Here is a 55,631-nt window from a genome sequence, read left to right as displayed (position 1 = left end):
GCTGGTGGTGTTCAACGGCCTGCGCCTGCTGCGCAAATGAGGTTTTTCAATGCTGAGTGCCGAGCTCAAAGCCTTCTACATGGTGGCCCGCCTGGGCAGCATCACCCTGGCGGCGAAGAAGCTCGGCCTCAGCCAGCCGACGGTGACCACGCAGATTCGTAACCTGGAAAGCCAGTACGCGGTGGAGCTGTTCTACCGCGGCGGCCGGCGCCTGGTGCTGAGCGAAGAGGGCGTGCGCCTGCTGCCGAGGGTCAAGGCGCTGCTGCAGCAGGAAGCCGACATCGAGTTCGAGCTGCGCAACAGCGGCCAGGCCCAGGGCAGACTGCGCATTGCCGCCACTGCGCCGTACTACATCCTCGACCTGGTGAAGATCTTCCGCGAGCGCCTGCCGCAGGTCGAGGTGGCGGTGGAGATCGGCAACTCTCAGCAAGTGCTGGAGATGCTCGAGGACTACCGGGTGGATATCGCCGCCTCGTCGCAGTTGGTGGAGGATGCGCGGCTGGTGCGACGGGTGCTGGGCACCGACCCGCTGGTGGTGGCGGTGCACCGCAACCATCCGTTGGCCCATCGCCAGGCGGTATCGATCGATGTCGTGGCGGGCCATTGCCTGCTGATGCGCGAACAGGGCTCGACCACGCGCAAGCTGACCGAGCAGATGCTGCTGGATGCCGGGGTGAAGGCCGGGGCGTTGCTGGAAATCGGCAGCCGTGAGTCGATCCGCGAGGCGGTGCTGCGCAACATCGGCATCAGCGTGATTGCCCGGCACGAGGTGCCGCACAACTCCGAGTTGCGGGTGCTGGCGCTGGAGCAGGCGCCGGTGATGCATGAGTACCTGTATTGCCTGAAGGACCGGCGCCAGGCCCGGTTGCCGGCGGCATTCCTCGGGGTGGCGCAGGAAGTGCTGGGTTCGCACCTCTAGATCGGTACTGGATTCTTCGCGGGTAAACCCGCTCCCACAGGCTGTGGGCATCCTGTGGGAGCGGGTTTACCCGCGAAGAGGCCCTTAAGGCCACTACAAAATCTGCCTATACCACTATCACCGGCTTTTGCCCAAACGCCACAGAACCTTCGCACTGCCTTCCTAGCATGGCCCTCACTTGTTCGATGAGGCCTTGCCATGAACCACGCCACCCCGGGCGCACCGATGAAAGTGCGCGGTATCCACAAGCGTTTCGGTGCCTTCACGGCGCTCAACGACGTGTCCCTGGACATCGCCGCCGGCGAGCTGGTGTGCCTGCTGGGCCCATCCGGCTGCGGCAAGACCACCCTGCTGCGCTGCATCGCCGGCCTCGAGCGCCAGGACCGCGGCGCGCTGTACATCGGCGAGCGCGACATTTCCGAACTGCCACCCCAGGCCCGTGACTACGGCATCCTGTTCCAGTCCTACGCGCTGTTCCCCAACCTCACCGTCGAGGCCAACATCGCCTACGGCCTGACCGGCAGCAGCCGCGACGAGAGCCGCCAGCGTGTGGCCGAGATGCTCGACCTGGTGGGCCTGGCGGGCAGCGAGAAGAAGTACCCCGGGCAGCTGTCCGGCGGCCAGCAACAGCGTGTGGCCCTGGCCCGCGCGTTGGCACCGTCGCCCTCGCTGCTGCTGCTCGACGAACCGATGTCGGCGCTCGATGCCCGGGTCCGCGAGCACCTGTGCACCGAGCTGCGCCAACTGCAGCGCCAGCTTGGCATCACCACGCTGATGGTCACCCACAACCAGGACGAAGCCATGCTCATGGCCGACCGCATCGCGGTGATGAACAACGGCCAGGTCGAGCAGTACGCCACCCCGCAGGAAATCTACGACCAGCCGGCCACGCCATTCGTCGCCGAATTCGTCGGCCAGGGCAACTGGCTGCCGTTCCAGCGCAGCAGCGCCAGCCATGCCCAGGTCGGTGGCATGAACATGCGCCTGGCGGCCAACGCCGGTGCCGCCAGCAGCGGCCGGCTGTTCTGCCGCCCGGAGGCGATCACCGTCAACCCGGTGGTGCATGAGGAGAACCTGTTCCCGGCCAAGGTCCGTGAGATCACCTTTCTTGGCAACCGCTGCCGCATGAGCTTCGAACTCGAGGCCCTGCCGGGCCACGCGCTGCTCGCCGAACTGGCGCCAGAGGCCATGCCGCGCCTGGGTTCGCAGGATATCTGGGTGGCCCTGCCACCGCAGAGCCTGCAGGTGTTTGCCTGAGATGGCCGCGCCCATGTCCCTGCCGCTTGCCCAGGCCAAGGAAGCGCGACGCAGCGACGTCGCCCTGGGGGATCGCCTGTTCGTCGTCGGTGGCAAGAGCTTGCTGCTGGTCCTTCTGCTGCTGGCGGTGGTGATGCCGCTGCTGGCCATTTTCTGGAAAGGCTTCAGCAGTGAAGCCGGCCAGGGGGGCGGCCTGCAGGCTGCCCGTGAGCTGTTCGCCAGTGCCAACTTCCGCTGGTTGCTGGGCAACAGCCTGGCCGTGGCGTTCAGCGTGGCGGCGATCGTGGTGCCGCTGGCCTACCTGTTCGCCTACGCCCTGCAACGCACGCTGATTCCGGCCAAGGGCCTGTGGCGCGGCATCTCGCTGTTGCCGCTGCTGGCGCCGTCGATGCTGCCGGCCATCGCCCTGGTGTACCTGTTCGGCAACCAGGGCCTGCTGCGCAGCCTGCTCAGCGACAATATCTATGGTTTCTGGGGCATCGTCCTCGGCGAGGCCATCTACACCTTTCCCCATGCGCTGATGATCCTGCTCTCGGCCCTGTCGCTGGCCGATGCACGGCTGTTCGATGCGGCGTCGAGCATGGGCGCAGGCCCTTGGCGAGCCTTCCTCAGCATCACCTGGCCGGCCACGCGCCAGGCGGTGTTCGCCGCGTTCTGCCTGGTGTTCACCCTGACCATCACCGACTTCGGCGTACCGGTGGTGGTGGGCGGCGATTACCAGGTGCTGGCGCTGGAGGCCTACAAGGCGGTGGTCGGCCAGCAGCAGTTCGGCCGTGGCGCACTGATCGGCATGGTGCTGCTGGTGCCGGCGCTGCTCAGCTTCGGCGTCGATGCCTGGCTGCGCCGCCGCCAGGGCGAGGCCATGAGCGGCCGTGCCCAGGTGTTCGAGGCCAAGCCGTCGCGCGGCCGTGATGCCTGCTTCCTGGCCATCGTGCTGCTGGTGTGCGCGGCCCTGCTGGTGGTGATCGGCATGGCGGTGTACTCGTCGCTGGTGACCTTCTGGCCGTACAACCTGACCCTGTCGTTCAAGCACTACATGTTCGACGACACCGCCGGTGGCGGCTGGCTGGCCTACCGCAACAGCGTGACCATGGCCCTGTGCACCGCGCTGATCGGCAGCATCGTGATCTTCACCGGCGCCTACCTGATGGAGAAGACCCAAAGCCAGCGCCTGCTCAACCAGGCCCTGCGCCTGCTCAGCTTCATTCCCATGGCCGTGCCGGGGTTGGTGCTGGGCCTGGGCTACGTGTTCTTCTTCAACCTGGGTGGCAACCCGCTGCATGTGTTCTACGGCAGCATGGCGCTGCTGGTGCTGTGCACCATTGCCCACTACCTGACCACCGCGCAGATGACCGCGGCTACTGCGCTGCGCCAGCTCGACGGTGAGTTCGAGGCTGCCGCGCTGTCGCTCAAGGCCCCGCTGTACAAGCACTTCATGCGGGTCACCGTGCCGATCTGCCTGCCGGCGCTGCTGGACATCATCCGCTACCTGTTCGTCTCGGCGATGACCACCGTGTCGGCGGCGATCTTCCTCTATAGCCCCGACACCATCCTGGCCGCCGTCGCCGTGTTGAACATGGACGACGCCGGCAACGTTGGTGGCGCCGCTGCGATGTCGACCCTGATCCTGCTCACCAGCGCCGCCGCATCCCTGCTGCTGGCCGCAGCTTCCCGCGGCCTGCTGCGCCGTTCCCAGGCCTGGCGCCAGCGCGCTCCAAGCCATTGACCGACTGCCCATACCCATAGGAAACGCATCATGTTCAAGCCCTTCGCACTTGCCGTTGCCGTATCCGCCGTCTTCAGCCTGCAGGCGAGCGCTGCTACCCAGCTGACCGTGTACACGGCCCTGGAAGCCGAGCAGCTGAAAAGCTACAAGCAGGCATTCGAGAAGGCCAACCCGGACATCGAGATCAAGTGGGTACGTGATTCCACCGGCATCATCACCGCCAAGCTGCTGGCCGAGAAGGACCGCCCGCAAGCCGACGCGGTGTGGGGCCTGGCTGCTTCCAGCCTGGCCATCCTCGACCAGAACGGCATGCTCGAAGCCTATGCACCAAAGGACCTGGGCAAGATTTCCGCCAACTACCGCGACGCCGCCAACCCGCCGGCCTGGGTCGGCATGGACGTGTGGGCTGCGACCATCTGCTTCAACAGCATCGAGGCCGAGAAGCAAGGCCTGACCAAGCCAGTCAGCTGGCAGGACCTGACCAAGCCGGAATACAAGGGCAAGATCGTCATGCCCAACCCGGCGTCTTCCGGCACTGGCTTCCTCGACGTCAGCGCCTGGCTGCAGACCTTCGGCGAGCCGCAGGGCTGGGCCTACATGGACGCCCTGCACCAGAACATCGGCCAGTACGTGCACTCCGGTTCCAAGCCGTGCAAGCTGGCGGCGGCGGGCGAGTTCCCGATCGGCATCTCGTTCGAATACCCGGCCGTGCAGCTCAAGCGCCAAGGTGCGCCGCTGGACATCGTGCTGCCCAAGGAGGGCCTGGGCTGGGAAATCGAGGCGACCGCGGTGATCAAGGGCTCGCCGAAAGCCGATGCGGCCAAGCGCCTGGCCGACTTCTCGGCAAGCCCGGCGGCCATGGAGTTGTACAAGGAAAACTTCGCCGTGCTGGCCGCCCCAGGCATCGCCAAGCCGCAGACCGAACTGCCGGCCGACTATGAGCAGCGCCTGATCAAGAACGACTTTGCCTGGGCTTCGAAGCACCGCGACGAGATCCTGAGCGAATGGCGCAAGCGCTATGACGGCAAGTCGGAGAAGGTTGCCCAGCAGTAATTCTTCACTTGGCAGGACCGGCCTCTTCGCGGGCAAGCCCGCTCCCACAGGTACAGCACAAGCCCCAATGCCTGTGCTATCCCTGTGGGAGCGGGCTCGCCCGCGAAGAGGCCAGACCTGCCATCACGCCAGGACAATTTTCCGATGCCCACGCCCACCCAGATCATCGACAGCACCTTCGCCCTCTACGAGCAGCACGGCAGCGACGACTACATCGGCGAAGCCATCACCCAGCTCGAGCACATGTCCCAGGCTGCACAGTTGGCCATGGCCGAGGGTTACGACGACGAAGTGGTGCTGGCCGCGTTCTTCCACGACATCGGCCACCTGTGCGGCGGCGACGCCAGCATGGGTGGCTATGGCGTTGCCAGCCACGAGCGCATCGGCGCCGAGTACCTGCGCCGTTGTGGCTTTGGCGAGCGCATGGCGCGGCTGGTGCAGTACCACGTGGAGGCCAAGCGCTACCTGACCTTGCGCCAGGTGGGGTATTACGAGCGGTTGAGCGAGGCGAGCCGGCGGACCTTGGGCTATCAGGGGGGCGTGATGAGTGAGGCCGAGGCCGACGCGTTCGAGGGCGATCCGCTGTTCGCGGTGAGCTTGCGGATGCGCCAGTGGGATGAGATGGCCAAGGAGGTCGGGGTGCCGGTGGTTGACCTGGTGGTGCTGAAGGAAAAGGCACTGGCCTTGCTCTGAGGGTGCCTGTGCCGGCCTCTTCGCGGGTAAACCCGCTCCCACAGGATTACCTTTTCCTCAGGGCTTGTGTGGTACCTGTGGGAGCGGGTTTACCCGCGAAAGGGCCGGGCCTGCTTACTCAGATCTGTGAAACCAGCGCCTCCAGCTGCTCCTGCCGCTCAGCCTGATTCACCTTCGCCCCAGGATTGAGCGTCGACCACTGCGGATGCGCCCGGGCCTTGCTCAGCGCCTCCGGCAGCTTGCCTTCGCGCCAGGCCTTTTCGTCCACGGCGCCCAGCCGAATGCTGTCCTGCGCCGCATGCCCGCGCCCCTCCAGCGCCACCATCAACTGCTGCTGACGCAACGCCAGCAGCCGCAGCACCGTGTCATCCACCGTCAGCTCCCGCTGCCCCCTCAACTTGCCCATCAACCTCGACCCATAGTTGCGCGCCGTTTGCAGCGCACCACCCGCGATCGCACCCGCCAACGCTGCCGCGCCCAGGGTGAGGCCACCCACCAGCAGATCGACTCCGGCCCCTGCAGCCGCGCCGGCTGCCACCCCGCTGCCCAGGCGTACGCCCAGCAGCTTCAACGTTTCGGGGTTGAACAGGTCATCGCCCCAGCGGCCATCCAGCAAGGGCAGGTCACCGGCATTGGCATCCTCGCGGCGGAAGGCATACAGCTTGAGCAGCGCCTCCACGCAACGCTGCTCGCGCTGGCGCACATCCTGGCGCAGCGCCTCGATGGCGCGGGCCTCGGCTGCCGGTTCGGCTTCGACGCTGCGGCGGCAGGCGGCGCAGTCGAGCAGCAGTTCGGCGATCAGCCGCTTGCCGCTGTGCTGGCGCGCCACGCGTTGTGCCTGCTGGTCGTCGATCAAGCGTTGCAGGGCCGCTCGGGCGTCCTCCAGCAGCAGCGCCAGGCTTTCGTACAAACGGCGCTCGCCATCCTCCGGCGGGGCCACGCTGTCGAACCGCACCAACGCGTGAAGCCCAAGCCGGGCAAGGGCTTCACGCCATTCCGGCTCACGGTGTTGGTGGCTGGCGACGAAGTTGAGCACCGGCAACAGCGGCTTGCCGCAACTGGCCAGCACTTGCAGTTCGTCGCGGTACTTGGCCAGCACCGGCTCGCGGGCGTCGATCACGTACAGGCCGGCGTTGCTGGCCAGCAGTTGGCGCAGCACCTTGGCTTCCTGTTCGAAACGCTGGCGCGCCTCGCTGCCTTGCAGGAAGCGTTCGAGGCGGGCCGGGCCGTCCAGGCGCTCGCCGGGGCGTTCAAGGCGCTCCAGGTAATCGAGCAGGGCAATGGCGTCCTCCAGGCCGGGGGTGTCGTAGAGCTCCAGCAGTGGCTCGCCGTCCACCGACAAACGCGCGCCTTCGACGTGGCGGGTGGTGCTGGGGCGGTGCGAGACTTCACCGAAGCCGACGTCGCGGGTGAGGGTGCGCAGCAGCGAGGTCTTGCCGACGTTGGTATGGCCGACCACGGCCAGTTTCAGCGGCTCAGTCATGGCCATGCTCCAGCCAGGTCAGGGGCGAAGTATCGGCGTGGGGCAGGCCGAGGCGGTCGAGGGCATCGTGCCAGTCGCCCAGGCGCTCGGCGTCCAGGGCCTGGCCGGGGGCGGCCTGGAGCAGCCAGATGCGCGTGGCGCCGGCATGCCGGGCAAGCTCGGCGAGCAGCGCCAGGCTGCCGCGGTCGGGCGAGCGGCGAGGGTCGCAGGCGATCGCCAGGCGTGCCGGGGGGAAGCGGCCGAGCTGTTCGAGCAGCTTGTTGCGCGATTCGCGGCTGTCGAGCACGCCGGCGTCGGTCACGGCCTTGGGCAGTGCCGGTGGCCAGGGGCGTTGATCGTCGAGTTCCAGGCCCACCAGCAAGGCGCCGCTGCTGCCGCTTTGCAGCTGGCCGGCGTGGAACTGCGGCAGGGCCTCGGGGGCGGCGTCCTGGACGCCGATGCGCTCGCTGCGTGGCATCAGTTGATCACGCAATTGCGCGTAGCCGGGCAGGCTGAGGTCCAGTGCCAGGCGGGTGCGGCCCTGGCGCCAGCGCCACAGGCACAGCCCGGCCAGCAGCAGGCGCGGCAGCAGACCGTACACCAGCACCACACCGAGCAGCCAGCTGGCCCAGGCCTGGCGGGCGGCATCCAGGGCGGGGAAGGTATCGCCGCTGGCGCGGATCATCGCCTCGCTCGGCACGCCGAAGCCAAGCAGCGAGGGCAGCGCGCCGAGGGCCTGGGTCAGGTGGACGAACGGGTCGGCGGCGAGCAGGGTGGTTTCCCAGACGAAGCCGTAGCGCCGGGTGGCCAGGAGCGTCAGCAGCATCGCCAAGGCCGCGACCATCGCCAGCAGCCACAAGCTGTGTACCAACGCGCCGAGCAGCCAGCGATTGAGGCGTTGGCGCTGTAACAACACCAGCAGCGCCGGGGCCAGGTGCGCAGCCTTGGCGTCGCGGGCGAGGCGTTCGCTGAGCCATAACCACAGGCGGCCGAGGCTGGCGCCATGTTCGCCGCTCAAGGCCAGGCCCACGGCCCAGCCCAGCAACATCAGCAAGTTCAAGCCGAGCAGGCTGCCCAGCGCCCAGAACACGTTGACCGGGCGCTGGCCGTCGCCAAGGGCGGCGAAGGCCAGGCCGGTGCCGCTGAGCACGGCCAGCAGCAGCAAGGCCAGCAGCGCCAGGCGCGCGCCCTGCTTCCAGTGGCGCAGGGCGCCGGTCATGCCATCGCGTTCGGCCAGGAACAGGGCACGGGTTTCGATGCGCGCCGCCAGGTCGCCGCCCTGCTGGCGGGCGTGGCGGTTGGCCTGCTGGTCGTCCAGCAGGCCTGCGTGTTCCTCGCGCAGGCGTACCGCTTCGGTGAGCCAGCGCTTGTCCAGTGGAGTCGGTGCAGTCACAAGGTCTTCCATTGCACGGTTCAGGGCAGCAGCATAACCCACACGCCCGGTGCTATCCTCGCTGGCATGAATACATCACTCCCCCTCAGCCTGATCGCGGCCCACGCCGAGAACCGCGTGATCGGCATCGACAATTCCATGCCCTGGCACCTGCCGGGGGACTTCAAGTACTTCAAGGCCACGACCCTGGGCAAGCCGATCATCATGGGCCGCAAGACCTGGGACTCGCTGGGCCGGCCATTGCCGGGACGGTTGAACATCGTGGTCAGCCGCCAGCCGGGGTTGCAGCTGACCGGGGCCGAGGTGTTCGCTTCGCTGGAAGCGGCTGTGGCGCGGGCCGAGCAGTGGGCGCGCGAGCAGGGCGTTGGCGAGCTGATGCTGATTGGCGGGGCGCAGCTGTATGGGCAGGCGCTGGAGAAGGGGCTGGTGAGCCGGATGTACCTGACCCAGGTCGAGCTGGCGCCGGAGGGGGACGCCTGGTTCCCTGAGTTCGATAAGGGGCAGTGGACGTTGGTGTCCAGCGAGGCTCAGGCTGAAGAAGGCAAGCCTGTGTACCACTTCGAGGTCTGGGACAAGATCTGAAATGGCTGGGGCTGCTGTGCAGCCCATGGCCGGCAAGCCAGCGCCTGAAAGCATCAATTGCGAATGCATCTCATCTTCTGCTAGCGTGCGCAGCTCTTGAGACCTTGAGCCGAGACGAGCCGTGTCTTCATGGAACAAGCAGATCGCTCGGCTGTTCACCGAGCAGAAAAAAGCGCTGGAGGCTTTTGTCGCACGGCGTACCGGCAATGCCCAAGTGGCCGCCGACCTGACCCAGGAGTCGTTCTTGCGCCTGGCGCGGCTGCCTGCCGACAAGCAGATAGACAATCTGCCTGCCTTTCTCTTCACCATTGCCAGCAACCTGGTACGCGACCACCAGCGGCAGGTCATCCGTCGCGAGCGCCTTGAGTGTGGCGAGCCGAGTGAAGCACTTGCCAGCGATGACCCCGGTGTCGAAGAGCAACTGTTCGACCAGCAGCAGAACGCCCTGATGCAGGCCGCGATCGAGTCTCTGCCCGAGGCTACCCGGCACATCTTTCTGCTCTATCATGTGGACGGCTGCAGCTACCGGGAAATCGGCGAGCGCATGAACATTACGCCACGCAGCGTCGAATACCAGTTGCGCCGAGCACTGCTCGACTGCCGCGCCTTCATCAAGCGACAACTGGCGGGCCAGGCGAGGGTGCCGCAGTCATGAAATCTGGATCAATGAATAACCCGATGAGCGAAACGCCCGACAGCGATCCGTTGTTCGCCGAAGCCGCGGGCTGGTACTACCGGCTGCAGGCAGACGATGTCACGTCCGAAGAACAGGCAGCGTTTGCTGCATGGCACGCATCAGGGGCCGCGCAGGAGCAAGCCTGGGACGAGGTTATCCTGTTGCTCGGCGCCTTGCGTGAACCTGCTGCCCGCCTGCGTGAACAGCAGCGCCAACAGTGGCGCAAGCCTGCTCGGCGAACGTGGCGCAAGGTTGCGCAGGGTGCGGCAGCGGCGCTGTTACTTGGCCTGTTGATTGGCCAGACGCCCCTGCTCGACCGATGGCGCGCCGACTATGCGACGACCACGGGTGAGTCGCGGAGCGTCCGGTTGGAGGATGGTTCGCAGCTGCAGTTGAACACCGACACAGCACTGCAGGTCGAGCTGGCGAAGGGGGAGCGGCGGGTGCGGCTGTTGCGCGGTGAAGCCTGGTTCGACGTGGCGCGCGACCCCAATCGGCCGTTCGTGGTGAATGCGGGTGACGGTTGGGTTCGGGTTGTTGGCACCCGCTTCAGCGTGGCCAGTGTTGCCGGGCAGACCCGCGTTAAAGTCGCCCAGGGCAAAGTCGAGGTCAATGCAGGAAGCGGCCTGGGCGTCTTCCTCGAACCGGGTCAGGCGGTAGAGTATGCGTCGGGTGAGCTGGCCGCCCTGCATCCGTTCGACCAGGCCAGTGCCTTCGCCTGGCGGCAGCGCCAACTGGTGTTCAGCCAGCAACCGCTGGCGCAAGTGGTCGCCGAGTTGAATCGCTATTGGCCGGGCCAGACCGTGCTGCTGGGCGATGACTTGCGTCAGCGCAAAGTGTCTGGCGTATTCGAGATCGACAAGCCCGATGCCGTACTCAAGGCGCTGACCCATACTTTGGGGGTGCGTGCGGAGCAGTACACACCTTACCTGCGTGTTCTTCATGAAAGCTGAACGAAGAATCTGAAAAAACTTTCGGGGATTTCTCGGAGACCGTCGTCCTTGATTGGGTAGGCGCAAATAATAAGCACTCTCAGACAGTGCCGCGCCATCGACCATCAGGACGAACTCGGGGAGCCTCACCACATGAATATCATCGCCACGCGCACTGCGCTCGGCCTGGCTGTCGCGCTTGGCTGTGGCGCACTGGCCGTGCCCTTGCACGCCAGTGCTGCCACTCAAGCTCAGGCCTATCGTTTCGAGATTCCAGCGCAGCCGCTGGACTCGGCCCTGGCAGCTTTCAGTGCGGTGACGCGGGTTCAAGTATTGGTGCCCGGTGAGTTCACCCAGGGCCTGCGTTCGCCAGGGGCAAGCGGCAGTTACTCGCAGGACCAGGCGCTGAGCCGCCTGCTGCAGGGAACCGGGCTGAGTGCCAGCTACATCGATGGCGATAGCGTCACCCTGCAGCGAGGTGGCAGCGGCGACGATGGCTCACTGCAGCTGGGGGCCACCAGGATCGACAGTCAGCAGCTTGCAGCCACCACCGAAGGTAGCGGCTCCTACACGACCGGCGTCCTGACAATCGGCAAGGGTGAGCAGAAACTCAAGGACATCCCACAGTCGGTCTCGGTGGTTACCCGCCAGCGGCTGGACGACCAGAACATGAACAGCCTGCAGGACGCCATGCGGCAAGTGACGGGTGCCACGATCAAGTCCTATAACGCCGGCTCCAACCTGAACGATGTGTACATGCGCGGCTTCCTGGTCGACCAGGTGCAAGTCGACGGCGTGTCGCAACGCACGGGCCAGGGTGACATGGCCACCAGCTTCGATCTGGCAATGTTCGACCGGGTCGAGGTGCTGCGGGGGCCTTCAGGATTGTACCAAGGAGCGGGCGAGCCGGGAGGCACCATCAACCTGGTGCGTAAACGGGCGCTTGGCCAGTTCGGTTTGTCTGGCGAGTTGTCCGCCGGTAGTTACGATCATTACCACTCCACGGTCGATATCACCGGGCCGCTGAACGACCAGGGCACTTTGCGTGGTCGATTCGTCACGGCCTACGAGAACAACCAGTCGTTCGTCGATCATGCGCAGAACGAGCGGCCGATGATCTACGGTCGCCTGGAATACGACATCACGCCGGCGACCACACTGTCGTTCGGTGGCGCCTATCAGCGTAACAACTCTACGCCAGCTTTCGGCTTGCCGGCCTATGCCAGTGGCAAGCTGCTCGATGTCAACCGCTCAACCTTCGTGGATGCCAAATGGAACGAGCTGGACGAGCGCCTGTGGGAGAGCTTCTTCGAAGTCGACCATGCGCTGAACAATGGCGGCCAGTACAAGACCTCGTTGACCTACCGTGATGCCGAGACACCGACCCGCAACTTCACCTGGAGCGATGATGCGGTCAATCCGCAGACCGGGGACAGCGCTGCGGTCGCCTACTCCTACTACACGCACATCAAGTCGGTAGGTGTGGACAGCTTCGTCACCTTGCCGGTGGAGGTATTCGGGCGCAGCCATGAGTTTACCGCCGGGGCTGAATATCAGCATGTGGACAAAGACTTTACCTACGGTGGCGGCGAGTACTTCGACATCAATGTCTTCAACCCGGGCAGTATCGATATTCCCAGGCAGGACTACGAGATGGTCAACGGCAACTGGTCAAAGTCCAACCAGTACGGGGCTTATACTCGAGCCAAGATCAGTGCCACCGAGTGGTTGGATGTGATTGTCGGCGGCCGCTTGACCTGGTTCGACAGTGAGGCGCGCAACGCCAACCCGTTCTTCAATCAGTTCAACAGCTCCGAGACCAACATCGATCACAAGTTCATCCCCTACGCGGCGCTGGTTGCCAAGCTGACCCCGGAGCTTTCGGCTTACGCCAGCTATACCAGCATCTTCAAGCCACAGACCGAGGTCGATGCCGCCGGCCAGCCGATCGACCCGCGCAAGGGTAAGCAGTACGAGCTGGGGTTCAAGCGAGAGTTTCTGGAGGGGCGCCTGAATGGCAGCGTGGCGCTGTTCCGCATCTATGACGAAAACCGCGCGCAGTCGGTAAGCCAGACGGCGTACTACGAGGCGCAGGCCAAAGTCCGCAGCCAGGGCTGGGAGACCGAGCTTTCCGGTAACCTGACCGATAACTGGAGCATCAGCACGGGTTACGCGTTCACCATGCTCAAATCGATGAGCGAAGAGAACTATCAGGGCATCAGCATCACGCCGAAGCACAACTTCAACCTGTGGACACGTTATGAATTCAGCGATGGGCCATTGCAGGGGCTAAGCCTGGGTGGCGGGGTGCGGGTGGTCAGCGAGACCTATTACAAGCGCGACGTGGACTTTGTGCAGGGTGGCTACAGTGTGGCGACTGCGCAGGTTGGCTACCGCTTCAACAAGCACCTTACGACGACGCTGACGGCCAACAACCTGTTCGATCGCAAGTATTACGAGCGGGTGGACAGTGCCTGGGGCTCGAACTTCTATGGTGAACCGCGCAACCTGACATTGACCTTGCGGGCCAGTTATTGATTTGAGATTGTCGGGGGCGCAAAGCGCCCCCGGCGATCCGTCAGGTGTGACTCAACTCGGCATGCGCGTCACCGCCCAGCACATCCTTGTCAGTCTCTTTCAACAACTGGCTGGTCACCACGCCGGCCGTCATCGACCCACTCACGTTCAACGCCGTGCGGCCCATGTCGATCAGCGGCTCCACCGAAATCAGCAGTGCCACCAGCTCGACCGGCAGGCCCATGGCCGGCAGCACGATCAGTGCCGCAAAGGTCGCCCCGCCACCCACGCCGGCCACGCCGGCCGAGCTCAGTGTCACGATCGCCACCAGGGTCGCGATCCACAGCGGGTCGAAGGTATCGATGCCCACCGCAGGCGCCACCATCACCGCCAGCATGGCGGGGTAGAGCCCGGCGCAGCCGTTCTGGCCAATGGTGGTGCCGAACGAGGCGCTGAAGCTGGCGATCGACTGCGGAACGCCCAGGCGGCGGGTCTGCGCCTCGATGTTCAGCGGGATGCTGGCCGCGCTGGAGCGGCTGGTGAAGGCGAAGGTCAGCACCGGCCAGACCTTGCGGAAGAAGCGCAGCGGGCTGACGCCGGTGGCGGCGAGGATGACGGCATGGACCACGAACATCAGCGCCAGGCCCAGGTACGACACCACCACGAAGCTGCCCAGCTTGAGGATGTCTTCCAGGTTGGAGCTGGCCACCACCTTGGTCATCAGCGCCAGCACGCCATAGGGGGTGAGCTTCATCACCACGCGCACCAGGCGCATCACCCAGGCTTGCAGGGTGTCGATGGCCGACAGGGCGCGCGCGCCTTTCTCGGCGTCGTCCTTGATCAGTTGCAGCGCGGCCAGGCCGACGAACACGGCGAAGATCACCACGCTGATGATCGAGGTCGGCTTGGCCCGCGCCAGGTCGCCCACCGGGTTGCTCGGGATGAACGACAGCAGCAGCTGCGGGATGTTGAGGTCGGCGACCTTGCCCGCATAGTCGCTGTGGATCACCTGCATGCGCGCGCTTTCCTGGGCGCCGGCCACCAGGCCCTCGGCGCTCAGGCCGAACAGGTTGGTCAGGACGATGCCGATCAGCGCGGCGATGGCGGTGGTCAGCAGCAGGGTGCCGATGCTCAGCACGCTGATGCGGCCCAACGACGAGGCATTGTGCAGGCGCGCCACGGCGCTGAGGATCGAGGCGAAGATCAGCGGCATGACGATCATCTGCAACAGGCCTACGTAGCCGTTGCCGACCAGGTCGAGCCAGCCGATGGTGGCCTTGAGCACCGGGTGGCCGGCGCCGTAGATCGTGTGCAGCACCAGGCCGAACACCACGCCGACCGTCAGGCCCAGCAGGACCTTCTTGGCCAGGCTCCATTGGGTGCGGCCGGTTTGCGCCAGGCCTAGCAGCAAGGCCAGGAACGCCAGCAGGTTGAGGGACAACGGCAGGTTCATTGAAGCTCCAGGAAAAAGCAGAAGAGGCATCGCCTCTGGTGAGCGATTGCGAACGGAAATGCTAACAGGCTGAAAAGAAACGAATTTATACCCAAAAGTAATTTGCTTAGTCGTTAATGGAATAAAGGTCTGTTGCGGATGGCAATGAACACGGCGTTCATAACTGCGCAAGGGTCGTTGTGGGTGCCTGTAAACGCGGAATGTTGCACTAGTTTTTCCGAGTCATTTCAGGAGAACCGCCCATGAAGTTCGCTCCGAAAGCCGTCGCCCTCGGCCTCTCATTGCTGTTCAGTGCTGGAAGCTTCGCCACCGAACTGAAGCACTGGCCCATTGAAGCGGCGAAGCAGCTCGACGCCATGATCGCCGCCAATGCCCACAAAGGTAACTTCGCGGTGTTCGACATGGACAACACCAGCTACCGCTACGACCTCGAAGAAGCGTTGCTGCCGTACATGGAGAACAAGGGGCTGTTGACCCGCGACAAGCTCGACCCGTCACTCAAGCTGATCCCGTTCAAGGACACCGCCACCCACAAGGAAAGCCTGTTCAGCTACTACTACCGGCTGTGCGAGATCGACGACATGGTTTGCTACCCGTGGGTGGCCCAGGTGTTCGCCGGCTTCACCCTCAAAGAGCTCAAGGAGCAGGTCGATGAGCTGATGGCCTCCGGCAAGCCGGTACCCAGCACCTATTTCGAAGGCGATCGGGTCAAGGCCATCGAGGTGCAGCCACCAGAGGTCTTCACTGGTCAGGCCGAGCTGTACAACAAGCTGATGGAGAACGGCATCGAGGTCTACGTGATCTCGGCAGCGTCCGAGGAGTTGGTGCGCATGGTCGCCTCCGACCCCAAGTACGGCTACAACGTGAAGCCGGAAAACGTGATCGGCGTGAGCCTGCTGCTGAAGGACCGCGCCAACGGCCAGCTGACCACGGCGCGCAAGCAGATCAGCGCCGGGCACTATGACGCCAAGGCCAACGAAGGGCTGGAGCTGACTCCTTACCTGTGGACCCCGGCTACCTGGATGGCGGGCAAGCAGGCGGCGATCCTCACCTATATCGATGAATGGAAGAAACCGGTGCTGGTGGGTGGCGATACGCCGACCAGCGATGGCTACATGCAGTTTCATGGGGTGGATGTGGACAAGGGCGGCATCCACCTGTGGATAAACCGCAAGGCCAAGTACATGGACCAGTTGAACGGGATGATCACGAAGAATGCGGCGGCACAGGCCAGGGAAGGGTTGCCGGTGACGGCGGACAAGAACTGGGTGATCGTGACGCCGGAGCAGATTCAGTAAAGCCCAGCCGAAGGTGAAAATGAGCAGCTATGCTGATGGCTAAATAACATCTCACTGCTACCCAAGGATTGGTAAATGCCTGATGATATTCAAAGCGGCAAGCTGCTCTACCACCTGACAAGTCTCGAGAATGTCCCCTCGATTTTCGAACGCGGTTTGCTGCCTCGTTCGCAGCTTGCGGGCTTTCATGATGTAGCTGACCAAGAAATCATCAAGGGGCGTGGTACTCATGGTTTGGAAAACTACGTTCCCTTCCACTGGTTTGCTCGCAATCCCTTCGATGGCCGCGTTCAACGCGACCATCCCCAAAAGCAGTTTGTCTTGATCACAGTTCATCGCTCCCTGGCTGAGCGTGATAACTGGAAGGTCATACCTTGTCACCCTTTGGCTGGCACGGAATTCAGGATTCTTGATTACCGCGCTGGTTTGGCTGCTATAGACTGGCAAACCATGAACAGACGTGACTACCTGAACCAAGACTGCAAGAACGTGTGCATGGCAGAATGTCTGTCCCCGCATGCTGTGTCTTCAGCATTGTTCTTCAAGATTTTTGTACCTTCCGAAGAGGTTGCAGCAGCGGTGAACGCCAGCGGCGGGAACAAGGTTAGCGCTGAGGTCAAGGTCATGAGAGCTATGTTTTCCTGATGCTTTACAGCAACCTTAACGCGTCCAAAGCGCTGATTTGGCGAGTTGTGCATAGAGACAACCTGGGCTGGCTGTTGGATAACGGCCTGTTTCCCATGTCGTCTGACCGTCGATCGGGGCAATACGTAAGCATTGGAAATCCAGACCTCATAGACAAGCGAAGCCACAGGGTGGTACCTATCTCTCCAGGTGGCACACTGTCAGATTACGTGCCGTTCTACTTCACCCCATTCTCCGTGATGATGAAGAACATCCATTCGGGGTGGGGTGTACCTCAGCGACGGAACGAAGAGATCGTGATTCTTGTCTCCAGCCTGTACCATGCTCAGTCGCTGGGCCTGCGTTTCGTCTTTACGGATGCTCATGCCTATCCGCATTGGGCAGGCTACTACAGCGATCTCACGCAGCTGGACAAAATCGATTGGGAGATTTTGCAGCGCAGGGACTTCAAGCGTGATCCTGATGACCCTCGAAAAATGGAGCGTTACCAGGCTGAGGCGCTTATCCATGGACATGTCCCGGTTGCTGGCCTTCTTGGAATTGTCTGCTACAACGAAGCTTTGAAGAGTCGTGTCGGCAAGGAGGTTCAGCAACGTCAGCTGAATCTTCCCGTGCATGCTCGCCCTGGGTGGTACTTCTGATGATCCGCTTTATGCAAGGTAACCTGCTGGAGGCAAAGGCCGAAGCGTTGGTTAATACAGTCAACACCGTAGGGGTGATGGGGAAAGGCATCGCGCTGATGTTCAAGGAGCGTTTTGCTAATAACTATCGCCAGTACGCGGCTGCCTGCAAAGCGAAAGAAGTAGTCACCGGAAAAATGTTCATCACTGAAGTACGGGAGCTGGACGGCCCGCGCTGGATTGTGAATTTTCCAACCAAGCGGCATTGGCGCTCACCTTCGCAAATTGGTTGGATCGTCGATGGCCTCCATGATTTGCGCAACTTCATTATAGAGAACCAAGTGGCATCGATTGCTATCCCTCCACTTGGCGCTGGTAATGGAGGGTTGCCTTGGGCTGCGGTACGAGAACAGATTCAGAGCGTTCTGGATGGTCTCGATGCGGATATCCTTGTTTTCGAGCCCACGACAAATTATCAAAACGTTTCCAAGCGCAGTGGTGTTGAGAAGCTAACCCCGGCTCGAGCCTTGATTGCAGAGCTGGTGCGCCGCTACTGGGTGCTTGGGATGGAGTGCAGTTTGCTGGAAGTGCAGAAGCTTGCCTGGTTTCTGGAGCGATCAATCGAGCGGTTCACGCCGGGTAGCAATCCGCTGGAGTTAAAGTTTGTTGCTCATAAGTATGGCCCTTACGCCAACCGACTCGAACATTTGCTAGACAACCTTGATGGCAGCTACTTGCACTGCGGGAAGCGGATCAGCGATGCAGGCCCTCTGGACGTGATCTGGTTTGATGAGGGCCGCAAGTCGTTTGTACAAGCTTATTTGAACAGTGAGGCCAAGGTCTATTTGCCAGCGTTGGAGTTCACTGCCGATTTGATCGATGGCTTCGAGTCTCCGTTTGGCATGGAACTACTGGCCACTGTTGATTGGCTATTACATGAGGATGGTGTTGAGCCGACAGTCCAGGCAGTTCGCGAACATCTGAAAAGTTGGTCTGGAGGTGCAGGTGCCGCTGCTCGAAAAAGCAAACTGTTCGATGACGAGTCAGTTGCAATTGCTCTTCAAAAGCTATCGATGTTTCGCTCGGACCCGGCCACCTGTCTTCATTGATCATCAGTGAGCAATAAAAAACCGGCGCTCAAGGCGCCGGTTCTTGTTTCAGCGCCGTCAGCGCCTCACAGCCCTTCTAGCATCTCTTTGTTACGCACAGCACCCTTGTCGGCACTGGTCGCCAGCAGGGCATACGCCTTCAGCGCGGTGGTCACCTTGCGCGGACGAACTTCAACCGGCTTCCAGCCCTTCTTGTCCTGCTCGACGCGACGCTCGGCCAGCTCTTCGTCGCTGACCAGCAGGTTGATCGAACGGTTGGGGATGTCGATCAGCACCTTGTCGCCGTCGCGCACCAGGCCGATGGCGCCGCCCGCGGCGGCTTCCGGCGAGGCGTGGCCGATCGACAGGCCCGAGGTGCCGCCCGAGAAGCGGCCGTCGGTGAGCAGGGCGCAGGCCTTGCCCAGGCCCTTGGACTTCAGGTACGAGGTCGGGTAGAGCATCTCTTGCATGCCCGGGCCGCCTTTCGGGCCTTCGTAACGGATGATCACGATGTCGCCGGCCTTCACTTCGTCGGCGAGGATGCCGCGCACGGCGCTGTCCTGGCTCTCGAAGATCTTCGCGGTGCCTTCGAACACGTGGATCGACTCGTCGACGCCGGCGGTCTTCACCACGCAGCCGTCCAGGGCGATGTTGCCGTACAGCACGGCCAGGCCGCCTTCTTGCGAATAGGCGTGCTCGAAGCTGCGGATGCAGCCGTTTTCACGGTCGTCGTCGAGGGTTTCCCAGCGGGTCGACTGGCTGAACGCGGTCTGGGTCGGGATGCCGGCCGGGCCTGCCTTGAAGAAGGTGTGCACGGCTTCGTCATCGGTCTGGGTGATGTCCCACTTGGCGATGGCTTCTTCCATGCTGCGGCTGTGCACGGTCGGCAGGTCGGTGTGCAGCAGGCCGCCACGGGCCAGCGAGCCGAGGATGCTGAAGATGCCGCCGGCGCGGTGCACGTCTTCCATGTGGTACTTCTGGATGTTCGGCGCCACCTTGCACAGCTGCGGCACCTTGCGCGACAGGCGATCGATGTCGCGCAGGTCGAACGCCACCTCGCCTTCCTGGGCCGCGGCCAGCAGGTGCAGGATGGTGTTGGTCGAGCCGCCCATGGCGATGTCGAGCATCATGGCGTTCTCGAACGCCTTGAAGTTGGCGATGCTGCGCGGCAGCACCGACTCGTCGTTGTCGCCGTAGTAGCGCTTGCACAGCTCGACGATGGTACGGCCGGCGGTGAGGAACAGCTGCTCGCGGTCGGCGTGGGTGGCCAGGGTCGAACCGTTGCCCGGCAGGGCCAGGCCCAGGGCTTCGGTCAGGCAGTTCATCGAGTTGGCGGTGAACATGCCGGAGCACGAACCGCAGGTCGGGCAGGCGCTGCGCTCGTACTCGGCGACCTTTTCGTCGCTGGCAGTGGAGTCGGCGGCGATGACCATGGCGTCGACCAGGTCCAGGCCGTGGCTGGCCAGCTTGGTCTTGCCGGCTTCCATCGGGCCGCCGGAAACGAAGATCACCGGGATGTTCAGGCGCAGGGCGGCCATCAGCATGCCGGGGGTGATCTTGTCGCAGTTGGAGATGCAGACGATGGCGTCGGCGCAGTGGGCGTTGACCATGTACTCGACGGCGTCGGCGATGATCTCGCGGCTCGGCAGCGAGTACAGCATGCCGTCGTGGCCCATGGCGATACCGTCATCGACGGCGATGGTGTTGAATTCCTTGGCCACGCCACCGGCGCGTTCGATCTCGCGGGCGACCAGCTGGCCCAGGTCCTTGAGGTGCACGTGGCCCGGGACGAACTGGGTGAACGAGTTGGCGATGGCGATGATCGGTTTCTTGAAGTCTTCGTCCTTCATCCCGGTGGCGCGCCAAAGGGCACGGGCGCCGGCCATGTTGCGGCCTTGGGTGGAAGTCTTGGAACGATAATCAGGCATGAAACACTCCTGGCGGCTTAATCAGGTCACAAAATGGGGAGTGAGCTTCTCTTGTCCGGTGTGCCGCAGGCCGGTTGCCACTGGCACGGATGGGGCCGAAGACCGCGCGGGATCGCCGCGTGCTTGGCCAGAGCTCATAAACCCGCCGGGGATGACTGGCGATGAATAGCCCGATTCTACACCGCTGGCGCGGCGAGGGAATGAACAAGCGCATCAAATCCGAGGTTCGGTCGGCCCCGGGGCTGCCTGGCTAGATAAGTACCACTCGGCCGAGCTGCCCGTTCATTACCCTGGTCAGGTTGCAATCACCCGGATGACCTGAGCATGCGCGCTTTCTTCAACCTCGCAGCCCTCTGCGGCCTTCTCGTTTTGCTTGGCGTCGATGCCCGTGCGCACACTGACGATGCCTATTCCCACGATCCCCATGACGCCTTCGCCGACCAGCGCGACTGGATGAAATCGATACGCGATGACGTGCACCTGAGCGAGATGGCGCTACCCGGCACCCATGACTCGTCCACCTTCGACAAGATGCTGTTCCCCATCGTCGACGATATCGTCGTCACCCAGACGCTCAGTTTCGATGAGCAATTGAGGTATGGCATCCGCGTGCTGGACCTGCGACTGCGGCGCACGGGTGACAGCCTGGCCCTGCACCATGGCTCGGTCTATCTCGACAAGATGTTCGGCTCCGCGCTGCGTTCGGTAGAGCGTTTTCTGCAGGCCAACCCCAGTGAGACGGTATTGCTGCGGGTCAGGGAAGAACACACGGCCGATGCCAATGTGACGGTGAGACTGGTTGAGGTGTTCGAGCGCTACATGAAGGAGTTTTCCGCCGTCTACCTGCGCGCACCGCGCAGCAATGTCACCTTGGGCGAGGCACGTGGCAAGTTCGTGGTGCTTTCCAATGTTGCCAGCCTCAACCCTTACGGCCTCAGCTACGGCAACTTCGACATCCAGGATGACTACTACCTGTTCACCAACTGGAGCCTGCATGAGAAATTCATGAAGGTGATGCGTCAGCTGTATCGCGGTGCGGCGGGTGACCCAGGCAAGTTCTATGTGAACTACCTGTCCGGCAGCGGGGGATCGTTCCCCTATTTTGTCGCCAGCGGCCATGTGCTGCCAGGTACGGGCGCGCCCAGGCTTTCGACCGGCCTGGTAACGCTGGGGGATGACGACAGATACCCGCGTTTCCCGAGGACGACCTGCCTGGGCAGGCTCTGCACTATTTCCTTCGAAGGCACCAACGTACTGACCCGTGATGACCTGAAGAGCCTGAACGACTCGGGCACGAGCAGGCGCACCGTAGGCATCATCATGGCCGACTTTCCGGGCGCGTCGCTGATCGCCAACATCATTGCCAACAATCACCATGTGGCCCATGACCTTGGGCAGTGATCGTAGGACAAATCTGTAAATGCCCTGGCGGCGGCTTTCACCGGTGACAACCGCCCTGATGCTTGTCACTATCCCCGCGCCGCATGTGCGGCCTCACGAGAAACAGACTCAATGGACCTTCCCAGTTTCAGTTCATCGCGAACTTGCAAATTGGCACTGAGCGCGCCGTCGCCAGGGCATCCCAAGGCTTGAGCCTGTCTGGCTGAGGTTCGCGGGTGCCTGTGTCGGCGCCTGGAGAACTTCATGCAACATGTATCCGACACCCTCGTTTCCCCACGTGACCTGCGCCAGGCCGCCCAGGCCCGCCGTGACCACTTCCTTCGCCCTGAAGGCTATCCCGAAGGCACCGCCGGTTACCTCATGACCAGCGAGTATTCGAGCCTCGATGCCAGCCTCACCGCCAGCCAGGCCATCGACATGCTGCGCCGCGAAGCCGCCGACGCCGAGACCATCTATCAGTCCTATGTGCTCGACGAGCAGCGCAACCTGCTCGGCACCCTGTCCCTGCGCGAACTGATCCTGGCGGCGCCCGAGCAACCGATCGAGCAGATCATGGTGCGCAAGGTCATCTGTGTCTGTACCACGTCGCGGCAGGAGGAAGTCGCCCGGCTGATCCGCGAACACGACCTGCTGGCCGTGCCCGTACTGGACCAGGCCGGGCGCCTGGTGGGCCTGGTGACCTGCGACGATGCGCTGGATGTGGTGGTCAATGAGGCCACCGAGGATTTCCACAAGGGCGCGTCCATCACCAATCATGTGGGCAACCTGCGTGATGCCACTGTCGGCCTGCTGTACCGCAAGCGGGTGCTGTGGCTGGTGCTGCTGGTGTTCGGCAACCTGTTCTCGGGGGCGGGTATCGCAGCCTTCGAGGAAACCATCGCCGCGCATATCGTGCTGGTGTTCTTCCTGCCGCTGCTGGTGGACAGCGGTGGCAATGCCGGCGCCCAATCGGCAACCTTGATGGTGCGTGGCCTGGCGACGGGCGAGGTGGTCATGGGTGACTGGCTGCGCATGCTGGCACGCGAATGCGGGGTCGCGCTGGCGCTGGGCTGTACCATGGCGGTGGCGGTGGCAGCGCTGGGCGCGCTGCGTGGTGGCGCGGACATCGCGCTGATCGTGGCCAGCAGCATGCTGGTGATCGTTCTGCTGGGTAGCCTGATCGGCATGAGCCTGCCGTACCTGTTCACCCGGTTCAAGTTCGACCCGGCGACGGCCAGTGGCCCCCTGGTGACCTCGATTGCCGACGCGGCGGGCGTGCTGGTGTACTTCGGGATCGCCTCGTACGTGCTGGATATCTGAGGCAGCCCGGGGGCCGCAATACGGCCCCCGGGTGGGCTTAGCTGTTGGGCAGCAAGCGGCAGGTGATGCTCTTGATGTAGCGGGTCTCGGCGATCGCCGGGTGGACCGGATGGTCCGGGCCCTGGCCGCCGCGCTCGAGCAGTTGCAGGTTGCGGTCCAGGTGGCGGGCGCTGGTCAGCAGGATGCTGTGCAGGTCGTCCTCGGGCAGGTGCATCGAGCACGAGGCGCTGACCAGGATGCCGTCCTTGTTCAGCATGCGCATGGCCTGTTCGTTGAGGCGGCGGTAGGCCGCTTCGCCGTTCTTCAGGTCCTTCTTGCGCTTGATGAAGGCGGGCGGGTCGGCAATGATCACGTCGAAGCGCTCTTCGGCGGCCTTCAGCTCGCGCAGGGCCTCGAACACGTCACCTTCGATGCAGGTCAGCTTCTCGCTGATGCCGTTCAGCGCGGCGTTGCGCTCGACGCCGTCGAGGGCGAAGCCCGAGGCATCCACGCAGAACACTTCGCTGGCGCCGAACGCGCCGGCCTGCACGCCCCAGCCACCGATGTAGCTGAACAGGTCGAGCACACGCTTGCCTTTCACGTAGGGTGCCAGGCGTGCGCGGTTCATGCGGTGGTCGTAGAACCAGCCGGTCTTCTGCCCTTCGCGCACCGGGGCTTCGAACTTGACGCCGTTCTCTTCCAGGGCGACCCAGTCCGGCACTTCGCCGTAGACGGTCTCGACATAGCGCTCGAGGCCTTCGGCGTCACGGGCGGCGGAGTCGTTCTTGAACAGGATGCCGCTGGGCTTGAGCACCTGCACCAGGGCGGCGATCACGTCGTCCTTGTGCGCTTCCATGGTGGCCGAGGCCAGCTGCACCACGAGGATGTCGAAGAAACGGTCGACCACCAGGCCCGGCAGCAGGTCGGAATCGCCGTATACCAGGCGGTAGCACGGCTGCTCGAACAGGCGCTCGCGCAGCGACAGGGCGACGTTCAGGCGGTGCACCAGCAGCGACTTGTCCAGCGGCAGCTTGATGTCGCGCGACAGCAGGCGGGCGCAGATCAGGTTGTTCGGGCTCAGGGCGACGATGCCCAGCGGCTTGCCGTTGGCAGCCTCGAGCACGGCCTGCTGGCCGGCCTTCAGGCCTTGCAGCGGGGTCGCGGTGACGTCGACTTCGTTGCTGTAGACCCACAGGTGGCCGGCGCGCAGGCGGCGGTCGGCATTGGCTTTGAGGCGAAGGCTGGGCAGGGACATGACGTCGCTCCGGGAAAAAAGAGCGGGAGTATACCCTGTCGGCCGCCAATTCGGTTCCGGGCGCGACAAAGCGCGGCCCTGAGCAACTGGGTTAGAATCGCCCGGTCTCCCAAGAGTAAGCACGCATGTCCCAGGAACTCAGCGCCGAACAGATCCAGCAAGCCTTGCAAGGCATCACCATTCCGCCGCAACCGCAGATCATGGTCGACCTGCAGTTCGAGCAGTACATGCCTGACCCGGACCTGGATACCATCGCCAAGCTGATTGCCCAGGACCCTGGCCTGGCCGGGGCCTTGCTCAAGCTGGTCAACTCGCCGCACTTCGGCCTGTCGAACAAGATCGGCTCGATCCAGCGCGCGGTCAACCTGCTGGGCAGCCGTTCGATCATCAACCTGATCAATGCCCAGTCGATCAAGGGAGAGATGAGCGACGAAACCATCGTCACCCTCAACCGCTTCTGGGACACCGCCCAGGACGTGGCCATGACCTGCCTGACCCTGGCCAAGCGCACGGGGCTGCAGGCCGCCGACGAGGCCTACACCCTCGGGCTGTTCCATGACTGCGGCGTGCCGCTGATGCTCAAGCGCTTCCCCGACTACATGGAGGTGCTGGAAGACGCCTACGCCAAGGCCAGCGAGGAGACCCGCGTGGTCGACACCGAAAACCGTGCGTTCAACACCAACCACTCGGTGGTCGGCTACTTCACCGCCAAGTCCTGGCGCCTGCCCGAACACATCAGCGCGGCCATCGCCAACCACCACAACGCCCTGGCGATCTTCCGCGAGGAGTCTTCGCGCAATGCCCAGAGCCAGCTGAAGAACCTGCTGGCGGTGCTGAAGATGGCCGAGCACATCTGCGCTTCGTACCGGGTACTGGGCAACCAGAGCGTCGACCACGAGTGGCAAGTGGTCGGCCCGCTGGTGCTGGACTACATCGGCCTGACCGAGTACGACTTCGAAACCCTCAAACAGAACATTCGCGAACTGGGCGGGCACTGATCCATGCCGGAACTACCCGAAGTCGAAACCACCCGGCGCGGAATCGCGCCACACCTGGAAGGCCAGCGCGTCAGCCGCGTGGTGGTGCGTGACCGGCGCCTGCGCTGGCCGATCCCCGAGGACCTCGACGTGCGCCTGTCCGGGCAGCGCATCGTCAGCGTCGAGCGGCGCGCCAAGTACCTGCTGATCAATGCCGAGGTCGGCACGCTGATCAGTCACCTGGGCATGTCGGGCAACCTGCGCCTGGTGCAGCTGGGCTTGCCGGCGGCCAAGCACGAGCACGTGGACATCGAGCTGGAATCAGGGCTGATGCTGCGCTACACCGACCCGCGCCGTTTCGGCGCCATGCTCTGGAGCCTCGACCCGTTCAACCATGAGCTGCTGCTGCGCCTGGGGCCGGAGCCGCTGACCGAGCTGTTCGACGGCGAGCGGCTGTTCCAGTTGTCGCGCGGGCGTTCGATGGCAGTCAAGCCGTTCATCATGGACAACGCTGTGGTGGTGGGGGTGGGCAACATCTACGCGACCGAGGCGCTGTTTGCGGCGGGCATCGACCCGCGCCGGGAAGCCGGCGGAATTTCCCGGGCGCGCTACCTGAAGCTGGCGATCGAGATCAAGCGGGTGCTGGCGGCGGCCATCGAGCAGGGCGGTACGACCCTGCGCGATTTCATCGGGGGTGACGGGCAGCCGGGGTACTTCCAGCAGGAATTGTTCGTCTACGGGCGCGGCGGGCAGCCGTGCAAGCTGTGCGGCACGGCCTTGCGCGAGGTGAAGCTGGGGCAACGGGCGAGCGTGTTCTGCCCGCGTTGCCAGCGTTGATTGCCGGGGCCGCTGTGCGGCCCATTCGCGGGCAAGCCCGCTCCCACAGGCACGGTGTATACCTGGGGTTAGCATCAATCCTGTGGGAGCGGGTTTACCCGCGAACAAGGGCGAAGCCCTTGCCAGGCGGTGCTCACTCCTTGCCGGTGATACGGCGGTACTTGGCCATCAGTTGCTCTTCGCTTTCCGGGTGCGCTTCATCCAGCGGGATGCAGTCGACCGGGCAGACCTGCTGGCACTGCGGCTCGTCGTAGTGACCCACGCACTGGGTGCACAGGTTCGGGTCGATCACGTAGATCTCTTCGCCTTGGGAGATGGCCTCGTTCGGGCACTCGGGTTCGCAGACGTCGCAGTTGATGCAATCGTCGGTGATGATCAGGGACATGGGGACTCCGGCCGGGGCGCATCGCCCGGGCATGTTCAGCGCAATGGGCACAATTGTGCCGCATTCGCGCCCGCAGTGCACGCGGGCGCGTAGATACGTCAGCCGTGCTGGCTTACTTCTTGAAGCGTTCGGTCAGTGCCTCGGCCACCGCAGGGTGGACGAACTTGCTGATATCACCGCCCAACGCGGCGATTTCCCGGACCAACGTCGAGGAAATGAACGAATAGCGCTCCGAAGGCGTGAGGAACAGGCTCTCGACGTCGGGCGCCAGTTGCCGGTTCATGTTCGCCAGCTGGAACTCGTACTCGAAGTCCGATACCGCGCGCAGGCCGCGCAGGAACACGTTGGCGCCCTGGTCCTTGGCGAAGTGCGCCAGCAGCGAGGAGAAGCCGATGACTTCGACATTGGGCAGGTGCTTGGTGACCTCCCGCGCCAGCTCCACCCGTTGTTCCAGCGGGAACAGGGGGTTTTTCTTCGGGCTGGCCGCCACCGCGATGATCACGTGGTCGAACAGGCGCGAGGCGCGCTCGACCAGGTCGCCGTGGCCTTTGGTAATGGGGTCGAAAGTACCCGGGTACAACACTCGGTTCATCGCGTCATCCTGGCTGGAGTGCGTTGGGGAGTCGGATGGTAGCGCAGCGATGGCGCCCCGGCCAAGTCATGCGGCCGGCTGAAGGCACTATAGACAGCGGGGCTGTTTGTTGTCATGCACTCTGTGCCAGGCGGGCGATCAGCGCTTCGGTCAGCCGGGCGGCGATGGCGTACACCGACAACTGCGGGTTGGCGCCGATGCTGGTGGGGAACAGCGAGCCGTCGTGGACTGAAAGGTTGGCCAGCTGGTGATGCCGGCCAAGGCTGTCGCACACCGCCTGGCGCGGGTCTTCGCCCATGGCGCAGCCGCCCATCACGTGGGCACTGCCCAGGCGGGTGCGAAACGGCTCGAGGCTCAGGCCGTCGATCATCTGCCGGGCCTCGGCCAGGCTGGAAGCGGGGCGGGCATCGGCATGCAGCGGCGTGACCTGGGCGGCACCGGCGGCGAACTGGATCTGCGCCATGCTGTGGTAGGCCCGGCGCAGGCCGTCGCGCAGGTAGTCGGTGACCGGGTAATCCAGCAGCGGTGAGCCGTCGCTGCGCAATTCCACGTTGCCGCCCAGGCTTTCGGGGTGGAAACCGTCGCGCAGCAACGCCAGCATCACGTGGGTATGCGGCAGTTCGGCCATGCGCCGGGCATTCTCCGTGCCATGGCCGCCCAGCAGCGTACTGGCCAGGGCTGGGTGCAAGGGCGGCACTTCCAGTTTGTAGCCCACCGGCCCGACGGTGCCGTCCTGCCACTGGAAGTGGTCGCTGTAGATCGACTGCGGAGCGCCGTAGTAGGGGTCGATACGCGCGTCGAAGCGCGCCGCGCTGAAGTTCACCAGGTGCAGGAAGGTACGTTTGCCCAGGCGCCCATGGGGGTCTGGGGCCCTGGAGCGCAGCAGCAGGGCCGGGCTGTTGATACCGCCACCGGCGACGATGTAGTGGCGGGCGCGCACGCTCACCTGGCGCCCGGTGGCGTAGATGCCCTGGGCATCCAATGCCTTGCACTGGAGCTGGCGGATGCGCTCGCCGTCATGTTCGAAATGCTCGGCACGGGCCAGGTAGAGCAGTTCGCCGCCACGCTCGAGGGTGGCGGGGATGCGCGTCACCAGCATCGATTGCTTGGCGTTGACCGGGCAACCCATGCCGCAGTAGCCCAGGTTCCAGCAGCCACGCACGTTGCGCGGGATCACCGCCCAGCGGTAGCCGAGCTGTTCGCAACCACGCTTGAGCACTTCGTTGTTGGCATTTGGCGGCAGGGCCCAAGGGCTGATGCCCAGTTCCTGCTCGACCCTTTCGAACCAAGGGCGCAGGTCGTCCTCGCCCAGCCCCTGCACAGCGTGGGCCGTGGCCCAGTGCGAAAGGGTCTGGGGCGGTGTGCGAAAGCTCGATGTCCAGTTGACCAGGGTGGTGCCGCCCACGGCGCGGCCCTGGAGGATGGTGATGGCGCCATCCTTGCTCATCCGGCCCAGGCCTTCCTGGTACAGGCTGGCGTAGGCCTCGCTTTCCAGCAGGTGGAAGTCGCTGCTGGTCTTCAGCGGGCCTTCCTCGATCAGCAGCACCTTGAAACCGGCGGCGCTGAGCAGCTGCGCGCTGGTGGCGCCGCCGGCGCCGCTGCCGATCACGGCGATGTCGGCCTCCAGGGTCAGGTCCTGTTCCAGGCGTGAGCCGTCGTGGGTGAGCCAGCCGCGTTCGAGGCCTTAGCGAAACGGGTCGGTGACAGGCATGGGCGATGCTCTTGTTGTCGTCAGATCTTTGGGGGGCCGGGGTAGCCGCAGGCCGCCCAGGCTTGCGGGCGTTCGTACCAGGCCATCAGCAGCAGTTGCAGGAGCGAGGCGTGGCCCATGCGCAGCAGGTTCAGCGAGCTGTTCTGCCAGCGTTGCAGGAAGGCCGTGACCTGGGCGCCACTCGCCTGCTCCCAGGCGCCCCAGACGCCGGTCAGCGGGCCACGGGTGAAGGGCAGGTCGAGCACGTCGAACAGCTGTCGGGTGAGCTTGAGCATCTCCGGCGACAGTGCAGCCAGCTTGTGGTCGAGGCTCTTCAGCACCAGAGGGGCAGTGGCCGACGTCCCGGCCAGCACCACCGGGATCAGCGCCTGCAGCAGCGGCAGGTCGTGGTCGCGCAGCACCTGGTAGCCGGCGGCGGGCGTCTGCGAGGTGCAGCCGACCAGGCTGGCTCCGCTCAGCAACACGCTGGCGCCAAGGCTGAAGCGCAGCAGGTCGCGGCGCAGCATCAGCGGATGAACAGCTTGTAGACCAGGCGCTGCAAGGCCTTGCCATAGGGCGGGTAGATCAGCCGGGCGGCGTTGAGGCGCTGCTTGGCCAGCACCGCCTTGGCCTTGCTGAAGGTCTGGAAGCCTTCGTGGCCGTGGTAATGGCCCATGCCGGAGGGGCCGATGCCGCCAAACGGCAGGTCGTCCTGGGCCACGTGCAGCAGGGTGTCGTTCAGGCACACACCGCCAGAGTGGCTGTATTGCAGCACGTGGGCCTGCTCGCTGCGGTCGTAGCCGAAGTAGTAGAGCGCCAGTGGGCGAGGGCGCTGGTTGATGTAGTCCAGGGCTTCATCGAGGCGGTCGTAGGGCACCAGCGGCAGCAGCGGGCCGAAGATTTCGTCCTGCATCACCTGCATGCCATCGTTGACCCTGGTCAGCACGTGCGGCGGCAGGCGCCGGCCCTGGCGAGGTTCGTCGGGGTACAGGTCGAGCACCTCGGCGCCCTTGGCCCGCGCATCGTCCAGCAGATGTTGCAGGCGCTGCAACTGCCGTGGGTTGATGATCGCGCTGTAGTCGGGGTTGTCGGCAATGCGCGGGTAGAAGCGGCGCACGGCGTCGCGGTAGGCATCGGCGAAGGCATTCAGGCGCTCGCGTGGCACCAGCACGTAGTCGGGGGCGACACAGGTCTGCCCGGCGTTGAGGGTCTTGCCGAAGGCGATGCGCTCGGCGGCGGCGTCCAGCGGCACGCTGGCCGAGACGATCGCGGGCGACTTGCCGCCCAGCTCCAGGGTCACCGGGGTCAGGTTGTGCGCGGCCGCCAGCATCACTTGGCGGCCGATGCTGGTGGCCCCGGTGAACAGCAGATGATCGAAGGGCAGGCGGGCGAAGGCCTGGCCGACTTCGACCTCGCCCAGCACCACGCTGACCAGGTCCTCGGGGAACACCCGTTGCAGCAGCGTCTTCAGTGCCTGTGCGCTGGCCGGGGTGGATTCGCTGAGCTTGAGCATCACCCGGTTGCCAGCGGCCAGGGCGCCGGTCAGCGGGCCGATGGCGAGAAACAGCGGGTAGTTCCACGGCACGATGATGCCGACCACCCCCAGGGGCTGGTACAGCACCCGCGCGCTGGCCGGCTGGAACGCCAGGCCCACGGCGCGCCGGGACGGACGCATCCAGCGTTGCAGATGGCGTTCGGCATGGCGAATGCCCTGCACCGACGGCAGCAGCTCGGCCAGCAGGGTTTCGTCGGCGCTGCGGCCATCAAAGTCGCTATCGATCGCCTCGATCAGTGCCTGCTGGTCCGCCAGCAGGGCCTCGCGCAGGCTTTTCAGCCATTGCCGCCGCTGCGCCGGAGGGGGCATGGGGTTGCCGGCGAACGCCAGGCGCTGGGCGGCGAACGTCGCCTCGAGGTCGGTATCGGCAGGCATGGCAGGCAAGGCGAAGGGCGAGGTCACGGCAGCGTCCCGTCTGGGCTGAGAATCCCTAGAGCCTATACTCTAGTTCGTACCATGGTGCGATTTTTTTTCACCCTGGCAGGCGGTGCATTGCGGGCACGTTACACCGTAAGATGGCGGTCAATCGAAAGCCTGCAGACTGGGAACCGAGCATGGCCCCGCGCATGAAAACCCGAGAGCGCATCGTGCAGAACAGCCTGGAGCTGTTCAACCAGCAGGGCGAACGCAGCGTCAGTACCAACCACATCGCCGCGCACATGGAAATCTCGCCCGGCAACCTCTACTACCACTTCCCCAACAAGCAGGCGATCATCGCCGTGCTGTTCAGCCAGTACGAAGAACTGGTGGACAGTTTCCTGCGCCCGCCGCAAGGCCGCGCGGCCACCGTCGAGGACAAGCGCTTCTACCTCAAGGCGCTGTTGGCGGCGATGTGGAACTACCGTTTCCTGCACCGCGACCTGGAGCACCTGCTGGACAGCGATACCGAACTGGCCGTCCGCTACCGGCGCTTTTCCGAGCGCTGCCTGCGCCAGGGCCAGGCGATCTATCGTGGCTTCGTCGACGCCGGGATCCTCGCCATGGAGCCCACGCAGATCGAATCGTTGACCATCAACGCCTGGATCGTGCTGACGTCCTGGGTACGTTTTCTCAGCACCACTCGCGAACATTCCGCACACCTGGGTGAAGAAGCCTTCAAGCGCGGCGTCTATCAGGTGCTGGTGCTGGAACTCGGCTTCGTCACCGCCAACGCCCGCAGCGCCGTGGACACCCTGTGCCAGGAGTTCCACGTACCGTTCAACCAGGCCCTGGAACACTAGGCCAGGGCCTTCGTGCCATCGATCAGGAGATAGTCATGCCCCTTGCGCAATTGATCACCCCGCAACAGCTGGCCGAGCGACTGGACTCGCCCAGGCTGGTGATCCTCGATTGTCGTTTTGCCCTGGAGGATGTGGATTACGGCCAACGCAGCTATGCCGAGGGGCATATCGCCGGGGCGCACTTCGCCGACTTGGAGCGTGACCTGAGCGGGCCGGTGCACAAGGGCCGCACTGGCCGCCACCCGCTGCCGGAGCCGCAGCGGTTGATCGAACGCCTGCGTGAGTGGGGCCTGGATAATGACAGCGAAGTCGTGCTGTACGACGACGGCCCTGGCGCCTTTGCCGCGCGGGCCTGGTGGCTGCTGGCCTGGCTCGGCAAGCGTAGCGGTGTGGCCATCCTCGATGGCGGCCTCAAGGCCTGGCATGCCGCGCACCTGCCGCTGAGCCTGGACGCACCGGCCAGGCGCGAGGGAAGTTTCCACGGCGAGGCAGATGCCACGCTGCTGATCGACGCCGAGCACCTGGCCAAGCGCCTGGGCAGCCCTGACCTCACCTTGATCGATGCCCGCGCCCTGCCGCGTTTCCGTGGCGAGGTGGAGCCGATCGACCCGGTGGCCGGGCATATCCCTGGCGCGCAGTGCGCTGCGTTCAACGACAACCTCGGTGCCGATGGGCGCTTCCTGGCGCCGGAACAGCTCAGGCAGCGTTTTGCCGAAAAGCTGGCAGGGCGCTTGCCGGAGCAGCTGGTGGCCTATTGCGGGTCAGGGGTGACGGCGTGCCATAACCTGTTTGCCCTGGCGCTGGCGGGGTATCCGTTGGGCAGGCTGTATGCCGGGTCGTGGAGCGAGTGGATCAACGATCCCAAGCATGGCGTGGCGACCGGCCTGTAGGAGCGAGCAACGCTCGCTCCTACAGGGCTTGCATCAGCCATTGGGGAATCCTGCGCTCCAGGTAGTAACCAGGATTGCGCAGGCTGCCCTCGACAAACCCCACATGGCCCCCGCGCGCATGCAGCTCGAACTGCGTCTGCGGCGCCAGTTCGGCGGCCGTGGGCAGGCTGTGGTCGAACACGAACGGGTCGTCGGCGGCCTGGATGATCAGCGTCGGCGTGCAATTCGCCCCCAGGTAATAGCGGCTCGAGGCGTGCCGGTAGTAGTCGTGCGCGTCGCTGAAGCCGTTGAGCGGCGCGGTGACCTTGCCGTCGAAGTCCCAGAACGTCTTCATCTTGCCCAAGGGCCCCAGCCGGTCGAGCGCGGCCAGGCCTTCGTGATGCCCACGGTCTCGGAACAAACGTTGCTTCACCTGCACATAGGCCATCATCTCGCGCATGAAATGTGCCTGGTACACCTTGGAAAAACCCTGGCCGATGCGGTCGGCGCACTGGTCCAGGCGAAACGGCACCGACACTGCCACCGCCGCTTGCAGCTGGCTGGCGGCGCCACGCTCGCCCAGGTACTTGAGCAGTACATTGCCGCCAAGTGAGTAACCGACGGCATACAGGGGCGCCAAGGGCCGCTGGGCGCGCAGGTGGGCGACCACCGCGGCGAGGTCCTCGCTGGCACCGGAATGGTAGCTGCGCGGCAGCAGGTTCGGCTCGCCCGAACAGCCGCGCCAGTTCACCGCCACGCTGGCCCAGTCGCGGGCCTGCAACGCCTGCTGCAAGCCTTTGACATAGGGCGAATGGGAGGAACCGGTGAGGCCGTGCAGTACCAGCACCAGGGGCGCGTCCGGCTGGTGCGGCCCATGCCAGTCAAGGTCGAGAAAGTCGCCATCGGCCAGCCACAGGCGCTCGCGGTTGCGCTCGATTGCGGGCAGTTTGCGCCACAACGGGCCCCACAAGGTCTGCAGGTGGGGGTTGGACAGGCCGATGGCCGGGCGGAATGTGGCAGTCAGGCTGGGCATGCTCGGTGACTCGTGATGTGCCTGCCTAGAGTGCCATGAAAAACCACCGCTGTACCTGCGCTATTGGTCGGCAAGGATGCCTGTCGGCAAGGCTTGCTGGTCGACGGTCGGGCCGACGCTTACCAGAATCTGGCTCGCCAGCTCCAGCCTCAGCTTGAAGGCCAGGTGTGCGGCCTCGGGGGTTACGGCCAGGACACGTTCGATGTAAGTCTGCAGGGCATCTGCGGGCAAGCCGGCATGAAGCGTGGCGATAAGCTCGACCAGCGAGCCATTGTTTGCCAGCGCGCGGCGCAGATCGCCGAGCAGGGCCTGCCTGGCCAGCTCCAGCTCATCCTCGCCAGGCCCCTTGGCGGCGTAGTCCTGCAGCACACGGCCCAGCTGCCGGGTGAAGGCATCCAGATACTCGGCCGCCACCTCGCCCTGGATGTAGAGCATGTTGGTATCAGGTGCCAGGCTGGAGTACACCCCATAGGTCAGGCCTAGTCGCTGACGAAGTTCCTTGAACAGGCGCGAATCCGGGCCGTGTCCCAGGACGTCGTTGGCCAGGACCAGGGCTGGGTAATCGGCGTCAGCGCGGCTTGCGCGCATGGGCAGGAGCAACATGACCGCATGGTTGACACCGGGTTGTTCGACGCTCGCCACAGCGGCCTTGAACGAGGGCAAGGCTGGCGGCTCGGCCGCCGCCCAGTGCTGTGGCAGCGCCGCGCAGATGCGCCGGGTGAGGGCCTCGGCCGCTTCGCGGGAAATATCGCCGACCATCGAAATTTCAAGGTTGCTCGCCGAATAGGCCCGCCGGTGAAAATGCCTGACATCCTCAGGGGTGATCAGGGCGATGCCGGCGTTCGTGCCCCTTTCAGGGGAGCCATAGGGGTGCTCGCCAAAGGCAAGCGACAGGGCGGCATGTTGGGCCTTGCGCATCGGGATTGCCTGGGTTTGCCTGTTGCTTTCCAGCAGATGTGCCTTCATCAGTTCGAACTCGCCAGCCCTGAATGCAGGGCGTGCAACCATGTCGATGATCAGGTTCAGCGCAGGCGTCAGCGTCTCATTCGTCAGGCAGCGCAGATGAATGTGGGTCTGGTCGCGGGTGATCGACTTGCTGTACTGCGCGCCGAGTTTTTCCATGTGCTCGGCAAAGGCGCCAGCCTCCAGTTCCAGCGTGCCTTCGTCGAGCATGAACAGCGTCATCGCGGCGAGCCCGGGCTTGTCGCCATCCAACCGGCTGCCGGCGTTGAAGCTCAGCATCAGGTCGAGCATGGGCTGCTCGTGGCTTTGCACCAGGCGTGCCACCGCGCCCTCGGCGGTTTGCCAGGCCTGCACTTTCGGCACCGGCAGGTCGAGGGTGCTCATGTCGAGCGTTTGCAGGGAGGCCAGGGTGGGTGGTTGCGGTGGGCTACCGGCCGTTTCCTGCTCGGCGTCACCCACATCGTCCAAGTAGGTGATGGTCAGGCGCTCATGGGTGAGGAACGTGTCCGCTGCCACCCGAACCTCTTCGGCAGTGACACTTCGTATCCCATGATGCTCCTGCTCGAGCATGCCGGGATCGATGCCGCATACCGCGTGCTGGCCGATGGCCTCGGCCTGTGCCTCGACGTTTTCCCGCGCGAAGACCAGGTCTGCCAGCAGACGGTTCTTTGCCCGCTGCAGTTCGTCTTCGGCAGGCGCTGCGTGGCGCAAGTCTGCTATCTCCTCCAGCGCCGCAGCCGTTGCCGATTTTGCCGTGGCTGTGGCGGGGTTGGCGTAAAGCGAGAGGGTCAGCAGGCTGTCGCCCCGTTGCAGGTGTTGATACCCGGCTTCGGCCTGAAGCAGGCTTTGATCGCCGCGGACTCTGCGCAAGAACAGGCGCGAGCTGCTGCCATTGGCCAGTAGCTGAGGAATAAGCCGTAGCGCATAGGCGTGGCCCGGATGGTCGGCGGTAGCGAGGCTGGGTGTGTTGAAGGCCAGGATGGCGCCCTTGGGCAGGCTTGGCAGGGCAATGGTCTGGCTGCGATGAGCGAAATGCCGGGTCGAAGGCGGCGCCCAGCGTTGCGGCAAGGGGGCCGCAGCAATGCCGGCGAAGTGGCGTTCGACCAGGGTCCGCAGCGCTGGCATGTCGATGGCACCGGCCACCACAAGGGAAGCGTTGTTGGGCTGGTACCAGTTCTGGTACCAGCTGCGCACTGCGCTGATGTCCAGGTGCTGCAGATCGGCCGGATAGCCAATCGGCGGGTCGGCGTAAGGGGTGTTGCTGTTGGCCAGGATGAGCGCGCGCTCACTGGCCACCTCCAGCGGCCGGTTATCCACGCGCTGGCGCCGCTCGGCCTTGACGATATCGAGTTCACGCTTGAACACAGGCTCGCCGAGCGTTGCGCTGGCCATGGAGTCGGCCATGATTTCCAGGGCGACCTCGAGGCGGCTGGCGGGCAGGGTGATGGGAAAGCAGGTCGCATCCGCCGTGGTGAACGCATTCGGGTTGCCACCAAGGCGTTGCATGATTTCATTGTACTGGCCGGGGCCCAGTTTGCTGCTGCCTTCGAACATCAGGTGCTCGACCAGGTGGCATAGCCCGCTTTGTCCCGAGGGCTCCTGGCTCGAGCCTACGTGGTACCAGAGTTGGGCGCTGACCAGCGACGAGCGGTGGTCTTCGCGCAGATAGACCGCAAGGCCGTTTTCCAGGTTGAAACGTTGCAGGGCAGATGCAGCAGGCATGAACGAAGTGCTCCGGTAGGCAATGTGCCGGAGCAGCTTCGATCAAGTGGTGAGGCCACCTGCGTTACATAAGTCGGTAGGGCCTAGCCCCGTTGCCAGAGCGCATAGTGCACCTGGCCGGTCTTTTTTTCCCGGTGCAGGCGCCAGTTGCCAGGCATCGCCAGCGTCGACGGGGCGGCTTCGCTTTCGGTGTAGATCCAGGCCTGTTGACGCAGCCACTGGTTCTGTTCCAGCAGGTTGCAGGCGTTGGCCAGCAGGTCCTGATGGAACGGCGGGTCGAGAAACACCAGGTCGAACTGCTGCTTGGCCGGGTTCTGCAGGTAGCGCAGGGCGTCGGTCTGGAGGATCTGCCCGCGCGCGCAGCGGAGGATCTCGAGGTTGTTCTTCAGGTTGGCGATGGCGGCCGGGTTGCTGTCCAGCGCCACGGCATCCTCGGCGCCGCGGGACAACGCCTCCAGCACCAGGGCGCCGCTGCCGGTGAAGGCATCCAGCACCCGGGCACCTTCGATGTAGGGCGCCAGCCAGTTGAACACGGTTTCGCGCACGCGGTCCGGGGTCGGGCGCAGGCCGTCGCCATCCGGCACCGCCAGGCGGCGGCTGCGCCACTCGCCGGCGATGATGCGCAGGTGACCCTGGCCCTTGCTTTGGCCCTGCTGCGGGCGGGCGGGAGGGGTGGATCTAGGCATTAGTGCTCCGGTACGCCGAGCGGCTGCTCGGACGGTTTGTCAGTGGGGGCCGGCAGCGGCTTTTGCGGCACCTTCGGGCCGACGGTGACGATCACCAGTTTATCGCTTGCCAGGTGCTTGTTCATCGCCGCCTTGACCTGCTCGACGGTCAGCGCCTGGGACTGCTGCATGAAGTCTTCGAGCCAGGTCAGTGGCAGATTATAGAAACCGATGGCGCCCAGTTGGCCGACGATGCTCGCGTTGCTGGCATTGGACAGCGGGAAGCTGCCGGCCAGTTCGCGCTTGGCGTCGTCCAGTTCCTGCTGGCTCGGGCCGTTCTTGAGGTAGTCGGCGAGGATGTCCTGCACCAGCTTGAGCGTGCCTTCGCTGAGCTCGGCGCGGGTCTGCAGGTTGATCATGAACGGGCCGCGCACCTGCATCGGGCTGAAGACCGAGTAGACGCCGTAGGTCAGCCCGCGTTTCTCGCGCACCTCGCTCATCAGCCGGGTACCGAAGGCACCGCCGCCGAGGATCTGGTTGCCCAGCGACAGCGCTGGCCAGTCCGGGTCCTGGCGGTCGATGCCCAGTTCGGCGAGCATCAGGTGGGTCTGTTTGCTCGGGAAGTCGATGTGGGTGATACCTGCCTTGGGTACCCCAGGCTCGGCCGGCTTGGCCAGCGCGGGGCCTTTGGGCAGGGCGGCGGAAACCTGGGCGGCGACGGCTTGGGCTTCTTCCCGGCTGAGGTCGCCGACCAGGGCGATCACCGCGTTGCCGGCGGCATAGGCCTTGGCGTGGAAGGCGCGCAACTGTTCCAGGGTGATGCCCGGGATGCTCTCGGCACTGCCGTCGCTCGGGTGGGCATAAGGATGCTCGCCATACAGCTTGGCGAACAGGGCCTTGCCGCCGATCTTGCCAGGGTTCTGCTTCTCGTACTCGAAGCCGGCCAGCAGCTGGTTCTTGATGCGCTTGAGCGCGTCTTCCGGGAAGGTCGGCTTGCCGGCCACCTCGGCGAACAGCTGCAGGGCCGGCTCGCGCTTGTCCTTGGCGCTCAGGCTGCGCAGCGAGGCCACGGCCATGTCGCGGTAGGAACCGTTGCCGAAGTCGGCACCCAGGCCTTCGAAGCCCTGGGCAATGGCGGTCACGTCCTTGCCGGCCACGCCTTCGTTGAGCATGGCGTTGGTCAGGGTGGCCAGGCCCGGCGTGTTGCCGTCCTGGCTGCTGCCGGCGGCGAAGGTCACGCGCAGGTCGAACATCGGCAGCTCGCGGGCCTCGACGAACAGTACGCGGGCGCCTTCGGCGGTGGTCCAGTGCTGGATGTTCAGCTGGCGCCGGCTCGGCGCCTTGCCGTCCAGCTCGGCCAGCGACTGCAGGGTATTGGCCGGGCGGGCCGCGGTGCCTTCGGCCTCGGCGTGGGTCGGGCGCGCCAGCACGGCGGCCACGGCCACCACCAGGGCAATGATGCCGGTGCCGATCAGGGTGTAGCGGGGGGCGCGATCACTCATGAGCGGACTCCTCGGGCAATACGTGGGCAACGCTCAGGCGTTCGCGGGTGAAATAGGTGCGCGCGGCGTTCTGGATGTCCTCGGGGGTGACCTGCTTGAGTTCGTCCAGTTCGCTGTCGATCAGCTTCCACGACAGGCCGACGGTTTCCAGCTGGCCGATGGTGGTGGCCTGGCTGCTGATGGAGTCGCGGTCGTAGACCAGGCCGGCGATCACCTGGGCGCGCACGCGCTCGAGTTCCTCGGCGCTGGGCGGGGTGGTCTTGAGCTCGTCGAGCAATTGCCAGACGCCTTTTTCGACATCGGCGAGGGTTTTCTGCTTCTGCACGTTCGGCGTGGCGGAGATCAGGAACAGGCTGTCGCCGCGGGTGAAGGCGTTGTAGCTGGACGAAGCACCGGCCACCAGCTCCTGGCCGCGTTCCAGGCGGGCCGGCATGCGTGCGCTGTAGCCGCCGTCGAGCAGGGCCGAGATCAGGCGCAGGGCGTGCACGGTGCGCGGCGCTTTGGCGGTGGCCAGGCTCGGCACGTTGAAACCGTAGATCAGGCTTGGCAACTGGGTGCGCACGTGCACGGTCAGCTGACGCTGACCTGGCTCGGCCAGCTCCAGTGGCAGCTTGGCGGGCGGCAGGGCACGCTTGGGAATACTGCCGAAGTACTTCTGCGCCAGGCTCTTGACCTCGTCTGCGGTGACATCGCCTACCACCACCAGGGTCGCGTTGTTCGGCACGTACCAGGATTCGTACCAATGGCGCAGCTCCTCGACCTTCATGCGTTCGAGGTCGGCCATCCAGCCGATGGTCGGGGTGTGGTAGCCGCTGGCCGGGAAGGCCATGGCGCGGAACAGCTCGAAAGCCTTGGCGCTGGGCTGGTCGTCGGTGCGCAGGCGGCGTTCTTCCTTGATCACCTCGATCTCGCGGGTGAATTCGTCTGCTGGCAGGCGCAGGCTGGCCAGGCGGTCGGCTTCCAGCTCGAGGGCGATCGGCAGGCGGTCGCGGGCCAGCACCTGGTAATAGGCGGTGTAGTCGTCACTGGTGAAGGCGTTTTCCTCGGCGCCGAGGTCACGCAGGATGCGCGAGGCCTCGCCGGGGCCGACCTTGGCGCTGCCCTTGAACATCATGTGCTCCAGGGCATGGGAAAGGCCGGTCTGGCCCGGCGTCTCGTAGCTGGAGCCGACCTTGTACCAGATCTGCGACACCACCACCGGCGCGCGGTGGTCCTCGCGCACGACCACCTTCAGGCCGTTGTCGAGGATGAACTCGTGGGTAGGTTGCGCATCGGCGGCCAAGGCCGCGAGCGGCAGGCAGAGCGTGCTGAGCAACAGGCCAGCGGCGCGGCGGGCTAGAGCATTCATACGGTGGTTAACCTGTTTGGCGGCCTGCTCGGTTTAGCGTCGGCGGGCCAGGAGGTGCTAGGATACTGATCCGGTTGCCTGGCGACCATGCCTGTCGCCGTTCTGGCCCACGGGCCAATACGACAAAACATTGCGCATGAACCAGCCGGATTCAAAATAGTCTGTTCTGCGTTTAGAGAATTCCCGATGGACCACTGCTGGCCCATCGCTACCCTGAGATAGCCGTCTTCCATGTTTGGTTCCAACGACGACAAAAAAGCGCCGGCCGAGGCTGGTGAGAAAAAAGGCCTGTTCAGCTGGTTTCGCAAGAAGCCGCAGCAACCTGTGGGAGCGGGCTTGCCCGCGGACGAAACCCACGCCGTCGAGCAACCTGTAGCCGCTCCGGTCGAGCAATCCACCGCTGAAACGCCACAGGCCGCTGAGCCGGCCCAGGCACCGGCGGCCCCTGTGCAGGTCGAGCCGCAGCAGGCCCCGGAACCGGCACCGGCCCCGGTCGCCTCGGCCCCCGAGCCGCAGCCTGAGGTTTCCCAGCCAGTTCAGGCCGCAGCGCCTGAGCCAGTCGCCTCCACACCGCCACAGGCTGCACCTGTCGAGGTTGCGCCGGTGGTCGAGCATGCCGCGCCTGTGAGCAACCTGGTATTGCCGGTGGCCGAAGAACCAGTGGCCCTGGTTCCTGACCTGGAGCCAAAGGCACCGCCGGTCATCCCTGAGCGCCCGGCACCTGAGCCTGTGGTCGTCGCTCCAGCTGCCGACCCAGCCCCGGTCGTCGCCCCTGTCGAACCTGAGCCCGAAGCGGCTCCTGTGATTGCCGCGCCCGCCGCAGCCGAGCAGGCCAAGCCCGGTTTCTTCGCCCGTCTCAAGCAAGGCCTGTCGAAGACCAGCGCCAGCATCGGCGAGGGCATGGCCAGCCTGTTCCTGGGCAAGAAGGTCATCGACGACGACCTGCTCGACGAGATCGAGACCCGCCTGCTGACCGCCGACGTCGGTGTCGAGGCCACTTCGGCCATCGTCCAGAACCTGACCCAGAAGGTCGCCCGCAAGCAGTTGGCCGACGCCGATGCGCTGTACAAGTCGCTGCAGGATGAGCTGGCCGCGCTGCTGCGCCCGGTCGAGCAGCCGCTGAAGGTCGAGGCGCAGAACAAGCCCTACGTGATCCTCGTGGTCGGCGTGAACGGCGCCGGCAAGACCACCACCATCGGCAAGCTGGCCAAGAAGCTGCAGCTCGAAGGCAAGAAGGTCATGCTGGCCGCTGGCGACACCTTCCGCGCCGCCGCCGTCGAGCAGCTGCAGGTGTGGGGCGAACGCAACCAGATCCCGGTGATCGCCCAGCACACCGGTGCCGATTCCGCCTCGGTGATCTTCGACGCCGTACAGGCCGCCAAGGCCCGTGGCGCCGACGTGCTGATCGCCGACACCGCCGGCCGCCTGCACACCAAGGACAACCTGATGGAGGAGCTGAAAAAGGTCCGTCGGGTCATCGGCAAGCTCGACGCCGACGCGCCGCACGAGGTGCTGCTGGTGCTCGACGCCGGCACCGGGCAGAACGCCATCAGCCAGGCCAAGTACTTCAACCAGAGCGTCGAGCTCACCGGCCTGGCCCTGACCAAGCTGGACGGCACCGCCAAGGGCGGGGTGATCTTCGCCCTGGCCAAGCAGTTCAATATCCCGATCCGCTTCATCGGTGTCGGTGAGGGCATCGACGACCTGCGCACCTTCGAAGCCGAGCCGTTCGTCAAGGCTCTGTTCGCCGAGCGAGACTGACCATGATCCGATTCGAACAGGTTGCCAAGCGCTACCCCAATGGCCATGTCGGCTTGCATGAGCTGAGCTTCCGGGCGCGCCGGGGCGAGTTCCTGTTCGTCACCGGGCACTCGGGCGCCGGCAAGAGCACCTTGCTGCGCCTGCTGCTGGCCATGGAGCGCCCGACCAGCGGCAAGCTGATGCTGGCCGGGCAGGACCTGGGGCAGATCAGCAATGCGCAGATCCCGTTCCTGCGCCGGCAGATCGGCGTGGTGTTCCAGAACCACCAGTTGCTGTTCGACCGCACCGTGTTCAACAACATCGCTCTGCCGCTGCAGATCCTCGGCCTGTCCAAGGCCGAGATCGCCAAGCGCGTGGACTCGGCACTGGAGCGCGTGTCGCTGAGCGACAAGGGCGAGCTGTTCCCGGCCGACCTGTCCACCGGCCAGCAGCAGCGGGTCGGCATCGCCCGCGCCATCGTCCACCAGCCGGCCCTGCTGCTGGCGGACGAGCCCACCGGTAACCTCGACCCGCGCCTGGCCGCGGAGATCATGGGGGTGTTCGAGGACATCAACCGCCTGGGCACCACGGTATTGATCGCCAGCCACGACCTGGCACTGATTGCGCGCATGCGCCACCGCATGCTGACCTTGCAGCGCGGCCGTCTGATCGGCGATGGGGAGGCCGGGCAATGAGCACCACACGTACACCAAAGGTTTCCGAGCGCGTCGCGCCGAAGGCCGCCGACCCGCAGCCGGCGAAGAAGAAGGGCGGCGATCACGACGATGACGGCCCGGACTTCCGCACCCTGCTGCACGCCTGGCTGGAAAGCCACCGCGCGAGCCTGGCCGACAGCCTGCGGCGCCTGGGCAAGCAGCCGATCGGCAGCTTCTTCACCTGCCTGGTGATGGCGGTGGCCCTGAGCATGCCCATGGGTCTGTCGCTGCTGCTGAAGAACGTCGAGAAGCTCGGTGGCTCGTGGCAGCGCGCGGCGCAGATCTCGCTGTACCTCAAGCTTGACGCGGGTAGCCGCCAGGGCGAGGCGCTGCGTGACGACATCCGGCACATGCCAGGCGTCGCCGATGCCCAGTACGTCAGTTCCGCCCAGGCGCTGGAAGAGTTCCAGCATCAGTCCGGGCTGGGCGAAGCCTTGCGTGAACTGCCCGACAACCCGCTGCCCGGGGTGGTGGTGGTGACCCCGACCGAGGTCGACAAACCGGCCCTGGAAGCCCTGCGCCAGCGCCTGGCGGAGCTGCCCCAGGTGGAGAACGCACAGCTGGACCTGGTGTGGGTCGAGCGCCTGGCGGCCATCCTCAAGCTGGGTGATCGTTTCGTCTTCGGCCTGGCGGTGATGCTGATTTCCGCGCTGCTGTTAGTAATCGGTAACACAATTCGTCTACATATCGAAAACCGCCGCATCGAGATCGAAGTGATCAAGCTGGTGGGCGGCACCGACAGCTACGTGCGCCGGCCTTTCCTGTACATGGGGGCCTTGTATGGCCTGGGCGCCGGCGTGCTGGCATGGGCCATCCTGGCGTTCGGCCTGAACTGGCTGAACGAGGCCGTGGTAGGGCTGTCGGGGCTGTATGGCAGTGACTTCTCCCTGGGGGGCGTGCCGGGCTCCGATGGTCTGTCGCTCTTGATCGGAGCGGTGCTGTTGGGGTATATCGGTGCATGGATCGCCGTCGCCCGCCACCTGAACGAGCTGGCACCGCGATAGTTTTTACGTGCCAGCATTGACATTTTCTTCACTTTGGAACTTGTACCGTCGTTCCGGGTCAATGTTGGCAGCGCTCACAAGGCGCGAGTTTAGTAAGTCGGAGGTTCTTGAATGACCACATCGTTGCAACCTGCCTATGCCCTGGTACCCGGTGCGAACCTGGAAGCCTACGTGCACACGGTCAACAGCATCCCGCTGTTGTCTGTCGAGCAGGAGCGTGATCTGGCCGAGCGTCTCTACTACGAGCAGGATCTCGAGGCCGCTCGGCAAATGGTGATGGCCCACCTGCGTTTCGTCGTACACATCGCCCGCAGCTACGCCGGTTACGGGCTGGCCCAGGCCGACCTGATCCAGGAAGGCAACGTCGGCCTGATGAAGGCGGTCAAGCGCTTCAACCCAGAGATGGGCGTGCGCCTGGTGTCCTTCGCCGTGCACTGGATCAAGGCGGAAATCCACGAATTCATCCTGCGCAACTGGCGTATCGTCAAGGTCGCGACCACCAAGGCCCAGCGCAAGCTGTTCTTCAACCTGCGCAGCCAGAAGAAGCGCCTGGCCTGGTTGAACAACGACGAAGTGCATCGCGTGGCGGAAAGCCTCGGCGTCGAGCCACGTGAAGTGCGCGAGATGGAAAGCCGCCTGAGTGGCCAGGACATGGCCTTCGACCCGGCCGCCGAGGCGGATGACGACAGCGCGTTCCAGTCGCCGGCACACTACCTGGAAGACCATCGCTACGACCCTGCCGTGCAGTTGGAAGACGCCGACTGGAGCGACAACTCCACCAACAACCTGCACGTGGCGTTGCAGGGGCTGGACGAGCGTAGCCGCGATATTCTCTACCAGCGCTGGTTGGCTGAAGAGAAGGCCACGCTGCATGAGCTGGCAGACAAGTACAGCGTGTCGGCCGAGCGGATTCGCCAGCTGGAGAAGAATGCGATGAACAAGGTCAAGGCGCTGATCACGGTCTGATCACGCCTGGCTGCAATGAAAAGCCGCTGGCCCGGCTAGGGCCAGCGGCTTTTTTATTTGAACGATTTTGGGGCAGCTATGCGGCCCTTTCGCGACACAAGGCCGCTCCTACAGGAGCACGCGATCGCCTGTAGGAGCGGCCTTGTGTCGCGAAAGGGCTGCGCAGCAGCCCCAAAACCTCAAAGCCTCAAAGCCTGCGCGAACTGTCCAGCTGCATCAGATAGCTCGGCCCGCCCAGCTGGCTCATCTGCCGGCGAATCCACCCCGCCCGGCTCGCCACATAGGCACTTGGCCGGCTGGCACTCCACTTGATCGGGCTCGGCAGCACCGCCGCCAGTTGCGCAGCCTGCTGGCGACTCAGTTTGCTGGCATCGATGCCGAAGTGATGACGCGCCGCCGCCTGGGCGCCGAACACGCCCTTGCCCCATTCGGCACTGTTCAGGTACACCTCGAGAATCCGCTCCTTCGACCAGAACAGCTCGATCAGCGCCGTGAACCAGGCCTCCAGCCCCTTGCGGAACCAACTGCGCCCCGACCACAGGAACAGGTTCTTGGCCACCTGCTGGGTCAGCGTACTGGCCCCGCGAACGCTGCCGCCCCGTTCGTTGTAGGCCAGCGCCGCCTGGATCGCCGGGATGTCGAAGCCCCAGTGGCTGGCGAACTTCTGGTCTTCGCCAGCGATGACCGCCACCTTGAGCTCATCGGAGATGTTCTCCCACGGCTCCCAGTCGCGCTGCAGGTCGATCGGCTCGCCACTGACCCACGACTGTACCTTGCGCTCGACCATCAGGGCCGTACCGGGTGGCGGCACCCAGCGGAACACCAGCACCAGCACGATGCTGCCGGCGGCAAACCAGAGCAGGGCACGGGCGAGGCGGCGGATAAGGGATGACAGCATGGCGATGGCTTGGCCGGACCAGTGGAACGGGCCATTATACAGACCCGATACAAGGAGTCGTCCCATGCTTCGCAGCTTCCTGATGCTCGCCGCCTTTTTCGGCTTTACCGGTGTCGCCCTGGGCGCCTTCGCCGCGCACGGGCTGAAGAATCGCCTGAGTGCCGATTACCTGGCGATCTTCCACACCGGTGTGACCTACCAGCTGGTGCATGCCCTGGCGATCTTCGGTGTCGCCCTGCTCGCGGCGCATTTGCCGGGTCGCCTGGTGGGTTGGGCCGGTGGTCTGTTCGCCCTGGGCATCGTGCTGTTCTCCGGTAGCCTGTACCTGCTGACCCTCAGCGGTATCGGCAAGCTGGGCATCATCACCCCCATCGGCGGCCTGTGTTTCCTCGCCGGCTGGCTGTGCCTGGGCCTGGCAGCCTGGCGCCTGGGCTGACCAAGCGGTCCACAATCGCGACTAATGGTGCGCGCTGCCCTTGGGTTAAGCCGTTGATCGGCGCTAGAATGCGGGCCCCCAAAGCACAATGGTGGCCGTGCGCATGCGCATTCAACTGAACGGTGAAGCTTACGAATTGCCCGCTGGCGAAAGCGTCGCGGCGCTACTGGCCCGCCTGGAACTCACCGGGCGCCGGGTGGCGGTGGAACTCAACCTGGATATCGTGCCGCGTAGCCAGCACGACAGCACGCAGCTGAACGAAGGCGACCAGGTCGAAGTGGTCCATGCCATTGGCGGCGGCTGAGCCGTTTCCGGCATTCACCTGCCCGCGCTTCACCAGATAGCCCCGTAACCTTTCCAGAGGAACATCGATGAGCAACGTTCGCAGCGACAAGCCCTTCATCCTGGCCGGGCGCACTTTCCAGTCGCGCCTGCTGGTCGGCACCGGCAAGTACCGTGACATGGAAGAAACCCGTCTGGCCACCGAGGCCTCGGGTGCCGAGATCGTCACCGTGGCCGTGCGCCGGACCAACCTTGGCCAGAATGCGGGCGAGCCGAACCTGCTCGACGTGCTGTCGCCCGACAAGTACACCATCCTGCCCAACACCGCCGGTTGCTATGACGCCGTCGAAGCGGTGCGTACCTGCCGCCTGGCCCGTGAACTGCTCGATGGCCACAAGTCCCACGAGTCGCGGACCCTGGTGAAGCTGGAAGTACTGGCCGACCAGAAAACCCTGTTCCCCAACGTGATCGAGACCCTCAAGGCCGCCGAAGTGCTGGTCAAGGACGGTTTCGACGTGATGGTCTACACCAGCGACGACCCGATCATCGCCCGCCAGCTGGCCGAAGCCGGCTGCATCGCGGTGATGCCGCTGGCCGGCCTGATCGGCACTGGCCTGGGCATCTGCAACCCGTACAACCTGCAGATCATCCTGGAAGAATCCAAGGTGCCGGTGCTGGTCGATGCAGGTGTGGGTACCGCCTCCGACGCCACCATCGCCATGGAAATGGGCTGCGAAGCGGTGCTGATGAACTCGGCCATCGCCCACGCGCAACAGCCGGTGGTCATGGCCGAGGCCATGAAGCACGCCATCCTCGCCGGCCGCATGGCCTACCTGGCCGGCCGCATGCCGAAAAAACTCTATGCCAGCGCCTCCTCGCCGCTGGATGGTCTGATCAAGTAAGAGCCCCTGATGACTGATTCGCACGATACGCCGAACGCCACCGACGGCGACCAGCGCCCTCACCGCCGCATCAAGAGTTTCGTGATGCGCGCCGGGCGCATGACCGAAGGCCAGCAACGCGGCCTCGACCAGGGTGGCCCGCTGTTCATCCTGCCGCTGGCCGACAGCCCGGTGGACTACGACCAGGTGTTCGGCCGCTCGGCGCCGCGCACCCTGGAGATCGGCTTCGGCATGGGCCACTCCCTGCTGGAGATGGCGGCGGCCGCGCCGGAGCAGGACTTCATCGGTGTCGAAGTGCACCGTCCAGGTGTCGGCGCACTGCTCAACGGCGTGCTGACCCAGGGCCTGAAGAACCTGCGGGTGTACGACTGCGACGCCATCGAGGTGCTGAACCGCTGCGTCGCCGACAACAGCCTCGATCGCCTGATGCTGTTCTTCCCCGACCCATGGCACAAGGCGCGTCACCACAAGCGCCGCATCGTCCAGCTGGAATTCGCCGAGCTGGTGCGCCGCAAGCTCAAGCCCGGTGGCGTGTTCCACATGGCTACCGACTGGGAGCCGTATGCCGAGTACATGCTGGAAGTGATGAGCACCGCCCCGGGCTATCGCAACCGTGCTGAAGATGGTGCCTACGTGCCGCGCCCGGAAGAGCGCCCGATCACCAAGTTCGAACGCCGCGGCGAGCGACTGGGGCATGGGGTGTGGGATCTGAAGTTCGAGAAGGTGGATTGATTGGCTGACTAAGCCTTTCGAATTGCTGAAGCCTGTAGAAATGCAGGCGAAAAAAAACCGCTCTGAGAAGAGCGGTTTTTTTATGGGAGCGACAGGACTGAGTATCCTTCGCTCTGGGACTTCACCGAAAACCCCGCACAGTCAGTGGATCATAGGCAGCACGAGACAATGGGTCAATGGCTGGAAATATTCAGCATCACGTGTGTCGGAGCAGTTAACAGATTCGACCGCGGATCCCAAGTATCATCGTGCTGCTCCTGTGTGGGTGATTTTCGGTGATGGGCCGGGTAGGCGAAGAATTCTGCTCTCCGGCCCCTTCGACACGGCCTGAGAACCGTGCCGGTGACTTGATTCGAAGGGCCATTGACCTGGCCACTTCACCGAAAACCCCGCACGGTTTTCGAAGGCATCGAAGTACCGGTTAGATGCTGGAAGATTGGCCCGCCAACACGGAGGCCAAGGCATATGAAGCGTTTGCTTGATGCGCTGAGCCGCGTCTGGAAGCTCATTCGGATCTTGACTGTGCTCAAGACCGCTCGGGATTTCATGCGCGATCACTTTGACGATGCCCAGTAAGGGCTAGTCTGGTGGTAGGGCTGCCCCGGTTCACCGGGGCAGCTTTTAGCAACCTCACCCGCGGCGATCCGCCACCACGCCAATCAGCACCAGTACGACCAGCAACACCGGCGCCAGCGCGTAGTTGTTGAACTGCCCCAACCCCTTAACCACCCAGGGCGTCGCATAGATCAGCGCCGCACCACTGCCGATCATCACCAGCGCAGCCATCACCGGCACCCGCAATGCACCCGCCAAGGCACCCAGGCGCTGGTCGACCCAGCCCTTGATGTCGGTGCCGAACAGCACCAAAAGGCAGCCTACCAGCGCCAGGGAAATCTCCGACAGGTTGCTGCGGCTCCAGCGGGAAACCGTGGCGAGCAGATCAAGTACCAGATCCATGGGTCATCCTTAGGTCAAGAAATACTGCAGCAGGTCATTGAGGAACAGCTGGCCGCGCGGCGTGGCCACCAGTCGATCCGGTTCGACCTGCAAAAGGCCCTTTTGTTCGGCGGCTCGACGAGCCTCGGCCAGCTGTGCCAGGGGCAGCCCGGTGCGCTGGGTGAACAGCTCGGCCTGCACGCCATCGGTGAGGCGCAGGGCGTTCATCAGGAACTCGAACGGCAGCTCGTCGACCGGCAGCAGTTTCTCGCCGGCCTTGAATGGCTTGGCCAGGTTCAGGTAATCCTTGGGCAGGCGGGTCTTCCAGGTGCGCAGGATGCGACCATCGGCGAAGGTCAGCTTGCCGTGGGCGCCGGCACCGATGCCGATGAAGTCGCCGAACTGCCAGTAGTTGAGGTTGTGGCGGGCGGCGCGATCGGGCTGGGCGTAGGCCGAAACTTCGTATTGCCGGAAGCCGTTGGCCGCCATCAGCGTTTGGCCGGCTTCCTGGATGTCCCAGAGGATGTCGTCCTCTGGCAGCTCAGGAGGCTGGTTCCAGAATACCGTGTTCGGCTCGACCGTGAGCTGGTACCACGACAGGTGGGTCGGGCCGAGGTCGATGGCCTGTCGCAGGTCGCCCAGGGCGTCGTCCAGCGACTGCTCGGGCAGGCCGTGCATCAGGTCCATGTTGAAGTTGTCGAAGCCTGCCGCGCGCGCCATGCCGGCAGCGCGAATCGCTTCGTCACCGTTGTGGATGCGCCCCAGCGCCTCCAGCTTGGCCGGCTGGAAGCTCTGCACGCCGATCGACAGGCGGTTGATGCCGGTCTGCCGGTAGGCCTTGAACTTGTCCTGCTCGAACGTGCCCGGGTTGGCTTCGAGGGTGATCTCGATGTCCGGGGCGAACGGGATGCGTTGCTCCACGCCGCGCAGCAGCCGACCCAAGGCGTTGGCACTGAACAGGCTCGGCGTGCCACCACCGAAGAAGATCGACGACAGCGGCCGGCCCTGCACGGCAGCCTGCTCCAGGTCGAGGTCGGTCAACAGCGCGTCGACGTAGGCCTCTTCCGGCAGCTCAGGCCCGGCGGCGTGGGAGTTGAAATCGCAATAAGGGCATTTGCGTACGCACCACGGGATGTGGATGTACAGCGCCAGCGGCGGCAGGCTGCTGAAGGCCGCCGCACCGGCTTGGGACAGCGTCGCGATCATGCCAGGCCCAGACGTTGACGCAGCAGGACCATGGCGCGGGCGCGGTGGCTGAGCTGGTTCTTATCCACAGGGGCGAGGTCGGCGCTGGAGCAGTTGCGCTCCGGTACCCAGAACAGCGGGTCGTAGCCGAAGCCATGTTCGCCACTGGCCTCATGCAGGATGCGCCCGTGCCACAGGCCTTCGCAGAGGATCGGCAGCGGGTCGTCGGCGTGGCGTACCAGCGCCAGGACGCAGACGAACTGGGCGCCGCGCTGGTCGTCCGGCACGTCCTTGAGGGCGTCGAGCAGCTTGGCGTTGTTTGCCGCATCACCCTGGCCATCGGCGTAGCGTGCCGAATAGATGCCGGGTGCGCCGCCGAGGAAGTCCACTGCCAGCCCGGAATCGTCGGCGAGCGCCGGCAGGCCGGAGATGCGCGCGGCGTTGCGCGCCTTGAGGATGGCGTTCTCGACGAACGACAGGCCGGTCTCTTCCGGCTCCACCTGGCTGAACTCGCCGATCGAGCGCAACTGCACCGACTGGCCGAGCATGGCCTGGAGTTCCTTGAGTTTGCCGGCGTTATGGCTGGCCAATACGAGTTGCTGGAAATTCATCATTCGCCTGGGAACACTTCCTGGTTGAAACTGAGTGAGTGGCTGATGCCACCGGTTTCGATGTTGAGGTCGAAGGTCAGGGTATCGGCCTGCTCGATCTTGAACTGGGCGATGTAGTACACCGCGCCCTGGTCGGTTATCTGCTTGAACGACAGCGGGCTGGTGCGCCCGGTCAGGTCCTTCACCGTGCCGCTGACCACCGCCATGGCCGGCTTGCCGGCCTTGATCACGGCGATGTTGAGCACGCCCTGGTTCTTGCTGCGGGTGAGCCCGGTGGCGGCGGCGATGTCCGGCTGCAGCATGCTCGAGGTGAAGGCGCTGTAGTGCACCGTCACGTCGCCGAAGACTTCCTTGCGCTCGGGGCGGGCGGCATCGGCCGCCAGCACTGGCAGGGCCAGGCACAGGCTGATCAGGAACAGGGCTAGGCGACGCATGGTGCGGATCCTCCGGTGGGCGTCAGACCGCCAGCTGGTGCTCCTGCAGGCCGGGGCTGCTGACGCGATAAATGCCGATTTCCCCTAGAAGATTAGGCCAAAGCCGCCCACCCCACCCGTTGCGGTGCAAGTGGTCGACGGCCAGGCGGTCGAGGACCTTGGCACGGCGCTCGTGGCACAGCTCTTCGAAGTCGGCGAAGGTGCAGAAGTGGATGTTCGGCGTGTTGTACCAGGTGTAGGGCATGAAGTCCGACACCGGCATGCGGCCCTTGGTGGCCAGGTACCAGCGGCAACGCCAGTGGCCGAAGTTGGGGAAGGTGATGATGCACTGGCGGCCCACCCGCAGCATCTCGTCGAGGATGCGGTCAGGGTACTCCACGGCCTGCAGGGCCTGGGTCATGATCACCACGTCGAAGCTGTTGCTGGCGAAGTTGCCCAGGCCCTTGTCCAGGTCCTGCTCGATCACGTTGACGCCCTTGGCCACGCAGGCGGCGATATTGTCGGCGTCGATTTCCAGGCCATAGCCGGTGACCTGCTTGCGGTCACGCAGCGAGGCCAGCAGCTCGCCATTGCCGCAGCCCAGGTCGAGGACCCGGCTGCCGGCGGGAATCCACTCGTGGATGATTTCCAGATCGGCTCTCATGCTGTCCTCAGATGGCGATGCGGTTCATGTAGTTCGCGAAACCCTGCATGTAGCGAGGCGTGGGGATCAGGAAGGCATCGTGCCCGTAAGGCGAGTCGATCTCCAGGTAACAGACGTTCTTGCGCGCCGCCATCAGGGCGTCGACGATCTCCCGCGAGCGGGCCGGCGAGAAGCGCCAGTCGGTGGTGAACGACATGATGCAGTAGTCCGCCTTGACGTGGGCCAGGGTGGCGGCCAGGTCGCCGCCGTGGGCCGCGGCCGGGTCGTAGTAGTCCAGGGCCTTGGTCATCAGCAGGTAGGTGTTGGCGTCGAAGCGGCCGGAAAACTCCTCGCCCTGGTAGCGCAGGTAGCTCTCGACCTGGAACTCGACGCTGTGGAAGTCGTAGTTGAGCTTGTCGCTCTTGAGCTCGCGGCCGAATTTCTCGCCCATCGAGTCGTCGGACAGGTAGGTGATATGGCCGACCATGCGCGCCAGCATCAGGCCGCGCTTGGGGATCACGCCCTGGTCCTGGAACGAACCGCCGTGGAATTCGGGGTCGGTGAGGATGGCCTGGCGTGCCACTTCGTTGAAGGCGATGTTCTGCGCCGACAGCTTCGGTGCCGAGGCGATGTCCACGCAATGGCGCACGCGCTCGGGGTAGGTCATGGTCCATTGCAGGGCCTGCATGCCACCGAGGCTGCCGCCGACGATGGCGGCCCACTGCTGGACGCCGAGGCGATCGGCCAGGCGCGCCTGGCTGTGCACCCAGTCCTCCACGGTCAATACCGGGAACTCGGCGCCATAGGGCTTGCCGGTGGCCGGGTTGACGCTGCTGGGGCCGGTGCTGCCATTGCAGCCGCCGAGGTTGTTCAGGCTGACCACGAAGAAACGGTTGGTATCGATCGGCTTGCCGGGGCCGATGCAGCTGTCCCACCAGCCCGGCTTGCGGTCGGTGGTGGCATGGTAGCCGGCGGCATGGTGGTGGCCGGACAGGGCATGGCAGATCAGCACGGCATTGCTCGCGCTGGCATTGAGGGTGCCATAGGTCTCGTAGACCAGCTCGTAGCTGTTCAGCGAGCGGCCGCAGGCCAGGGCCAGCGGTTCATCGAACTTGGCGATTTGCGGTGTAACCAGACCGACGGAATCTTCGGGAAGGACAGTGGACATCGACCCTGCTCACGCTTGACGGAGGCGTAAGTCTAAAGAGCACTACCCCCAGCGGCAAGCAAAGGCTTGCCGCTGGGCGCAGCTGGGGTCAGATCATCCGCCACAGCTCTTGGGGCATGCCGGCGTAGGCGGCCAGCGGTGGCATGACGAACGACTGGATCACCTGGATCGCCAGGAAGGCGAAGATCGGCGAGATGTCCATGCCGCCGAGGTTGGGCACGATGCGGCGGAAGGGCGCCAGCACCGGCTCGCTGATCTGCCAGGCCAGCTCCGCCGCCGGGTTGTGGCTGTTCGGCGCGACCCAGGAGACGATCACCATGACGATCATCGCCACCCAGAAGATCTTCAGGAACAGCGAGGTGATGCCGATGATGGCCCACATCAGCAGGTGCAGGACGTCGCCGAAGGTGCCGTAGGTGACCATCAGCACGAAGCCCATCAGCAGTGCCTGGATGACGATCGCCAGCAGCAGTGACGAGGTGTCCAGGCCGCCGATGCTGGGGATGACCCGGCGGATCGGCTTGAGCAGCGGCTGGGTCGCGCGCACGGCGAACTGGCTCAGCGGGTTGTAGAAATTGGCCTTGACCAGCTGCAGCACGAAGCGCAGCAGGACGATCACCAGGTACAGGCTGACCAGGGTTTGCACCACGAAGATCGCGGCGCCGGACAGTGCATTCATCAAGAACTCCTTATTTGCCCAATTGTTCGGCCAGCTCGGCGGAACGCTTCGATGCGGCCTGCAGTGCCTGTTCGACGATGGCTTCGAAGCCGTTGCCCTGGAACGACTTGATCGCAGCTTCGGTGGTGCCGGCCGGCGAGGTCACGCGGCGGCGCAGCTCGGCGGCGTCGACGTCGCTGGCCACGGCCATGCGGGCGGCGCCCAGGGCGGTCTGCAAGGTCAGTTGCGAGGCGGTTTCGCGTGGCAGGCCGAGCTTCTCGCCGGCGGCGGTCATGGCTTCGATCAGCAGGAAGAAGTAGGCCGGGCCGCTGCCGGAGACGGCGGTGACGGCATCCAGTTGCTGCTCCTGCTCCAGCCACAAGGCGGTGCCCACCGCCGACAGCAGCTGTTCGGCCTGCTGGCGTTGTTCGCTGGACACTTCCTCGGTGGCGTACAGGCCGCTGACGCCCTGGCGCAGCAATGCCGGGGTGTTGGGCATGCAGCGCACCACCGAGCGAGCACCGAGCCAGGCTTGCAGGCTGGCACAGGTGATGCCGGCGGCGATCGAGACGATCAGCTGGCCGTCTTGCAAGTTCGGCTTCAGGGCCTCGCACACCGCCTTCATGACCTGCGGCTTGACCGCCAGGACCACCACGTCGGCACCGGTGATGGCCTGGGCGTTGTCTTCGAATACGTCGATACCGTGCTCGGCCTGGACGCGGGTGCGGGTCTCGGCGCCGGGGTCGCTGGCGCGGATCTGCGCCGCGTCCAGGCCCTGGGCACGCAGGCCGCCGATCAGGCTGGCGGCCATGTTGCCGGCGCCGATAAAGGCAATTCGAGTCTTGCTCATGTCAGGTCCTTGAGGGAAAGAGTGAGTAAAGCATGGAAATCAGAGGGGGCCGTAGCTGCGGGCGCCGAACAGGGCGGTACCGATGCGTACCCAGGTCGCGCCCTGTGCGATGGCCGCTTCCAGGTCATGGCTCATGCCCATGGACAAGGTGTCCAGGCCAAGGTCCAGGTGTTCCTGGAGCTGGCGCAGGCTGGCGAAAGCGGCTTCCTGGGCAGCGCGGTCGTCGGTCGGCTCGGGAATCGCCATCAACCCGCGCAGGCGCAGGTTGGGCAGGGCGGCCACGGCCTTGGCCAGTGCCGGCAGGTCGGCCGGGTTGCAACCGGACTTGCTGTCCTCGCCGCTGACATTCACCTGCAGGCAGATGTTCAGCGGGGCCAGGCCTGCTGGGCGCTGTTCGGACAGGCGTTGGGCGATCTTCAAGCGGTCCACGGAGTGTACCCAGTCGAAATGTTCGGCAATGGCTTTGGTCTTGTTCGACTGAATGGGGCCGATGAAGTGCCAGATCAAGGGCAGATCGCGAAGTTCATCCTGCTTGGCCAGGGCTTCCTGCAGGTAGTTCTCACCCACGTCACACACGCCGGCGGCGTGGATTTCGCGGATGGCACTGGCCGGTTTGGTCTTGCTCACTGCCAGCAGGCGAACGCTGGCCGGGTCGCGCCCGGCGGCCTCGGCGGCGCTGTGGATGCGGGCGGCGAGGGCGGAAAGGTTGTCTGCTATGGTGGACATGGATCGATGCCGTCGGCTCTGGAGGTCTTCGGCATTCTACCTGCTTGATGGCTATTGGGGAGTCTCATGGACGTGACCGACCTGTTGGCCCGGGCTGCTGAGGCGGGCGCAAGTGACCTGCATCTGGCGGCGGGCGAAGTACCGATGCTGCGTGTGGATGGCGAGCTGCGGCGCCTGGCATTGCCGGGCATGACCACGGCCGCGCTGGGCGATGGCCTGGCATCGCTGCTCGATGAGAGCCAGTACCGGCAGTGGCTGCAAGGTGGCGAACTGGACATTGCGCTGGAGCTTGCGTCCCTTGGGCGTTTTCGCCTCAACCTGTTTCGCCAGTTGCGCGGCCTGGCCGCAACGTTTCGGCTGATCCCGACACGCATGGCCAGCGTCGATGAACTCGACCTGGAAGATGTGTTTCGAGCTGTTGCGCAGTACACCGATGGCCTGGTGCTGGTGGGCGGCCCGACCGGCAGCGGCAAGTCCAGCACCCTGGCGGCGCTGATCGACCGGCTCAACCGCGAGCGGGCGTTGCACATCATCACCCTCGAAGACCCCGTCGAAGTTATCCACAGCAGCCAGTGCAGCCTGGTCAACCAGCGCGAAATCGGCCGCCATTGCCGAGATTTTGCCCAGGGGCTGCGCAGCGCCCTGCGCCAGGACCCGGATGTGATCATGATCGGCGAACTGCGTGACCTCGAGACCATCCGCCTGGCGTTGCGCGCGGCGGAAACGGGGCATCTGGTGCTGGCCACGGTGCACACGCGCTCGGCGGCCAGCAGCATCGACCGCCTGGTGGAGGTGTTCGCGGCGGAGGAAAAACCGCTGGTGCGGGCCATGCTGGCGGAGTCGCTGCGGCTGGTGGTGGCGCAGGTGCTGGTCAAGCGCGTGGGCGGCGGGCGGGTAGCGGCGCGGGAAGTGCTGGTGGCGACGCCGGCGGTGCGCAACCTGGTGCGCGAGGGACGGATGGCACAGCTGTGTTCAGTGATGCAGGCCGGTGCGGCCGACGGGATGCGGACGATGGAAGGGGCGATGCGGGGGCTGAGGGAGAAGGGATTGATCAGCAATCTCTAGCGCCTGTTCCGGCCCTTTCGCGGGTAAACCCGCTCCCACAAGTACAGCACCGACCTTGAGGGTGGTGCAAAGCCTGTAGAAGGTACAGCATCGACCTTGAGGGTGGTGCAGAGCCTGTAGAAGGTACAGCACCGACCTTGAGGGTGGTGCAGAGCCTGTAGAAGGA

52 protein-coding genes and 2 pseudogenes (1 of these 54 running past the window's edge) are annotated in these 55,631 nt (G+C 64.7%); 29 read left to right on the top strand and 25 right to left on the bottom strand.

The window, feature by feature from the left end; all coding sequences use genetic code 11:
* The 6 genes from ACIP21_RS12475 to ACIP21_RS12450 all read left to right on the top strand — a co-directional run.
* Positions 1-40, top strand: the 3' end of a protein-coding gene (locus tag ACIP21_RS12475; protein WP_400687751.1) for a heavy metal translocating P-type ATPase. 2,201 nt of this gene lie to the left of the window's left edge; 40 of the gene's 2,241 nt are visible here — the last part of the coding sequence; its start codon lies off the left edge, out of view; it ends in the stop codon at positions 38-40.
* 9 nt (positions 41-49) lie between these two features.
* Positions 50-919 carry a LysR substrate-binding domain-containing protein gene (locus tag ACIP21_RS12470; protein ID WP_400687749.1) on the top strand — a complete coding sequence of 290 codons (870 nt, stop codon included), beginning with the start codon at positions 50-52 and terminating at the stop codon, positions 917-919.
* A gap of 198 nt (positions 920-1,117) precedes the next feature.
* Positions 1,118-2,176 (top strand): putative 2-aminoethylphosphonate ABC transporter ATP-binding protein, encoded by a 1,059-nt coding sequence (locus ACIP21_RS12465; protein WP_400687747.1) that lies wholly within the window; start codon positions 1,118-1,120, stop codon positions 2,174-2,176.
* Position 2,177: 1 nt separating this feature from the next.
* Positions 2,178-3,902 (top strand): putative 2-aminoethylphosphonate ABC transporter permease subunit, encoded by a 1,725-nt coding sequence (locus tag ACIP21_RS12460; protein WP_400687745.1) that lies wholly within the window; start codon positions 2,178-2,180, stop codon positions 3,900-3,902.
* A 30-nt stretch (positions 3,903-3,932) separates the two neighbouring features.
* A complete protein-coding gene (locus ACIP21_RS12455; RefSeq protein ID WP_400687743.1) occupies positions 3,933-4,955 on the top strand; it encodes a putative 2-aminoethylphosphonate ABC transporter substrate-binding protein in 1,023 nt (340 codons plus the stop codon).
* A 144-nt stretch (positions 4,956-5,099) separates the two neighbouring features.
* A complete protein-coding gene (locus ACIP21_RS12450) occupies positions 5,100-5,648 on the top strand; it encodes a phosphonate degradation HD-domain oxygenase (protein WP_400687741.1) in 549 nt (182 codons plus the stop codon).
* A gap of 118 nt (positions 5,649-5,766) precedes the next feature.
* Here the strand turns inward: ACIP21_RS12450 and ACIP21_RS12445 are convergent, their stop codons facing one another.
* Both ACIP21_RS12445 and ACIP21_RS12440 read right to left on the bottom strand, forming a co-directional pair.
* Positions 5,767-7,131 carry a GTPase/DUF3482 domain-containing protein gene (locus ACIP21_RS12445; protein ID WP_400687739.1) on the bottom strand — a complete coding sequence of 455 codons (1,365 nt, stop codon included), beginning with the start codon at positions 7,129-7,131 and terminating at the stop codon, positions 5,767-5,769.
* Positions 7,124-8,515, bottom strand: coding sequence for a DUF2868 domain-containing protein (locus tag ACIP21_RS12440; RefSeq protein ID WP_400687737.1), 1,392 nt, complete (start codon positions 8,513-8,515; stop codon positions 7,124-7,126). The genes ACIP21_RS12445 and ACIP21_RS12440 overlap by 8 nt, the downstream gene beginning before the upstream one ends.
* A 54-nt stretch (positions 8,516-8,569) precedes the next feature.
* On the opposite strand from ACIP21_RS12440, the gene ACIP21_RS12435 reads away from it, so the two are divergent.
* The 4 genes from ACIP21_RS12435 (at position 8,570) to ACIP21_RS12420 (ending at position 13,231) form a co-directional block, all read left to right on the top strand.
* On the top strand, positions 8,570-9,085 hold the full coding sequence (locus ACIP21_RS12435; RefSeq protein ID WP_400687735.1) for a dihydrofolate reductase: 516 nt from the start codon (positions 8,570-8,572) through the stop codon (positions 9,083-9,085).
* 121 nt (positions 9,086-9,206) lie between these two features.
* A complete protein-coding gene (locus tag ACIP21_RS12430) occupies positions 9,207-9,740 on the top strand; it encodes an RNA polymerase sigma factor (protein WP_400687733.1) in 534 nt (177 codons plus the stop codon).
* An 11-nt stretch (positions 9,741-9,751) separates the two neighbouring features.
* Positions 9,752-10,714 carry a FecR family protein gene (locus ACIP21_RS12425; protein WP_400687731.1) on the top strand — a complete coding sequence of 321 codons (963 nt, stop codon included), beginning with the start codon at positions 9,752-9,754 and terminating at the stop codon, positions 10,712-10,714.
* 132 nt (positions 10,715-10,846) lie between these two features.
* Entirely contained in the window at positions 10,847-13,231 is a 2,385-nt protein-coding gene (locus ACIP21_RS12420; protein ID WP_400687729.1) for a TonB-dependent siderophore receptor, read from the top strand.
* A gap of 40 nt (positions 13,232-13,271) precedes the next feature.
* Here ACIP21_RS12420 and ACIP21_RS12415 read toward each other — a convergent pair whose 3' ends face one another.
* On the bottom strand, positions 13,272-14,663 hold the full coding sequence (locus tag ACIP21_RS12415; protein ID WP_400687727.1) for an L-cystine transporter: 1,392 nt from the start codon (positions 14,661-14,663) through the stop codon (positions 13,272-13,274).
* A 242-nt stretch (positions 14,664-14,905) separates the two neighbouring features.
* On the opposite strand from ACIP21_RS12415, the gene ACIP21_RS12410 reads away from it, so the two are divergent.
* The 4 genes from ACIP21_RS12410 (at position 14,906) to ACIP21_RS12395 (ending at position 18,335) form a co-directional block, all read left to right on the top strand.
* Positions 14,906-15,961, top strand: coding sequence for a haloacid dehalogenase-like hydrolase (locus ACIP21_RS12410; RefSeq protein WP_400687725.1), 1,056 nt, complete (start codon positions 14,906-14,908; stop codon positions 15,959-15,961).
* A 75-nt stretch (positions 15,962-16,036) separates the two neighbouring features.
* Complete coding sequence (locus ACIP21_RS12405) at positions 16,037-16,606, top strand: DarT ssDNA thymidine ADP-ribosyltransferase family protein (RefSeq protein ID WP_400687723.1); 570 nt, start codon at positions 16,037-16,039, stop codon at positions 16,604-16,606.
* Positions 16,606-17,247, top strand: a complete 642-nt coding sequence (locus ACIP21_RS12400) for a DUF4433 domain-containing protein (protein WP_400687721.1) — start codon at positions 16,606-16,608, stop codon at positions 17,245-17,247. Before ACIP21_RS12405 ends, ACIP21_RS12400 begins: the two co-directional genes overlap by 1 nt.
* Complete coding sequence (locus ACIP21_RS12395; protein ID WP_400687719.1) at positions 17,247-18,335, top strand: macro domain-containing protein; 1,089 nt, start codon at positions 17,247-17,249, stop codon at positions 18,333-18,335. The genes ACIP21_RS12400 and ACIP21_RS12395 overlap by 1 nt, the downstream gene beginning before the upstream one ends.
* 65 nt (positions 18,336-18,400) lie before the next feature.
* Here ACIP21_RS12395 and ilvD read toward each other — a convergent pair whose 3' ends face one another.
* Entirely contained in the window at positions 18,401-20,242 is a 1,842-nt protein-coding gene (gene ilvD / locus ACIP21_RS12390) for a dihydroxy-acid dehydratase (protein ID WP_400687717.1), read from the bottom strand.
* 324 nt (positions 20,243-20,566) lie between these two features.
* Here ilvD and ACIP21_RS12385 point away from each other — a divergent pair, with 324 nt between their 5' ends.
* Both ACIP21_RS12385 and mgtE read left to right on the top strand, forming a co-directional pair.
* A complete protein-coding gene (locus ACIP21_RS12385) occupies positions 20,567-21,643 on the top strand; it encodes a phosphatidylinositol-specific phospholipase C (RefSeq protein ID WP_400687715.1) in 1,077 nt (358 codons plus the stop codon).
* Between the two features lie 243 nt (positions 21,644-21,886).
* Positions 21,887-22,942 (top strand): magnesium transporter, encoded by a 1,056-nt coding sequence (mgtE, locus tag ACIP21_RS12380; protein WP_400687713.1) that lies wholly within the window; start codon positions 21,887-21,889, stop codon positions 22,940-22,942.
* Between the two features lie 37 nt (positions 22,943-22,979).
* On the opposite strand, the gene ACIP21_RS12375 is transcribed toward mgtE, so the two are convergent.
* Positions 22,980-24,176, bottom strand: coding sequence for a class I SAM-dependent rRNA methyltransferase (locus ACIP21_RS12375; RefSeq protein WP_400687711.1), 1,197 nt, complete (start codon positions 24,174-24,176; stop codon positions 22,980-22,982).
* Between the two features lie 179 nt (positions 24,177-24,355).
* Between ACIP21_RS12375 and ACIP21_RS12370 the strand changes: the two genes are divergently transcribed.
* Both ACIP21_RS12370 and mutM read left to right on the top strand, forming a co-directional pair.
* The gene (locus tag ACIP21_RS12370; RefSeq protein WP_400687996.1) at positions 24,356-25,174 is read left to right on the top strand and encodes an HDOD domain-containing protein; all 819 of its coding nucleotides are present in this window, start codon (positions 24,356-24,358) and stop codon (positions 25,172-25,174) included.
* Positions 25,175-25,177: 3 nt separating this feature from the next.
* Positions 25,178-25,990 (top strand): bifunctional DNA-formamidopyrimidine glycosylase/DNA-(apurinic or apyrimidinic site) lyase, encoded by an 813-nt coding sequence (mutM, locus tag ACIP21_RS12365; RefSeq protein ID WP_400687709.1) that lies wholly within the window; start codon positions 25,178-25,180, stop codon positions 25,988-25,990.
* A gap of 133 nt (positions 25,991-26,123) precedes the next feature.
* Here the strand turns inward: mutM and ACIP21_RS12360 are convergent, their stop codons facing one another.
* The 5 genes and pseudogenes from ACIP21_RS12360 to ACIP21_RS12340 all read right to left on the bottom strand — a co-directional run bounded on the left by ACIP21_RS12360 (position 26,124) and on the right by ACIP21_RS12340 (position 30,614).
* Positions 26,124-26,375: a YfhL family 4Fe-4S dicluster ferredoxin gene (locus ACIP21_RS12360; RefSeq protein WP_400687707.1), complete on the bottom strand. Its 252-nt coding sequence runs from the start codon at positions 26,373-26,375 to the stop codon at positions 26,124-26,126.
* 112 nt (positions 26,376-26,487) lie between these two features.
* On the bottom strand, positions 26,488-26,967 hold the full coding sequence (gene coaD, locus ACIP21_RS12355) for a pantetheine-phosphate adenylyltransferase (RefSeq protein WP_400687705.1): 480 nt from the start codon (positions 26,965-26,967) through the stop codon (positions 26,488-26,490).
* Between the two features lie 112 nt (positions 26,968-27,079).
* A pseudogene (locus ACIP21_RS12350) lies at positions 27,080-28,678 on the bottom strand (GMC family oxidoreductase N-terminal domain-containing protein).
* A gap of 20 nt (positions 28,679-28,698) precedes the next feature.
* Positions 28,699-29,184 (bottom strand): twin-arginine translocation pathway signal protein, encoded by a 486-nt coding sequence (locus tag ACIP21_RS12345; RefSeq protein ID WP_400687703.1) that lies wholly within the window; start codon positions 29,182-29,184, stop codon positions 28,699-28,701.
* Positions 29,184-30,614 (bottom strand): coniferyl aldehyde dehydrogenase, encoded by a 1,431-nt coding sequence (locus ACIP21_RS12340; RefSeq protein ID WP_400687701.1) that lies wholly within the window; start codon positions 30,612-30,614, stop codon positions 29,184-29,186. The genes ACIP21_RS12345 and ACIP21_RS12340 overlap by 1 nt, the downstream gene beginning before the upstream one ends.
* Before the next feature lie 152 nt (positions 30,615-30,766).
* Between ACIP21_RS12340 and ACIP21_RS12335 the strand changes: the two genes are divergently transcribed.
* Together ACIP21_RS12335 and ACIP21_RS12330 are read left to right on the top strand one after the other, a co-directional pair.
* Entirely contained in the window at positions 30,767-31,432 is a 666-nt protein-coding gene (locus ACIP21_RS12335) for a TetR/AcrR family transcriptional regulator (protein ID WP_400687699.1), read from the top strand.
* A gap of 35 nt (positions 31,433-31,467) precedes the next feature.
* Complete coding sequence (locus ACIP21_RS12330) at positions 31,468-32,322, top strand: sulfurtransferase (protein WP_400687697.1); 855 nt, start codon at positions 31,468-31,470, stop codon at positions 32,320-32,322.
* A 19-nt stretch (positions 32,323-32,341) separates the two neighbouring features.
* Here the strand turns inward: ACIP21_RS12330 and ACIP21_RS12325 are convergent, their stop codons facing one another.
* From ACIP21_RS12325 to ACIP21_RS12305, 5 genes and pseudogenes are all read right to left on the bottom strand, one after another.
* On the bottom strand, positions 32,342-33,334 hold the full coding sequence (locus ACIP21_RS12325; protein WP_400687695.1) for a hydrolase: 993 nt from the start codon (positions 33,332-33,334) through the stop codon (positions 32,342-32,344).
* A 60-nt stretch (positions 33,335-33,394) separates the two neighbouring features.
* A complete protein-coding gene (locus ACIP21_RS12320; protein WP_400687693.1) occupies positions 33,395-36,019 on the bottom strand; it encodes a M16 family metallopeptidase in 2,625 nt (874 codons plus the stop codon).
* Between the two features lie 83 nt (positions 36,020-36,102).
* On the bottom strand, positions 36,103-36,705 hold the full coding sequence (gene rsmD, locus ACIP21_RS12315; RefSeq protein ID WP_400687692.1) for a 16S rRNA (guanine(966)-N(2))-methyltransferase RsmD: 603 nt from the start codon (positions 36,703-36,705) through the stop codon (positions 36,103-36,105).
* Positions 36,705-38,057, bottom strand: a pseudogene (locus ACIP21_RS12310) (M16 family metallopeptidase); the annotation flags it as partial. The gene rsmD and the pseudogene ACIP21_RS12310, both read right to left, overlap by 1 nt.
* Before the next feature lie 121 nt (positions 38,058-38,178).
* Entirely contained in the window at positions 38,179-39,534 is a 1,356-nt protein-coding gene (locus ACIP21_RS12305) for a M16 family metallopeptidase (protein WP_400687690.1), read from the bottom strand.
* A 231-nt stretch (positions 39,535-39,765) separates the two neighbouring features.
* Between ACIP21_RS12305 and ftsY the strand changes: the two genes are divergently transcribed.
* The 4 genes from ftsY (at position 39,766) to rpoH (ending at position 43,960) form a co-directional block, all read left to right on the top strand.
* Positions 39,766-41,295: a signal recognition particle-docking protein FtsY gene (gene ftsY / locus ACIP21_RS12300; RefSeq protein WP_400687688.1), complete on the top strand. Its 1,530-nt coding sequence runs from the start codon at positions 39,766-39,768 to the stop codon at positions 41,293-41,295.
* 2 nt (positions 41,296-41,297) lie between these two features.
* Positions 41,298-41,969 (top strand): cell division ATP-binding protein FtsE, encoded by a 672-nt coding sequence (ftsE, locus tag ACIP21_RS12295; protein WP_012274659.1) that lies wholly within the window; start codon positions 41,298-41,300, stop codon positions 41,967-41,969.
* Entirely contained in the window at positions 41,966-42,994 is a 1,029-nt protein-coding gene (ftsX, locus tag ACIP21_RS12290; protein WP_400687686.1) for a permease-like cell division protein FtsX, read from the top strand. Before ftsE ends, ftsX begins: the two co-directional genes overlap by 4 nt.
* A gap of 111 nt (positions 42,995-43,105) precedes the next feature.
* Entirely contained in the window at positions 43,106-43,960 is an 855-nt protein-coding gene (gene rpoH / locus ACIP21_RS12285) for an RNA polymerase sigma factor RpoH (protein ID WP_167064748.1), read from the top strand.
* Positions 43,961-44,147: 187 nt separating this feature from the next.
* Here the strand turns inward: rpoH and mtgA are convergent, their stop codons facing one another.
* The gene (gene mtgA, locus ACIP21_RS12280; protein ID WP_400687994.1) at positions 44,148-44,858 is read right to left on the bottom strand and encodes a monofunctional biosynthetic peptidoglycan transglycosylase; all 711 of its coding nucleotides are present in this window, start codon (positions 44,856-44,858) and stop codon (positions 44,148-44,150) included.
* 64 nt (positions 44,859-44,922) lie between these two features.
* On the opposite strand from mtgA, the gene ACIP21_RS12275 reads away from it, so the two are divergent.
* The 4 genes from ACIP21_RS12275 (at position 44,923) to trmB (ending at position 47,210) form a co-directional block, all read left to right on the top strand.
* Positions 44,923-45,294, top strand: coding sequence for a DUF423 domain-containing protein (locus ACIP21_RS12275; RefSeq protein ID WP_400687683.1), 372 nt, complete (start codon positions 44,923-44,925; stop codon positions 45,292-45,294).
* A 103-nt stretch (positions 45,295-45,397) separates the two neighbouring features.
* Positions 45,398-45,598, top strand: coding sequence for a sulfur carrier protein ThiS (gene thiS, locus ACIP21_RS12270; protein ID WP_400687681.1), 201 nt, complete (start codon positions 45,398-45,400; stop codon positions 45,596-45,598).
* A 67-nt stretch (positions 45,599-45,665) separates the two neighbouring features.
* Complete coding sequence (locus ACIP21_RS12265) at positions 45,666-46,478, top strand: thiazole synthase (RefSeq protein ID WP_167064736.1); 813 nt, start codon at positions 45,666-45,668, stop codon at positions 46,476-46,478.
* Between the two features lie 9 nt (positions 46,479-46,487).
* A complete protein-coding gene (gene trmB, locus ACIP21_RS12260; RefSeq protein WP_400687679.1) occupies positions 46,488-47,210 on the top strand; it encodes a tRNA (guanosine(46)-N7)-methyltransferase TrmB in 723 nt (240 codons plus the stop codon).
* Between the two features lie 630 nt (positions 47,211-47,840).
* Here trmB and ACIP21_RS12255 read toward each other — a convergent pair.
* From ACIP21_RS12255 to ACIP21_RS12215, 9 genes are all read right to left on the bottom strand, one after another.
* Positions 47,841-48,167 (bottom strand): DUF3392 family protein, encoded by a 327-nt coding sequence (locus ACIP21_RS12255; RefSeq protein WP_027920975.1) that lies wholly within the window; start codon positions 48,165-48,167, stop codon positions 47,841-47,843.
* 9 nt (positions 48,168-48,176) lie between these two features.
* Complete coding sequence (gene hemW, locus ACIP21_RS12250) at positions 48,177-49,352, bottom strand: radical SAM family heme chaperone HemW (protein WP_400687676.1); 1,176 nt, start codon at positions 49,350-49,352, stop codon at positions 48,177-48,179.
* A complete protein-coding gene (gene rdgB, locus ACIP21_RS12245; RefSeq protein ID WP_400687674.1) occupies positions 49,349-49,945 on the bottom strand; it encodes an RdgB/HAM1 family non-canonical purine NTP pyrophosphatase in 597 nt (198 codons plus the stop codon). The genes hemW and rdgB overlap by 4 nt, the downstream gene beginning before the upstream one ends.
* Positions 49,942-50,376, bottom strand: coding sequence for a DUF4426 domain-containing protein (locus ACIP21_RS12240; protein ID WP_400687672.1), 435 nt, complete (start codon positions 50,374-50,376; stop codon positions 49,942-49,944). Before ACIP21_RS12240 ends, rdgB begins: the two co-directional genes overlap by 4 nt.
* A 22-nt stretch (positions 50,377-50,398) precedes the next feature.
* Entirely contained in the window at positions 50,399-51,019 is a 621-nt protein-coding gene (gene metW / locus ACIP21_RS12235) for a methionine biosynthesis protein MetW (protein WP_027920979.1), read from the bottom strand.
* Positions 51,020-51,026: 7 nt separating this feature from the next.
* Complete coding sequence (locus tag ACIP21_RS12230; RefSeq protein WP_400687670.1) at positions 51,027-52,166, bottom strand: homoserine O-acetyltransferase; 1,140 nt, start codon at positions 52,164-52,166, stop codon at positions 51,027-51,029.
* Between the two features lie 88 nt (positions 52,167-52,254).
* Entirely contained in the window at positions 52,255-52,845 is a 591-nt protein-coding gene (locus ACIP21_RS12225; protein ID WP_027920981.1) for a YggT family protein, read from the bottom strand.
* 10 nt (positions 52,846-52,855) lie between these two features.
* On the bottom strand, positions 52,856-53,674 hold the full coding sequence (gene proC, locus ACIP21_RS12220) for a pyrroline-5-carboxylate reductase (protein WP_400687668.1): 819 nt from the start codon (positions 53,672-53,674) through the stop codon (positions 52,856-52,858).
* A 39-nt stretch (positions 53,675-53,713) separates the two neighbouring features.
* Positions 53,714-54,400, bottom strand: coding sequence for a YggS family pyridoxal phosphate-dependent enzyme (locus ACIP21_RS12215; RefSeq protein ID WP_400687666.1), 687 nt, complete (start codon positions 54,398-54,400; stop codon positions 53,714-53,716).
* A 66-nt stretch (positions 54,401-54,466) separates the two neighbouring features.
* Here ACIP21_RS12215 and ACIP21_RS12210 point away from each other — a divergent pair, with 66 nt between their 5' ends.
* A complete protein-coding gene (locus tag ACIP21_RS12210) occupies positions 54,467-55,465 on the top strand; it encodes a type IV pilus twitching motility protein PilT (protein WP_400687664.1) in 999 nt (332 codons plus the stop codon).
* Positions 55,466-55,631: the final 166 nt, after the last annotated feature.

This window comes from Pseudomonas sp. NPDC089401 (assembly GCF_044749485.1).
Classification (GTDB): domain Bacteria; phylum Pseudomonadota; class Gammaproteobacteria; order Pseudomonadales; family Pseudomonadaceae; genus Aquipseudomonas.
The sequence above is the reverse complement of the archived record's forward strand: the minus strand, read 5'-3'. Positions and strand labels throughout refer to the sequence as shown.

Coding starts and splice junctions, on each gene's coding strand:
- ACIP21_RS12470 (WP_400687749.1), top strand. CDS start 50: ATGCTGAGTGCCGAGCTCAAAGCCTTCTACATGGTGGCCCGCCTGGGC.
- ACIP21_RS12465 (WP_400687747.1), top strand. CDS start 1,118: ATGAACCACGCCACCCCGGGCGCACCGATGAAAGTGCGCGGTATCCAC.
- ACIP21_RS12460 (WP_400687745.1), top strand. CDS start 2,178: ATGGCCGCGCCCATGTCCCTGCCGCTTGCCCAGGCCAAGGAAGCGCGA.
- ACIP21_RS12455 (WP_400687743.1), top strand. CDS start 3,933: ATGTTCAAGCCCTTCGCACTTGCCGTTGCCGTATCCGCCGTCTTCAGC.
- ACIP21_RS12450 (WP_400687741.1), top strand. CDS start 5,100: ATGCCCACGCCCACCCAGATCATCGACAGCACCTTCGCCCTCTACGAG.
- ACIP21_RS12445 (WP_400687739.1), bottom strand. CDS start 7,131: ATGACTGAGCCGCTGAAACTGGCCGTGGTCGGCCATACCAACGTCGGC.
- ACIP21_RS12440 (WP_400687737.1), bottom strand. CDS start 8,515: ATGGAAGACCTTGTGACTGCACCGACTCCACTGGACAAGCGCTGGCTC.
- ACIP21_RS12435 (WP_400687735.1), top strand. CDS start 8,570: ATGAATACATCACTCCCCCTCAGCCTGATCGCGGCCCACGCCGAGAAC.
- ACIP21_RS12425 (WP_400687731.1), top strand. CDS start 9,752: ATGAATAACCCGATGAGCGAAACGCCCGACAGCGATCCGTTGTTCGCC.
- ACIP21_RS12420 (WP_400687729.1), top strand. CDS start 10,847: ATGAATATCATCGCCACGCGCACTGCGCTCGGCCTGGCTGTCGCGCTT.
- ACIP21_RS12415 (WP_400687727.1), bottom strand. CDS start 14,663: ATGAACCTGCCGTTGTCCCTCAACCTGCTGGCGTTCCTGGCCTTGCTG.
- ACIP21_RS12410 (WP_400687725.1), top strand. CDS start 14,906: ATGAAGTTCGCTCCGAAAGCCGTCGCCCTCGGCCTCTCATTGCTGTTC.
- ACIP21_RS12405 (WP_400687723.1), top strand. CDS start 16,037: ATGCCTGATGATATTCAAAGCGGCAAGCTGCTCTACCACCTGACAAGT.
- ACIP21_RS12400 (WP_400687721.1), top strand. CDS start 16,606: ATGCTTTACAGCAACCTTAACGCGTCCAAAGCGCTGATTTGGCGAGTT.
- ACIP21_RS12395 (WP_400687719.1), top strand. CDS start 17,247: ATGATCCGCTTTATGCAAGGTAACCTGCTGGAGGCAAAGGCCGAAGCG.
- ilvD (WP_400687717.1), bottom strand. CDS start 20,242: ATGCCTGATTATCGTTCCAAGACTTCCACCCAAGGCCGCAACATGGCC.
- ACIP21_RS12385 (WP_400687715.1), top strand. CDS start 20,567: ATGCGCGCTTTCTTCAACCTCGCAGCCCTCTGCGGCCTTCTCGTTTTG.
- mgtE (WP_400687713.1), top strand. CDS start 21,887: ATGCAACATGTATCCGACACCCTCGTTTCCCCACGTGACCTGCGCCAG.
- ACIP21_RS12375 (WP_400687711.1), bottom strand. CDS start 24,176: ATGTCCCTGCCCAGCCTTCGCCTCAAAGCCAATGCCGACCGCCGCCTG.
- mutM (WP_400687709.1), top strand. CDS start 25,178: ATGCCGGAACTACCCGAAGTCGAAACCACCCGGCGCGGAATCGCGCCA.
- ACIP21_RS12360 (WP_400687707.1), bottom strand. CDS start 26,375: ATGTCCCTGATCATCACCGACGATTGCATCAACTGCGACGTCTGCGAA.
- coaD (WP_400687705.1), bottom strand. CDS start 26,967: ATGAACCGAGTGTTGTACCCGGGTACTTTCGACCCCATTACCAAAGGC.
- ACIP21_RS12345 (WP_400687703.1), bottom strand. CDS start 29,184: ATGCTGCGCCGCGACCTGCTGCGCTTCAGCCTTGGCGCCAGCGTGTTG.
- ACIP21_RS12335 (WP_400687699.1), top strand. CDS start 30,767: ATGGCCCCGCGCATGAAAACCCGAGAGCGCATCGTGCAGAACAGCCTG.
- ACIP21_RS12330 (WP_400687697.1), top strand. CDS start 31,468: ATGCCCCTTGCGCAATTGATCACCCCGCAACAGCTGGCCGAGCGACTG.
- ACIP21_RS12325 (WP_400687695.1), bottom strand. CDS start 33,334: ATGCCCAGCCTGACTGCCACATTCCGCCCGGCCATCGGCCTGTCCAAC.
- ACIP21_RS12320 (WP_400687693.1), bottom strand. CDS start 36,019: ATGCCTGCTGCATCTGCCCTGCAACGTTTCAACCTGGAAAACGGCCTT.
- rsmD (WP_400687692.1), bottom strand. CDS start 36,705: ATGCCTAGATCCACCCCTCCCGCCCGCCCGCAGCAGGGCCAAAGCAAG.
- ACIP21_RS12305 (WP_400687690.1), bottom strand. CDS start 39,534: ATGAATGCTCTAGCCCGCCGCGCCGCTGGCCTGTTGCTCAGCACGCTC.
- ftsY (WP_400687688.1), top strand. CDS start 39,766: ATGTTTGGTTCCAACGACGACAAAAAAGCGCCGGCCGAGGCTGGTGAG.
- ftsE (WP_012274659.1), top strand. CDS start 41,298: ATGATCCGATTCGAACAGGTTGCCAAGCGCTACCCCAATGGCCATGTC.
- ftsX (WP_400687686.1), top strand. CDS start 41,966: ATGAGCACCACACGTACACCAAAGGTTTCCGAGCGCGTCGCGCCGAAG.
- rpoH (WP_167064748.1), top strand. CDS start 43,106: ATGACCACATCGTTGCAACCTGCCTATGCCCTGGTACCCGGTGCGAAC.
- mtgA (WP_400687994.1), bottom strand. CDS start 44,858: ATGCTGTCATCCCTTATCCGCCGCCTCGCCCGTGCCCTGCTCTGGTTT.
- ACIP21_RS12275 (WP_400687683.1), top strand. CDS start 44,923: ATGCTTCGCAGCTTCCTGATGCTCGCCGCCTTTTTCGGCTTTACCGGT.
- thiS (WP_400687681.1), top strand. CDS start 45,398: ATGCGCATTCAACTGAACGGTGAAGCTTACGAATTGCCCGCTGGCGAA.
- ACIP21_RS12265 (WP_167064736.1), top strand. CDS start 45,666: ATGAGCAACGTTCGCAGCGACAAGCCCTTCATCCTGGCCGGGCGCACT.
- trmB (WP_400687679.1), top strand. CDS start 46,488: ATGACTGATTCGCACGATACGCCGAACGCCACCGACGGCGACCAGCGC.
- ACIP21_RS12255 (WP_027920975.1), bottom strand. CDS start 48,167: ATGGATCTGGTACTTGATCTGCTCGCCACGGTTTCCCGCTGGAGCCGC.
- hemW (WP_400687676.1), bottom strand. CDS start 49,352: ATGATCGCGACGCTGTCCCAAGCCGGTGCGGCGGCCTTCAGCAGCCTG.
- rdgB (WP_400687674.1), bottom strand. CDS start 49,945: ATGATGAATTTCCAGCAACTCGTATTGGCCAGCCATAACGCCGGCAAA.
- ACIP21_RS12240 (WP_400687672.1), bottom strand. CDS start 50,376: ATGCGTCGCCTAGCCCTGTTCCTGATCAGCCTGTGCCTGGCCCTGCCA.
- metW (WP_027920979.1), bottom strand. CDS start 51,019: ATGAGAGCCGATCTGGAAATCATCCACGAGTGGATTCCCGCCGGCAGC.
- ACIP21_RS12230 (WP_400687670.1), bottom strand. CDS start 52,166: ATGTCCACTGTCCTTCCCGAAGATTCCGTCGGTCTGGTTACACCGCAA.
- ACIP21_RS12225 (WP_027920981.1), bottom strand. CDS start 52,845: ATGAATGCACTGTCCGGCGCCGCGATCTTCGTGGTGCAAACCCTGGTC.
- proC (WP_400687668.1), bottom strand. CDS start 53,674: ATGAGCAAGACTCGAATTGCCTTTATCGGCGCCGGCAACATGGCCGCC.
- ACIP21_RS12215 (WP_400687666.1), bottom strand. CDS start 54,400: ATGTCCACCATAGCAGACAACCTTTCCGCCCTCGCCGCCCGCATCCAC.
- ACIP21_RS12210 (WP_400687664.1), top strand. CDS start 54,467: ATGGACGTGACCGACCTGTTGGCCCGGGCTGCTGAGGCGGGCGCAAGT.